This window comes from Paenibacillus monticola (genome assembly GCF_009664975.1).
Taxonomy (GTDB): domain Bacteria; phylum Bacillota; class Bacilli; order Paenibacillales; family Paenibacillaceae; genus Paenibacillus_AQ; species Paenibacillus_AQ monticola.
In genome coordinates this window covers 57672-115342 of record NZ_WJXB01000014.1, presented here as the reverse complement: position 1 = coordinate 115342, position 57671 = coordinate 57672, and the positions used below count along the sequence as shown (strand labels likewise).

At 46.3% G+C, this 57671-nt stretch carries 51 protein-coding genes and 1 other annotated feature (2 of these 52 cut by a window edge); of the genes, 20 read left to right on the top strand and 31 right to left on the bottom strand.

The annotated features are described in order from the left end of the window. Positions 1-336, top strand: the 3' portion of a protein-coding gene (locus tag GJB61_RS26305) for a DNA primase (RefSeq protein WP_154122008.1). 12 nt of this gene lie to the left of the window's left edge; 336 of the gene's 348 nt are visible here — the last part of the coding sequence; its start codon lies off the left edge, out of view; the stop codon is at positions 334-336. A gap of 71 nt (positions 337-407) precedes the next feature. On the opposite strand, the gene GJB61_RS26300 is transcribed toward GJB61_RS26305, so the two are convergent. Further along, positions 408-1028: an SCO family protein gene (locus tag GJB61_RS26300; protein WP_154122007.1), complete on the bottom strand. Its 621-nt coding sequence runs from the start codon at positions 1026-1028 to the stop codon at positions 408-410. Between the two features lie 18 nt (positions 1029-1046). After that, on the bottom strand, positions 1047-1979 hold the full coding sequence (cyoE, locus tag GJB61_RS26295) for a heme o synthase (protein ID WP_338116137.1): 933 nt from the start codon (positions 1977-1979) through the stop codon (positions 1047-1049). A gap of 223 nt (positions 1980-2202) precedes the next feature. On the opposite strand from cyoE, the gene GJB61_RS26290 reads away from it, so the two are divergent. Beyond that, positions 2203-3207 (top strand): metal-dependent hydrolase, encoded by a 1005-nt coding sequence (locus GJB61_RS26290; RefSeq protein WP_154122006.1) that lies wholly within the window; start codon positions 2203-2205, stop codon positions 3205-3207. 94 nt (positions 3208-3301) lie between these two features. Beyond that, positions 3302-3493, top strand: coding sequence for a hypothetical protein (locus tag GJB61_RS26285; protein ID WP_154122005.1), 192 nt, complete (start codon positions 3302-3304; stop codon positions 3491-3493). Here GJB61_RS26285 and trpS read toward each other — a convergent pair. After that, positions 3490-4479 carry a tryptophan--tRNA ligase gene (gene trpS / locus GJB61_RS26280; protein WP_154122004.1) on the bottom strand — a complete coding sequence of 330 codons (990 nt, stop codon included), beginning with the start codon at positions 4477-4479 and terminating at the stop codon, positions 3490-3492. The genes GJB61_RS26285 and trpS overlap by 4 nt on opposite strands. 62 nt (positions 4480-4541) lie before the next feature. Continuing rightward, positions 4542-4781: a binding site (T-box leader), on the bottom strand. 134 nt (positions 4782-4915) lie between these two features. Here trpS and GJB61_RS26275 point away from each other — a divergent pair. Then, positions 4916-5890, top strand: coding sequence for an aldose 1-epimerase (locus tag GJB61_RS26275; RefSeq protein WP_154122003.1), 975 nt, complete (start codon positions 4916-4918; stop codon positions 5888-5890). Positions 5891-6012: 122 nt separating this feature from the next. Then, the gene (locus tag GJB61_RS26270; protein WP_154122002.1) at positions 6013-6252 is read left to right on the top strand and encodes an alpha/beta-type small acid-soluble spore protein; all 240 of its coding nucleotides are present in this window, start codon (positions 6013-6015) and stop codon (positions 6250-6252) included. 166 nt (positions 6253-6418) lie between these two features. On the opposite strand, the gene GJB61_RS26265 is transcribed toward GJB61_RS26270, so the two are convergent. After that, the gene (locus tag GJB61_RS26265) at positions 6419-6829 is read right to left on the bottom strand and encodes an O-methyltransferase (protein WP_154122001.1); all 411 of its coding nucleotides are present in this window, start codon (positions 6827-6829) and stop codon (positions 6419-6421) included. 288 nt (positions 6830-7117) lie between these two features. Further along, on the bottom strand, positions 7118-8917 hold the full coding sequence (locus GJB61_RS26260; protein ID WP_154122000.1) for a M3 family oligoendopeptidase: 1800 nt from the start codon (positions 8915-8917) through the stop codon (positions 7118-7120). Positions 8918-9102: 185 nt separating this feature from the next. Between GJB61_RS26260 and GJB61_RS26255 the strand changes: the two genes are divergently transcribed. Continuing rightward, positions 9103-9294, top strand: a complete 192-nt coding sequence (locus GJB61_RS26255) for a YycC family protein (RefSeq protein ID WP_154121999.1) — start codon at positions 9103-9105, stop codon at positions 9292-9294. Then, positions 9291-9521: a hypothetical protein gene (locus GJB61_RS26250; protein WP_154121998.1), complete on the top strand. Its 231-nt coding sequence runs from the start codon at positions 9291-9293 to the stop codon at positions 9519-9521. Before GJB61_RS26255 ends, GJB61_RS26250 begins: the two co-directional genes overlap by 4 nt. 100 nt (positions 9522-9621) lie before the next feature. Here GJB61_RS26250 and GJB61_RS26245 read toward each other — a convergent pair whose 3' ends face one another. Both GJB61_RS26245 and GJB61_RS26240 read right to left on the bottom strand, forming a co-directional pair. Next, positions 9622-10326, bottom strand: a complete 705-nt coding sequence (locus GJB61_RS26245; protein WP_154121997.1) for a DUF2225 domain-containing protein — start codon at positions 10324-10326, stop codon at positions 9622-9624. A 33-nt stretch (positions 10327-10359) separates the two neighbouring features. Beyond that, on the bottom strand, positions 10360-10743 hold the full coding sequence (locus tag GJB61_RS26240; protein ID WP_154121996.1) for a globin domain-containing protein: 384 nt from the start codon (positions 10741-10743) through the stop codon (positions 10360-10362). 441 nt (positions 10744-11184) lie between these two features. Here GJB61_RS26240 and ylbJ point away from each other — a divergent pair, with 441 nt between their 5' ends. The 4 genes from ylbJ (at position 11185) to GJB61_RS26220 (ending at position 16206) form a co-directional block, all read left to right on the top strand. Beyond that, positions 11185-12441 (top strand): sporulation integral membrane protein YlbJ, encoded by a 1257-nt coding sequence (gene ylbJ / locus GJB61_RS26235; RefSeq protein ID WP_154121995.1) that lies wholly within the window; start codon positions 11185-11187, stop codon positions 12439-12441. 119 nt (positions 12442-12560) lie between these two features. Beyond that, positions 12561-13358, top strand: a complete 798-nt coding sequence (locus GJB61_RS26230; RefSeq protein ID WP_154121994.1) for an NAD kinase — start codon at positions 12561-12563, stop codon at positions 13356-13358. Positions 13359-13566: 208 nt separating this feature from the next. After that, entirely contained in the window at positions 13567-14745 is a 1179-nt protein-coding gene (locus GJB61_RS26225; protein WP_195724484.1) for a copper amine oxidase N-terminal domain-containing protein, read from the top strand. Between the two features lie 24 nt (positions 14746-14769). Then, positions 14770-16206 (top strand): S41 family peptidase, encoded by a 1437-nt coding sequence (locus tag GJB61_RS26220; RefSeq protein WP_154121992.1) that lies wholly within the window; start codon positions 14770-14772, stop codon positions 16204-16206. 113 nt (positions 16207-16319) lie between these two features. Here the strand turns inward: GJB61_RS26220 and GJB61_RS26215 are convergent, their stop codons facing one another. After that, entirely contained in the window at positions 16320-16967 is a 648-nt protein-coding gene (locus GJB61_RS26215) for a YutD-like domain-containing protein (RefSeq protein ID WP_154121991.1), read from the bottom strand. A 342-nt stretch (positions 16968-17309) separates the two neighbouring features. After that, positions 17310-18218, bottom strand: coding sequence for a lipoyl synthase (gene lipA / locus GJB61_RS26210; RefSeq protein WP_154121990.1), 909 nt, complete (start codon positions 18216-18218; stop codon positions 17310-17312). Positions 18219-18498: 280 nt separating this feature from the next. Here lipA and GJB61_RS26205 point away from each other — a divergent pair, with 280 nt between their 5' ends. Continuing rightward, positions 18499-19587, top strand: a complete 1089-nt coding sequence (locus GJB61_RS26205; RefSeq protein ID WP_154121989.1) for a M23 family metallopeptidase — start codon at positions 18499-18501, stop codon at positions 19585-19587. 107 nt (positions 19588-19694) lie between these two features. On the opposite strand, the gene GJB61_RS26200 is transcribed toward GJB61_RS26205, so the two are convergent. Next, on the bottom strand, positions 19695-21395 hold the full coding sequence (locus tag GJB61_RS26200) for an alpha amylase N-terminal ig-like domain-containing protein (RefSeq protein WP_154121988.1): 1701 nt from the start codon (positions 21393-21395) through the stop codon (positions 19695-19697). Between the two features lie 119 nt (positions 21396-21514). Between GJB61_RS26200 and GJB61_RS26195 the strand changes: the two genes are divergently transcribed. Further along, positions 21515-22534, top strand: a complete 1020-nt coding sequence (locus GJB61_RS26195; protein WP_154121987.1) for a LacI family DNA-binding transcriptional regulator — start codon at positions 21515-21517, stop codon at positions 22532-22534. A gap of 96 nt (positions 22535-22630) precedes the next feature. Here the strand turns inward: GJB61_RS26195 and GJB61_RS26190 are convergent, their stop codons facing one another. The 4 genes from GJB61_RS26190 to GJB61_RS26175 form a co-directional block, all read right to left on the bottom strand. Next, positions 22631-25576 (bottom strand): alpha-amylase family glycosyl hydrolase, encoded by a 2946-nt coding sequence (locus GJB61_RS26190; RefSeq protein ID WP_154121986.1) that lies wholly within the window; start codon positions 25574-25576, stop codon positions 22631-22633. Between the two features lie 172 nt (positions 25577-25748). Beyond that, complete coding sequence (locus GJB61_RS26185) at positions 25749-26414, bottom strand: alpha/beta hydrolase (protein WP_154121985.1); 666 nt, start codon at positions 26412-26414, stop codon at positions 25749-25751. Positions 26415-26540: 126 nt separating this feature from the next. After that, on the bottom strand, positions 26541-27620 hold the full coding sequence (gene yunB / locus GJB61_RS26180; protein WP_154121984.1) for a sporulation protein YunB: 1080 nt from the start codon (positions 27618-27620) through the stop codon (positions 26541-26543). A 157-nt stretch (positions 27621-27777) separates the two neighbouring features. Beyond that, positions 27778-28389, bottom strand: a complete 612-nt coding sequence (locus tag GJB61_RS26175; protein ID WP_154121983.1) for a TVP38/TMEM64 family protein — start codon at positions 28387-28389, stop codon at positions 27778-27780. Positions 28390-28996: 607 nt separating this feature from the next. Between GJB61_RS26175 and GJB61_RS26170 the strand changes: the two genes are divergently transcribed. After that, on the top strand, positions 28997-30025 hold the full coding sequence (locus tag GJB61_RS26170; RefSeq protein ID WP_154122074.1) for a LacI family DNA-binding transcriptional regulator: 1029 nt from the start codon (positions 28997-28999) through the stop codon (positions 30023-30025). An 89-nt stretch (positions 30026-30114) separates the two neighbouring features. On the opposite strand, the gene GJB61_RS26165 is transcribed toward GJB61_RS26170, so the two are convergent. From GJB61_RS26165 to GJB61_RS26140, 6 genes are all read right to left on the bottom strand, one after another. Continuing rightward, positions 30115-31128, bottom strand: coding sequence for a ketoacyl-ACP synthase III (locus GJB61_RS26165; RefSeq protein WP_154121982.1), 1014 nt, complete (start codon positions 31126-31128; stop codon positions 30115-30117). A gap of 84 nt (positions 31129-31212) precedes the next feature. Beyond that, the gene (locus tag GJB61_RS26160) at positions 31213-32274 is read right to left on the bottom strand and encodes a BtaManbiosPhlase (RefSeq protein ID WP_154121981.1); all 1062 of its coding nucleotides are present in this window, start codon (positions 32272-32274) and stop codon (positions 31213-31215) included. Between the two features lie 20 nt (positions 32275-32294). Beyond that, complete coding sequence (locus GJB61_RS26155; protein ID WP_154121980.1) at positions 32295-33242, bottom strand: DUF1861 family protein; 948 nt, start codon at positions 33240-33242, stop codon at positions 32295-32297. A gap of 44 nt (positions 33243-33286) precedes the next feature. Further along, positions 33287-34126 (bottom strand): carbohydrate ABC transporter permease, encoded by an 840-nt coding sequence (locus tag GJB61_RS26150; RefSeq protein ID WP_154121979.1) that lies wholly within the window; start codon positions 34124-34126, stop codon positions 33287-33289. Beyond that, positions 34113-34988: a carbohydrate ABC transporter permease gene (locus GJB61_RS26145; protein WP_154121978.1), complete on the bottom strand. Its 876-nt coding sequence runs from the start codon at positions 34986-34988 to the stop codon at positions 34113-34115. The genes GJB61_RS26150 and GJB61_RS26145 overlap by 14 nt, the downstream gene beginning before the upstream one ends. Positions 34989-35003: 15 nt before the next feature. Further along, on the bottom strand, positions 35004-36269 hold the full coding sequence (locus GJB61_RS26140; protein ID WP_229522460.1) for an extracellular solute-binding protein: 1266 nt from the start codon (positions 36267-36269) through the stop codon (positions 35004-35006). Between the two features lie 367 nt (positions 36270-36636). Between GJB61_RS26140 and GJB61_RS26135 the strand changes: the two genes are divergently transcribed. Beyond that, positions 36637-37656, top strand: coding sequence for a LacI family DNA-binding transcriptional regulator (locus GJB61_RS26135; RefSeq protein WP_154121977.1), 1020 nt, complete (start codon positions 36637-36639; stop codon positions 37654-37656). Positions 37657-38043: 387 nt separating this feature from the next. On the opposite strand, the gene GJB61_RS26130 is transcribed toward GJB61_RS26135, so the two are convergent. The 6 genes from GJB61_RS26130 to GJB61_RS26105 form a co-directional block, all read right to left on the bottom strand. Continuing rightward, a complete protein-coding gene (locus GJB61_RS26130) occupies positions 38044-38754 on the bottom strand; it encodes a hypothetical protein (RefSeq protein ID WP_154121976.1) in 711 nt (236 codons plus the stop codon). A gap of 221 nt (positions 38755-38975) precedes the next feature. Beyond that, complete coding sequence (locus tag GJB61_RS26125; RefSeq protein WP_338116133.1) at positions 38976-39989, bottom strand: zinc-binding alcohol dehydrogenase family protein; 1014 nt, start codon at positions 39987-39989, stop codon at positions 38976-38978. Between the two features lie 32 nt (positions 39990-40021). Beyond that, positions 40022-40957 (bottom strand): aldo/keto reductase, encoded by a 936-nt coding sequence (locus tag GJB61_RS26120; RefSeq protein WP_154121975.1) that lies wholly within the window; start codon positions 40955-40957, stop codon positions 40022-40024. A gap of 26 nt (positions 40958-40983) precedes the next feature. Continuing rightward, the gene (locus GJB61_RS26115) at positions 40984-42501 is read right to left on the bottom strand and encodes a UxaA family hydrolase (RefSeq protein WP_154121974.1); all 1518 of its coding nucleotides are present in this window, start codon (positions 42499-42501) and stop codon (positions 40984-40986) included. Then, a complete protein-coding gene (locus tag GJB61_RS26110; protein WP_154121973.1) occupies positions 42467-44008 on the bottom strand; it encodes a tagaturonate reductase in 1542 nt (513 codons plus the stop codon). Before GJB61_RS26110 ends, GJB61_RS26115 begins: the two co-directional genes overlap by 35 nt. 24 nt (positions 44009-44032) lie before the next feature. Then, positions 44033-44866, bottom strand: coding sequence for an amidohydrolase family protein (locus GJB61_RS26105; protein WP_154121972.1), 834 nt, complete (start codon positions 44864-44866; stop codon positions 44033-44035). Positions 44867-45026: 160 nt separating this feature from the next. Here GJB61_RS26105 and GJB61_RS26100 point away from each other — a divergent pair, with 160 nt between their 5' ends. Continuing rightward, a complete protein-coding gene (locus GJB61_RS26100; RefSeq protein ID WP_154121971.1) occupies positions 45027-45890 on the top strand; it encodes an AraC family transcriptional regulator in 864 nt (287 codons plus the stop codon). A gap of 407 nt (positions 45891-46297) precedes the next feature. Here the strand turns inward: GJB61_RS26100 and gtfA are convergent, their stop codons facing one another. Further along, complete coding sequence (gene gtfA / locus GJB61_RS26095) at positions 46298-47740, bottom strand: sucrose phosphorylase (RefSeq protein ID WP_154121970.1); 1443 nt, start codon at positions 47738-47740, stop codon at positions 46298-46300. Positions 47741-47920: 180 nt separating this feature from the next. On the opposite strand from gtfA, the gene GJB61_RS26090 reads away from it, so the two are divergent. Genes GJB61_RS26090 through GJB61_RS26080 form a run of 3 tightly spaced genes read left to right on the top strand, consistent with a single transcriptional unit; the run spans position 47921 to position 49895 of the window. Continuing rightward, on the top strand, positions 47921-48913 hold the full coding sequence (locus GJB61_RS26090) for a LacI family DNA-binding transcriptional regulator (protein ID WP_154121969.1): 993 nt from the start codon (positions 47921-47923) through the stop codon (positions 48911-48913). A 53-nt stretch (positions 48914-48966) separates the two neighbouring features. Further along, positions 48967-49530, top strand: a complete 564-nt coding sequence (locus tag GJB61_RS26085) for a hypothetical protein (RefSeq protein ID WP_195724483.1) — start codon at positions 48967-48969, stop codon at positions 49528-49530. An 8-nt stretch (positions 49531-49538) separates the two neighbouring features. Beyond that, positions 49539-49895 carry a hypothetical protein gene (locus GJB61_RS26080; protein ID WP_154121967.1) on the top strand — a complete coding sequence of 119 codons (357 nt, stop codon included), beginning with the start codon at positions 49539-49541 and terminating at the stop codon, positions 49893-49895. On the opposite strand, the gene GJB61_RS26075 is transcribed toward GJB61_RS26080, so the two are convergent. After that, positions 49874-50488, bottom strand: coding sequence for a pentapeptide repeat-containing protein (locus tag GJB61_RS26075; protein ID WP_154122071.1), 615 nt, complete (start codon positions 50486-50488; stop codon positions 49874-49876). The two genes, GJB61_RS26080 and GJB61_RS26075, sit on opposite strands and share 22 nt — an antisense overlap. 300 nt (positions 50489-50788) lie before the next feature. Between GJB61_RS26075 and GJB61_RS26070 the strand changes: the two genes are divergently transcribed. After that, positions 50789-52852, top strand: coding sequence for a methyl-accepting chemotaxis protein (locus tag GJB61_RS26070; RefSeq protein WP_154121966.1), 2064 nt, complete (start codon positions 50789-50791; stop codon positions 52850-52852). Positions 52853-52917: 65 nt separating this feature from the next. Here GJB61_RS26070 and GJB61_RS26065 read toward each other — a convergent pair whose 3' ends face one another. From GJB61_RS26065 to GJB61_RS26055, 3 genes are all read right to left on the bottom strand, one after another. After that, the gene (locus tag GJB61_RS26065) at positions 52918-55656 is read right to left on the bottom strand and encodes an AfsR/SARP family transcriptional regulator (RefSeq protein WP_154121965.1); all 2739 of its coding nucleotides are present in this window, start codon (positions 55654-55656) and stop codon (positions 52918-52920) included. A gap of 130 nt (positions 55657-55786) precedes the next feature. Beyond that, on the bottom strand, positions 55787-57043 hold the full coding sequence (locus GJB61_RS26060) for an aminotransferase class III-fold pyridoxal phosphate-dependent enzyme (protein ID WP_154121964.1): 1257 nt from the start codon (positions 57041-57043) through the stop codon (positions 55787-55789). A 33-nt stretch (positions 57044-57076) separates the two neighbouring features. Then, positions 57077-57671: the 3' portion of a hypothetical protein gene (locus GJB61_RS26055; RefSeq protein ID WP_154121963.1), read on the bottom strand. It continues 161 nt past the right edge of the window; only the last 595 of its 756 coding nucleotides appear in the window; its start codon lies beyond the right edge, outside the window; the stop codon is at positions 57077-57079.

The window sequence follows — 57671 nt, the reverse complement described above, 5'->3', positions numbered from 1 at the left end:
ATTATTGTGGAGGGCAAGAATGACCGCAGCAGATTACGGCGGCTGTTAGTGCCGGAAATTGAAATTCTGTGTACCTTTGGCACACTCAATTCACTCAAGCTGGAGTCCTTGCGGCGTAAAGTGGGAGACGGGGAAGTGTACCTGTACATGGACAACGACAGCTCCGGCAAAAAAATCCGTGGTGTTCTGCGAGATGCTTTTCCAGACGCCGGTCATATTTATACTCGCCGGGGATATGCCGGAGTCGAGGGTACACCTGATGAATATAATATCAGCCAACTCGAAAAGGCAGGGCTGGAGGAATTTATTGTCTACCCTGAACCCTTACCCTTCTGAAATAAAAGGAGCCACCCCAAAAAGCCATATTCATGACTTTAGGGTGGCTCCTATTTCATTCATATCATATATTATTTATCCGCAGCTAGTGTTTTCGCAGTATCGGCAAGGAATTCCGGTGTCACATTCTCAGTATCTCCGGCGTCGTACAGTGCTCGAAGGCGATTATCGCGATCCACCAGTCCAATCAGATTGGCATGAGCGAAATTATCCTTATTATTCCCGGCGATTAGCACCTTAAAGGACTTGGCTGCCAAATTCCGAATTTCTTCCTGATCTCCCCGCAAGAAATACCAGCCATTATAATCGGCATGAAATCGATCAGCAAATTCCTTGATAGCTTCACGCGTGTCATTCTCCGGATCAAAGGAAATGGAGACAAACTCCACATCCTTGCCGAAGCTGCCATCCTTGAGGAGCAAATTCTGCGTCTTTGACAACATAAAGGTAGTAATGGGACATACATCAGGACATTCTGTGAAAAAGAAATACACCAGACGTACCTTCCCCTGTGTATCAGCCAGCGTAACCTGCTCTCCGTTCACATTCTCCAGAGAGAAATTCTGCACTTCCCCGATGACCGGCAGTTCTTTCTTGCCAAAGGTTAAAGAATTGGCTGCTAAATAACCGGCCATGATCAAAGCAAGCAGGAGCAGCATCCATGTCCATTTATAACGCTTTAAGGTATTCAATAAATACCCGCTCCCTCCTTAACCATGAATTGTATTCAGCACCAGCACGATTAAACTGATCGTTAAGTAATTAATGGAGAAGAAAAAGCTTTTTTTGGCCCAGACTTCTTCATCCTTCGCTTGGAACCCTCTCAAGTTCAGGATTAACCAGGCAATGGACAAACCAGCAGATATAATGAGGTAAAATATCCCTGCGTAATCATAAGCGTACATTATGAAGGGAATGGGTATCAACAGCAATACGTAAGGAATCATCTGAAACTGTGTGCGTCGCGTTCCCTTAACCACCGGCAGAAGCGGGAAACCAGCAGCTCTGTATTCTTCTTTACGCCGAATCCCAAGCGCCCAAAAATGCGGAGGTTGCCATAGAAACAGCATTGCAAATAACAGCCATGCACCCAAATCAACTCTGCCAGTTACGGCTACGTAACCGATTACAGGAGGCATCGCCCCGGAAATGGCGCCGACCGAAGTGCTCCAGGTTGATGTCCGCTTCAGCCATAGGGTGTATACTACTACATAGACGAACATTCCAACAATGCCGAACAACCCGGCAAGTATTCCAGAAAAGGCAAAGAGTACGAACAAACCTAAAATGCCGAGTCCGATGGCATATAACAGCACTGTTGTTGGTTTCAGCCGTCCTGTAGGCAGTCCGCGGTCACGGGTTCGTTCCATCTTCATATCCAGATCCCGGTCAAAATAGTTATTAAAAACACAAGCCGAGGCCATGACCAGCATTGTACCAATCAGGGTCAGAATTAATCTACCGTATTGAACATCCCAGCCCGAGGCCACCCAGTAACCCGCAAATGCAGCGATCAGGTTGGACCGTATTATACCAGGCTTCGTCACAGTTACAAAATCACGCCAGCTAGCACCTTCAGGGGGCGATTTAGCAGACATGGCTGCGGAATCGGAAGAAGCTTCATATCTGAATTGATTATCCACGTTTAATGATCCTCCTTCTAAGGTACTCTAACGTTTCCGCCGGAGTAAAACGCTCCGCTATTAACTTTATCATAACAAACCGCTTAAGACTTTGACAATCATTGACCATGATGTTCATGAATTCGACAATTTCGTGACATTATTTATTTTGTACTCATTAATAACTGGACAAGAAATTGGGTAATTATTAATAGAGAAATTCCGCACAAAGGAGAACTAACCTATGGATACTGCTACACATTTTGTTATGGGCCTCGGATTGGCTGGACTTTCCTTCGTCGACCCCGCTATTGCCTCAGATCCAGTACTGGCTGGAGCTGTGATGCTCGCCACCATACTTGGCTCGCAGGCCCCTGATGCTGATACTGCGCTTCGCCTTAAAGACAACGCGCTTTATATCCGTAATCACCGAGGGATTACTCACTCCCTGCCGTTTCTGCTATTGTGGCCTGCGTTGATCACGCTTGTTCTGGGACCTATCTTTGGGTTTACGGATTGGCAGGCCCTAAGCCATATAGCGTTATGGAGCTTCATCGGTGTGTCCGTTCATGTGTTTTCAGATCTATTTAACACCTACGGCACCCAAGCGGCCCGTCCGTTCACCGAGAAATGGATTGCCTGGAACATTATCCATATTTTTGATCCGTTTATATTTGGTAGCCATACGGCAGCGATTATCCTCTGGATCAGTGGAATTGTTCCACCAGCACCCTTATTTATTACGCTGTATGTCTGCACCGCGCTTTATTACACCTGGAGAACTGTTGTTCATTCCCGTATTACCCGTAATATCAAAAAGAAGGACATTAAACATGATGCTGGCGACCGTTATTTCGTCATCCCCACCATCTCGCCAAGACGCTGGAATGTAGTCAAAGCCAAAACGGATAAGAGCTATGATGTAGGCCAACTGAACAATGGTCGTCTGGAATGGTTCAAGCATGCGGTATGCTCACAGCATCCGGCTGTTGATCATTCCAAGTCTCATCCCGATATTCAAGCCTTTCTGTATTTCACTTCCTATGCTGTAGCGGAGGTGGAGATACTGCCCTCCGGTTATATTGTACGCTGGGGTGATGTACGTTATTTACACCGCAAGCAATTCCCGTTCGTTGCCGTATTAGTAATGGATAACCAGTATCAGCCCTTGAATACCTATGTGGGCTGGCTCAGCAGCGAGAAGCTGGATGAACGGTTTGCCATTGACCCCGGTTCCATGAAGTTATAGACTGTTTCCACATAAAGTCTTATATTCACACAAAATCCCGGAGCATAAACTGCTCCGGGAGAACTTTATCAATATAAAAGAAAGGTTGTGTAATATGGGTAAGGGACTCTCTCTTTGGTTCGCTTGTTCTTCTATTCTGCTCCTCACCGTAGCCTCGATCATGATCAGCTACAACATCTGGCTGGCGCTTTTGCTTGGTTTCTTATGCGTAATGAATATTGGCTGGGGATTTATGCTCAAAGCTCGTTTGAGACGTCAGCAGGAAGCTAAACAGGAAATCCTTTAACGATAGGGCAGAAAGCCCATTCGTTCTTTAACACCTGTTAGCGTCTCAGCGGCCACGATACGAGCTTTTGCCGCACCTTCGGCCAAGATGTCTGTGATAGTACCCGAACTGCGAATCTCATGATATTTCTCTTGCAGCGGTTCTAGCATGGCTACCACAGCTCCAGCTAAATCCTTCTTGAAGCCACCATACATTTGTCCCTCATAACGGTCCGCTACTTGCTGCAGAGTCATTCCCGCACATTCAGCGTAGATTACCATCAGATTGCTAACCTCTGGTTTAGTGGACGGATCATAACGGACCTCACTACCAGAATCAGTTGTGGCTCGGCTAATTTTTTTGCGGATGACATCCGGCGGGTCCAAAAGTGCAATGAAACTACCCGGATTCGGACTACTTTTGCTCATTTTCTTGGAACCATCATCAAGCGACATGATACGTGCGCCCACTTCTGGGATAAACGGCTCTGGAATGGTGAAGAATTCACCGTACCGATGATTGAAACGTCCAGCCAAATCACGGGTCAACTCCAGATGCTGCTTCTGGTCTTCTCCGACAGGAACAAGATCTGCGTTATAGATAAGAATATCAGCTGCCATCAGCGCTGGATATACGAAGAGCCCTGCGCCCACGGAATCTTTACCTGATGATTTATCCTTAAATTGTGTCATTCGTTCCAACTCACCCATTGAAGTGAGTGTAGTCATTAACCATCCCAACTCTGCATGCTGTGGCACATGCGACTGCATGAACACATTTGCGTGGGCAGGATCTATTCCTGCGGCAATATAAAGCGCAGCTACGGACTCAGACTGCTCACGCAATGCTGCTGGCTCTTGGGCAACGGTAACGGCATGCAGATCAACCACCATGAAATAACAATCATTCTCATGCTGCAATTTCACATAATTCTTGATGGCACCAATGTAGTTTCCAAGCGTGAGCTTCCCACTTGGCTGTATGCCTGATAATACTTTTTTGACCATGATACACCCCTCCATCTTCTAGTTACCATATTTCTGAAAACGCAAAAAAGGCCTTCCCGTCCGCAAGGGACGTGAGACCGTGGTGCCACCCTTATTCGCTGCTTCGTAGTTTACAAACATAAGCAAGCAGCCTTAGACTTCCGTTAACGGGGAAGAACCGTCCGGTCTACTAGGGACACTAACTTTCCCGTTCAAGCACGGCGCTCAGGGGTCCATTCAGCAGGAGGTTACTACCGGTTCACATCACCACCGGCTTTCTGAAAGCACCTCTCCTGTCTACTTATCCCCGTCATCACGTTGACCATCTTCATTAATGCCTTCATCATAGAACTATGCAGGGAAGTTGTCAAATCCCTTAACCATAGGCACATAATCTGCTATGATAAGGTTATTCGTGTTTAATTAGATAACAGTTACGTACAAAGGAGCATATCTCATGAAACAGGTGACCAAAGGGCAGTGGGGCGGCTATGATACCTATATTTTGCATAGCAGCGAACTGGAAGTCACGCTTTTGCCGCGACTAGGAAATAGCGTAATTTCTTTATGGGATCGTAAGGAAGAACGGCAAATTCTGCGACGGCCTGATGAAAGTGACCAAACCTTTTTTATGCAAAAGCCTTATCATTTTGGCATTCCGCTCTTGGTTCCACCCGGACGTATACGCAAAGGGCAATTCAAGTTTGAGGGTATAGACTATCAGTTCGACCAGAATACTGCCGGTGATAATCACATTCATGGTCTGCACCGGACCCAAGCGTGGTGTGTCAGCGATATTGAAGAAGACGAGGAAGGCTGCGCGGTAACGACAGAGTTCCGCACAGTAGATGATGCTCACTGGATGGAGCAATTTCCCATTCCGCTTAAATTCGAAATGACGTATCGGCTTGAAGGAGCCCGGCTAAAACAATCGCTGAAGGTTACCCATTTGGGTGAGCACCGTATTCCTTTTGGAATTGGTTATCATACCTGGTTTATGATTGACGGAGAACCTGAGCGTTGGAAGCTCTCCCTACCTGTAGAAAGTATCTACGAGCTAAATGATGAGTTGCTACCGAGCGGTGAGGTGCTTCCTCTCGGCCAACTGGATTCCCTTAACCAAGGGATGAACCTTCAAGGAACTAACTTTGACACCGCGCTGCGGATTGGAGACCAACAGCCTGTAGAGGCATTGCTACTGCGAGATGACGGATATGGTCTTCGTTATACTGCTGATAAGAATCTCTTCCGCCACTGGGTTGTATATACGAAAGGAACGGCAGAGCAATTTCTATGTATTGAGCCTTATACCTGGCTGCCGGATGCACCTAATATTCCCAAAGATGCTTCTTTCACAGGCTTGCTAACACTTGAACCAGGACAGAGTCTGGAGTTGTCTACTACTCTGGAGATGATTTACCCTGATCGATAACATTATTATTCAGCCCTGTTAATTAACTAATAATTACCATCCTTAAAACCTTCTGAAATGGTGCATGAATTAACCTCCTAACGCTCATACTATCTTCACAACGGGCGAAGGAGGTGACAAACATGGGTCAAGCAGGTCAAAGCCAAGGTCGTAGCAGCCGTTCCAATAACCTGGTCGTTCCTCAAGCAAATGCAGCTCTGCAACAATTGAAATATGAAGCAGCACAAGAGTTGGGTGTAACCATCCCAGCGGACGGGTATTACGGGAACTATACTTCCCGCGAAACCGGTTCTTTAGGAGGATACATCACCAAACGTCTCGTACAACTGGCAGAGCAACAATTGTCCGGTCGTTCGAACTAGTGCAGTCTTATCTTTAGTGGCTTTAACTGGCTAGGCTTTTATCGCCTTATGCCGGACAGCTTTTCAGCCCTCTTACGCTTCTCATTGAAGCGTAAGAGGGCTTTTCCTTTTATAGAGTCAGTTACCTACATTTATATTTGAATGTCTACGTTTATATGCACTATTCTCAACCGTACGATTGATCTGAGCTTTCATTGTGGACATTTCGTGGATATCGGATCAGAAGGTTGGCCATATTGTAATTGGACTCCAGTGTGGCATCCACAACTACCATTCCCTGCATAATTGCGAATTCATAGCTAATCTCACCATGCGTCCAACGCCGTTTATATTTCAGACTTTCTAGTGCCATTAGCCGGAAGGATGACTGTTGTACGGCTGTCAGCCCCTCATTCTCTGCCGTGAATACCCCGCTCCGTCCAGATAGAGGATTGTGTCGAATGCCAAACTTCCCAATAACATTATTTCGTATTTGCACAAATACAGTGCCTGAAGACAATGCTGATAGTTCCTCCTGAAGTTCTTTAAACACTATATCCATCTGTCTTACCAGTGAAAGTTGTTCCGTCTTGAGCATAAGCCTTCCTCCTTAATAATCGTTCTAGCTTGCCTTATATAAGGCTTAGGACTCATTATAGGATACTACTTCTTATCGTTCAACATTATTCAACATAATTGGGTGAATATTCCTACGAATGCGCAATCTTCGTTATTTAATTGTATATAGCTTTCTGAAAATCGAGTTCTTTCGACATTATCCAGCTAAAAAAAGACCCCTTTGTAGGGGCCTTTGCGTGTTCATACAACTTTAAATAATCCACTAAAACTACCCATTAGCTGTCATTTGTCTATTTTCCGACAAATTTCAGGCTAAATGCTTCGTCATCTCCAAAAACTCGGTAATATCAGCCACAATCAACTCTGTTGCTCCCTGCCAGAAATCCGGCTTCTTCAAGTCAACGTCTAAATGCTTGGCCACCAGATCCTCCAGGGTCATTACGCCCGTATCCCGCAGCAAATTATCGTATTTATCGGCAAATGTTGCTCCCTCTTGCAAAGCAAGACGATACAAGCCTGTACTGAACATATATCCAACAGTATAAGGAAAATTGTAGAAGGGTACATCGGTAATATAGAAATGCAGCTTAGAAGCCCAGAAGTGAGGGTGATATTCGGAAAGAACGCCGCAGAAGGCTTCCTTCTGTGCTTCTTCCATCAACGCCGACAATTCCTCAGCGTTCACCAAACCTTCTTTGCGTTTCTCATAGAAGCGGGTTTCGAACAAGAAGCGAGCGTGGATATTCATGAAAAAGGCTACACTATTCTGTATTTTCGCTTCAAGCAATGCCAGCTTTTCTTCATCATTGCCCGCAGCCTTCACTTGGGCATCAGATACAATGACCTCGGCAAAGGTTGATGCGGTCTCAGCTACATTCATGGCGTAGTTCTGATTGAATAACGGCAGATCATCCAATAGATAGGAATGATACGCATGGCCCAGTTCGTGTGCCAATGTCGAGACATTCGATGGCGTACCGCTGTAGGTCATAAATATCCGTGATTCTTTACTCTCTGGGAAGGAGACACAGAATCCACCTGGCCGTTTGCCGGAGCGATCCTCAACTTCAATCCAGTTGTTGTCAAAAGCATGCTCGGCAAATTCCGCCAGCTTCGGGCTAAATTTGCGGAATTGTGTAACGATGTCTTTTGCCGCAGCCTCATAAGGGATCTTAGCAGTGGATTTGCCGATTGGAGCATCGACATCGTTCCAGGCTAGAGATTCCAAGCCGAGCAACTTTGCTTTGCGCTCAAGGTACGCTACGAGTGCCGGCTTGCTGTTGGTAATGACATCCCACATCACATTGAGCGTATCATGCGACATACGGTTTATGTTTAGTGGCTCCTTTAATACATCTTCCCAACCCCGGCCTTTATAAAGCTTCAGGCGGAAGCCGCCTAAGTGATTCAAGGCATCCGCACAATAGTCCGCTGCCCCGCTCCATGCTTCTTCCCACTTGTGGAATATGACTTCACGAACCTTAGGATCGGGATCGTCCAGCTTGTTAAAGGCTTGGCCTGCAGACAGCAGTTTGCTTCCATCCTGATCCTCGAACGGGATCTTTATCGAGCTAACAATCGTCTCGTAATGCTCGCTCCAGCCGTGATATCCATCAACGGCCAGCTCCAGAGCCAGGCTTTCCAGTTCCGGACTCATTTTCTCACGTGCCAAATCCCGGCTTTCACTCAATACAAAGGCAAGTGGGGCAATCTCGGGACGGAGCATCCACGCGGCCCAAACCTCATCTGAAGTTTGCCGCAGCACATTATCGAATTGCGAGCCTATTCCCTCGTAGCCTGCACGCATTCCTGTTACCTTGCCTGAGAGTCGTATTGCTCCCTTATCCTGCTGATTCTGTGCACCAAGGCAGCCAACGAATTCGGAAGCCTGTACAAGACGTCCTGAGCAGCTTTGCAGCAGTTCAATTACTATGTCTAGTCCCTTGGTAGAGAGGAGATCGGTTGGTGATACCGCCTCTTTGACATGCTGACCCAAGGTCTTAATGTCCGCCTCCAGCGTTGCTAAGAAGTCTGCAAATTCCGGTGATGAGGAGCCTCCCGGAAATATAGTCTCCAGCTCCCAAGTTAGTGATAAAGGTTGTTTCATGTGTTCTCACCATTCCTTTACTTTCATTATAGTTTTCTTTGTATTTGGCTTATGGCCATGGTAAAGTGAATAACAATACCGATATATTTGATATAACAAAACTTAAACTTATACTTTCTAAGCAGTTTTGTACGAAGTATAACCAGGGCGCTTATTAACTCACAAAACATTAGGAGGGTATCATTATGAAGCCGCTGCAAATTTCGCCGGAAACGGCTATTACGTTATCCAAACAACTAGGCGTTCCACTGGAGCACCTGATGCATATGCCTCAACATATTCTATTGCAGAAAATAGCTGAATTATCCAAGAAGCAGAGCAACCCACAAGCCGATGGTGAAACTGAAGTCCCACAATCTGAGCAGGATAGGGAATGATCCCCTTCAGTCATACCTGGCCCTATGACATTATTCTAGGCGATATGTATGTACAGTACTGCCCATTCTGCAATGGGGAAAATGTCCTTCTCCCTATGAAGCCAAAGGAACTGCAAATCGTACGTGACGGCAAAAAGAAGCTTCTTGTCTTCCCCTGCTGCCACACCAGCCCCACGGTAGTGGATACAGATGGAGATTATCTACTGTTTGACCGGGCTGTCCGTTAAGCTGGGGAACACACTTGTGTTGCATTAATCAGTACAATGATGCCCCGCGAAGCGCAGAGAGGATGATGCTCCTCTCTGCGCTTATTTATTTTCTCAATGACTAAGTACCTAAAGGTAACCCATCGGCATCCAGTCCTACTCCCCGCATCTGCTCACGCAAAACGGCCCATTGCTCACGTGCTGCCCGAATCATTGCCGCATCCACAATTCTCTGATCATTCACCAGACGCGAGAACCACTTTACTGCAGTGGAGAAATCGCCTATTCTCCGATTCAGCTCACCGATCAGATACATAAGGCGGGCGTCATTCCCTCCACCCCCATCTGTTTCATAAACCTTAATATATGCATCCAGCGAGAATCGTAAAAAGCGCTGCTCCTGCACACTATCCCCCTGATACCGGTATAACCAGGCAATATGATGCAGCAGGCTGGCAATAATTCGATCCTTGTCATTAATACACTGGGCGCAAATTAACGATAGCTTATATGTTTCAAGGGCAATATCCCAGCTGCGCTGCTCGCCGAAGTCGCGGCTCTTCCAGCGTTTTCTTATCTGTTCGTCGAATGCTTTACGCTGCCAGTCGGCCAGCTTGTCCGCTGAATTCTCCGTAGAAGCAAATCCACAGTTCGGGCAGACACGCACAACATAATAATCCGGGTTCTCATCCTTGTAGTAGGAGCAGAAGTCAGCATCACGGCGCACGGCCTTCTTAAGACTTGGCCGTACCCTTGAGGTTGAAAATTCATGTTCACAGTTGCAGCACTTAACCTTAATGGAGTACAACGGTATTAATTCTGACAAATGCCCTCATTCCTTTCACAATCAACTTCGCATTTATTCCTCGGGCATGTTGACAAAGTGATGTGCAGGTCCAGCTAAGCGATCCATTACAAGTGAACGCAGCGGTTCCTGTACATCCGTTTCTTCCAATGCTTCCTTCATGCACTGCAACCATTCCTCCGCACGCTCCGGTGTAATGGGAATGTGCATATGTCTTGCTCTCATCATGGGATGACCATGAAGTTCCGAATAAAGACCTGGACCCCCAAAGAATTGACTAAGGAATTGATACTGCTTCTCCAAGACAGGAGCAATATCTGCAGGAAATAACAAGCTTAGCTGGGGATGTTGCTTTACTTTATCATAGAACAGCTCTACCAGATGGTGAAGACCCTTAGCGCCCCCCAGTTTATCGTATATACTGTCATTTGAATTCATTGGAGGTTACCAACTTTCTGCCATATTAATGTAACGGTCTATTTATTATACCAAAAAAAAAGTGCTACAGGAATTTCTTCCACAGTGTTCTTGAATCTAAGACCAAGTTATTATATTTCAAGAAAAAAACGCTAAACAATTGTTTAGCGCCTTAGCATATTTCAAGCATATTTTTAATAGGTCCGAAATTCCTCATCCCCGGGAGCGACAAGAGAGACCCGGATTACATAAACAAAAGCACAAACGAGAACTCCGGCAACTATACTCATCACCATCACTCCATCCCTATTTATAGACGTAACAGAGGTGTGCATTAATTAATTTTATAATATCATAATTACAGCGAAAATGCACCGTCTAGTGTAATCGCTTTCTCTATTTTTTTGTGCTGTTTGTCCCTATTTTCGCATACATCTTACCATAGATCGGGAGGCGGAAATCATGAACATTAAAAAAATTCACGGCCCGCTACTGGCTTTGGGGCTGGCGGGTTGTATGTTGCTGCTGCTTATTCACCCGGAAGCATCCTTCACTGCAGCACTGCGCGGATTAACCGTATGGTGGGACGTGCTCTTCCCGTCACTATTTCCTTTCTTCGTCATTTCCGAAATCATGCTGGGCTTCGGTGTTGTTCATCTCTTTGGCACCCTGCTTGATCCGCTGATGCGCCCTCTATTTGGGATTCCAGGCAGCGGTGGTTTCGTTGCTGCTATGGGATATGTATCAGGATATCCTGTTGGTGCTAAATTAACCGCCAAGCTTCGGGAACAGAAACTGATCAGTCGAATTGAAGGGGAGCGGCTAGTAGCTTTCACCACCTCCTCTGATCCCATATTTCTGCTTGGTGCGGTATCGGTCGGGTTCTTTCATGATGCCTCTTTAGGGCTGATTCTAGCCCTCTCTCACTATGGGGGGGGCTTACTTGTTGGACTGATAATGTCTTTTCACGGAAGACGCGAAGAGGCCAACTCCACTCCAGATTCAACTGTTCCCGGAAATCAGACTTCAGCCATTCATAGTGGGCCCAGACTGCGGACTGCATTAATCTCTATGGCCGAAGCCCGACGGAAGGATGGGCGAAGCCTTGGCGAGCTTATGAAGGGCGCCATTCAATCGTCATTACAGCTTATTATCGTCGTAGGCGGCCTGGTTGTATTCTTCAATGTGCTCATGGAATTGCTCGCCCGCGCCGGAATCATGTCTTACACATTTCGCTTCATAGGTCAGTTGCTCTCTCTAGGAGGATTCCCACCAGAGCTGGCAGGAGCCTTTGGCAATGGCTTCTTCGAGGTCACCCTTGGCGCACGCTCCGCCGGTGAAGCATCCTCTTCACTCCCGCTTCATTTCAAGGTTGCCACTGCCGCCTTTATTCTTTCCTGGGGTGGCCTGTCTGTGCATGCCCAAGTCGCCAGCATTCTGAACGGCACCGGGCTACGTTACCTACCTTTCATGGCGGCAAGGCTGATTCACGCTTTGCTTGCAGCTGGATTGGCGTTATTGCTCTGGCGCCCTGTAATGAGCACAGGGCTGTCCAGTGCCTGGAGCTCCCTCCCAGCAGCCACAGCCTTTGCGCCTTCTGCCTCTGGCATCGCTGCAAGCCTTGGGCTACTGAGTATATTATTGGCTGCGGGCCTGCTATTATCACTGCTTATCCCGGTTTTCGGCGCGATAATTAGTGTGTTCCGGCGGAATGTATGAACAACGGAAAGTAACACTTTCCTATATCCGCAATTTTTTACACCTACAAATATTGTGTTCCGCGTCAAGATTGATTATGATCTTTGTATGACTGAGTTAAACAAAGGAGCCTGTACATCTTGAGATATTATGTTCTGGACCGCGGTGACCAACTGTCTACGAACCTTGCAGAGCAATTTCACAAGCTAGCAGCGGAACGGAACCTGCAACTGGATGCCGAATCTCCAGAAATCGTTGTATCGATTGGCGGAGACGGTACCATGCTGCACGCTTTTCATACTTTTATCGATCAGATCCCGAATCTGGCCTTCGTAGGCGTGCATACCGGTCATCTTGGCTTTTATGCAGATTGGCAGGCGGAAGAGTTGCCGACTTTAATTGATTATATGTGTGGTGAGTCCAAACCGACCAAGGCACGTATGGTACAATACCCGTTATTGGAGCTGGAAATCCATAAGAAATCAGGTTCTTCGTCCCACATTGCACTTAACGAATTCACCCTTAAAGGTGTTGACGGAACCGTAGTGATTCAGATGGACATTAATGATGTTACCTTCGAGATGTTCCGGGGTGACGGCTTGTGCATCTCTACTCCCTCTGGCAGCACGGCTTATAACAAAAGCCTTGGAGGCGCCATGGTGCATCCTTCTATCGAAGCCTTGCAGATTTCTGAAATTGCCTCTATTAACAATCGTGTATTTCGGACAATGGGTTCTCCGCTGCTGCTGCCGAAGCATCATCACTGCGATATTTTTTCACGTAAAGACCAGCGTCTGCTGCTTACCATTGACCATAATAATATCCCAGTGGATGACCTCATTTCCGTACGCTGTCAAGTCTCGGACAAGAAGATCAGCTTTGCCAGGTACCGTCCGTTTCCGTTCTGGAATCGTGTCCGCGATGCTTTTTTGATCTAGAAAATTCAGCTGTATATCGTGAGGAAATCCTTAACTTGCAAGAAATTCGAACAGGCCGAAGATGCCTTCATCTTCGGCCTGTTTTCGCGCTGCAGCACGTTAACAAAATACAGCATTATAGCTAACATGATTGGATAGACATAGAGAGAAATCAAATGGTATAATGAGGCTATTTTACAAAGAGCTGTATATAAAGGAGAGAATATTGTTGAAGAAATTATTGTCCCTCTTAAGCATCAGCCTGCTGGCTTTGGTGCTTGCAGTCCCGGCCTTTGCCGCTGCAAAACCGATTGATGTGTATATTAACGGCAGTAAAGTTACCTTTGCCGCAGGATCACCGTATTTGCAGAACAATTCCGTACTCGTACCTTTCCGGGTCGTTTTTGAGAAACTTGGACTACAGGTACTCTGGGATGCCAAGACCCAAACGGTAACAGGTAAAAGTGCGGATCTAGTGATCAGCCTTAAAGTGGGCAGCAACCGTGCAACCGTTAACGGAACAGTCAAAAAATTGACTCTAGCGCCCGTCTCTAAGAGCAGTACGACCTACATACCTTTACGCTTCATCGCTGAGGCAACCGGTGGAACGGCAGTCTGGAATCCCGCTAACAGAAGTGTACAGATTGACACGGCTGTCTCCAAAACAGCAGATGAAGCTGCCATAACAGCACTAATCAAATTATCCAATCAATATTATAACGAGGAAAAAGCTATTAGCTTCTACTCCTTGATGGATTCAGAATCCTCTTACACAGAGTCCGTCTCCGATCTGAATACAACTTTTGAGCAATATGACCTTAAGAATACCATTGACAATCTGGAGATTCTTAGTCTGAAGGGCAATGAAGCTACTGTCTATACGATAGAGCATTCGGTACGCACGGGTGGCTATTACATGCCAGATCAACAGATTGAATATTTGTATACACTTGTCCGCAAAAATGGAGTCTGGAAAATTTCAGACTTTGAATCGCAAAATTCAACCGTTCTGTTGACGCGTGACCAAGCGCTAATCGCCGCCGATGTCCCTCCGGCTGACAGTGCTGCAATCAAAGAAAACATCAACAAATATTATCAATATTTGAATGAGGAAAATACGGAGGGTGTAATTTCTACTATGACTTCATACGGAGAGGATTATAACGCCTCTTACAAAGCAGATCTTAATGAGTTCTTCTCTTCGTACAATATTACCAATACTCCTGGAGTCTCCAACATCTACTACTATAGTGCTGGCGAAGCAGCCATTTATGTGGAAAGTAAGGATAAAGATGCTAGTGAAGCAGAGACTTACGAGCAAGGAAATATCTTTATTCTATCCAAAGCCGATAATGGTTCGTGGACAATCGATGATACCTACAATGTTTTTTATGAGCTTTCTAAATAAATAATAAAAAGGAAGTATGAACCCATGAAATCCAGTAAAATAATGGCCGCTCTTCTCAGCAGCTGTCTGGCTTTATCCATCGTTATTGCTCCATCCGCTTTCGCTGCAGAGGATGCCCAGGCTTCCTCGAATAGCGATCTTATTAATGAGGTTATGAATTACTTGGAGACCTATAACCTGTCGGGAGTCGACAAGGATACCTTGATCCGCGGCGCCATTGACGGCATGGTGAACACTCTGGATGACCCGTACAGCCAGTATTTCGATAAGGCGGAAGCCGCTGATTTTGAGAATCAAGTTGATCTCGAATATGTCGGTATCGGAATCAAACTCCAATATACTGCTAAAGAGCTGTATATTGAAGAAATCATTCCTGGTTCACCAGCAGAGCAAGTCGGCTTGAAGCGTGGTGATACCATTGTCAAAATCAATGGTCAAGCCGTTGATGATACCGAAGGAGATGAGCTGAGCGGAGCTGCAGGGACAAAAGTCACGCTGCTCATACTCAGAAATGGAGTTACCAAATCCTATAGCGTTACCAGAAATGATATCGCCACTACTTCTGTTACCGGCAAAATTATCGGACCGAAAATTGCCTACATTACACTTAGCGGCTTCACACAGACATCCGACGAAGAGTTTGCAGCGGTACTTAAGAATATGCGCTCAGCAGGCATGCAATCTATGGTACTTGATTTGAGAGACAATTTGGGCGGTTATATGGATTCTGCTTACAATATCGCTTCTAACTTTATGGATAAAGGGATCATGATGTATACCTCCGATCAAAGTGGCACATTAACTCCTGTCACTATCACTGATGGTAGCAAAATTAATGTACCTGTCGTTATCCTGACAAACGAATATACAGCCAGTGCCTCCGAGGCCTTGACAGGCGCGCTACGCGATAATAAACTTGCTACCGTTGTTGGTACGCGTTCATTTGGTAAAGCGCGCATACAAAGCCTTCTGCCGATGTCAAACGACGATATGCTGAAGCTGACGACCCAGAAATATTTAACTCCAGACAAAGAGGACTTTAACCATATTGGGCTGGCTCCTGATATTGAAATTCAAGGCAAGAGTGCCCAGTTGATTACGGCCTTGCAGATTGCAGGCATGACCAGCTTTGAAGCTTCTGGTGACAATCATATCCTGAATATCAACGGAAGTGCATTTGCTGGTAATGTTGGTCTAATCAAGCAAGGCAATTCTATTTATGCTTCTGCACGAGTATTGTCTGCTCTCTTGGAGAGCGACATTACCTGGGATGCCAAGAACAAGAAGGTGCTTGTCACGAACGGGGCTGGCAAAACATCCGGCTTCTCCATAGCCTCTAAAGAGGCGCTATCCCAGAATGATGAAACTTTCATAGAATTAAATGCCTTCAAGAAGAAATTCCCTTCACTGGTATGGAGCTACAATGCCGCTTCAAATCAATTGAAATTATCCGTAAAATAATTCTAAATTCCATACAAAAAAAGGGAGTATCTCAGAAGCCATGGAAATGACTGAAGAGATACTCCCTTTTTTCGAGGAAATTCGACCGATGTTCAAAGACCTTTAAAATTATTTCAAGCCTGAGGTGGCTGTGGAGACTGAGCGGGCTGAGGTTGTGCAGGCTGTGAATTCTGAGAGTTCTGAGAGTTCTGAGGCTGCCCTTGCGGCGGTCTAGCCTGAAATTTCTTGCTCTGCGCGTCCTTGCTTCGATGGTTCTTGCTCTGGTGTTCTCTCACAGGCCTGTCCTTCACGATGTTGTCTTTAGCTGAAGTATCCTTGCCTGTAGAACCATGATGCGAGTTCTGCTTTCCGGTTGCTTCCCTGCTAGTGCCTTCCTTCGCTGGAGCAGCCGCTAGTAGTGCTGCGGATTCTTCCTCCAAAGCCTCTTCTGAACCTGGCTCAGGGATTTCTTTGATCAAAATGTCCTTGAAGGTTCCTTCTATTGGCGCTTCTTTTAGTTTATGCAGCACAAAATAAGCGCAGCCAAAATTACAATATTCATTAATATAATCCACCATGCTTGAAATCGCTGTATCTCGGTTCACCTTAGGGTGATTATCCCGGTAGAAGCCCTTCAAACGCAATTGGTTGTAACCCCAGTCACCGATAATATAATCATACCGATCCAGCACCTCGCTGTACCTGCCGCGAAACGCCTCCGGATTCCAACCGTCCTTATGATCCAACATAAGCTCGTAGCCTTTTCCGCCTATAACGATCAAGCCAATGTCGCCTGCCTTTCAAAATGATGGGATAGGTGTTGATATGCCGTCATTACGAGAAATCTTGGATTTCCGGTCGCTGTTGTCGTATGATTTCTTGAATTTATACTGCTTTTGCAGTAGAAATCATCCGACAGCATATGCTTCCGATGCGAGCTTTCCTCCGGAAAGCTTTCGGGCGAGCGCTACGCTCCTACAATTCCAAGATTTCTCTCCATGACTTTATCAACAGGGTTAAAAGAATAAACCCGAAGCGTTCATCAAAACTGAACGCTTCTTAAACTCTCTCCAAACCAAAATCATAAAAATTTGTGATTTCGTTCGTTACCACAATAATTTGTATTAACTGGAAACTACACTACGTTTCTTCTCACGTGCATCTGCAGCTGATTTCACTTGCTCGTGTGCGCGATAAGAACTGCGGACGAGCGGGCCTGATTCCACGTGGCTGAAGCCACGCTTCATTCCCTCTTCTTTCAGTATAGCGAATTCCTCAGGTGGATAGTATTTCTCGACATCCAGATGCTTCGGCGAAGGCTGTAGATATTGACCCAACGTCAAAATATCGCAATCCACTGCCCGTAAATCATCCATCGCCTGCAGGATCTCGTCCCACTCCTCACCAACGCCAAGCATAATGCTCGACTTGGTTGGAATATCCGGCTTCATCTCTTTAGCTCTGCGCAGCAACTCTAAGGAACGACGGTATTTGGCTCTGGCCCGTACACGGTCCGACATCCGCTCAACAGTCTCGATATTATGGTTAAGAATATCAGGATTGCTGTTCATAACGATTTGCAAGCTGTCCTGCTCTCCCAGAAAGTCGGGAATAAGCACTTCTACAGTACATAAAGGAAGGCGCTTACGAATTGCAGCCACCGTCTCGGCAAAAATCGTTGAACCCCCGTCCTTAAGATCATCACGAGCTACGCTAGTCACCACACAGTGACGAAGGTTCATACCTTCTGCTGCTTCTGCGACACGTTCAGGCTCCTGTAGATCAAGTTCAGTCGGCAATCCGGTATTCACAGCACAAAAACGACAAGCGCGTGTGCATATATCCCCCAGAATCATAAAGGTAGCCGTTCGGCTTGCCCAGCATTCGTAAATATTCGGACAACGAGCTTCCTCACATACGGTATGTAAAGTTTTGGAACGCATCATACTTTTAATTTCCTGGTAGCTATCACCGGTGGTTAGCTTAATCTTAATCCAGTCCGGCTTGGGTTGTTTGGCTGTCCTATTAGTCAAAGTGGTAAACCCCGCTTTCCCCTGAATGTAATATTTGTAGTTAAAAGTTGTTGCCTCATATTATAGCATGTGCAGATCGCAATTGCCTGTTTTTGTGAAAAGGCAAAGCTGAAAAGCAACAACTCACCAGGGCGGAAGCTGGGAGTAAAATGGTTCCTTTAGACAAGAACGGATAAAAAACACCCTTTTGCTTCAATCTATAATAAATGGGCCTACCCGATGTCTTTGAAAAGATTGCTTCACCCCGTAGTCCTACGCCTAATAATAGGAGGTTGTAATCATGCTCTCCCTGTTTCAGAACATTATAATACGCAGAACTATGCTATGTCTGTGTGCAGCCGTGATCCTATGGGGGGGTTGCGGAATTTCTGATATTACAGCTGCCCAAGGTTCAGGTCTCCCTGTGGTGAATAACAGCAGAGTTGATTCTTATAGCAGCTCAGCAGATATTGGAGCTGCCCGTAAAGAACTTTATGAGCAAATGAGCGCAGCAACAGGAATTCCCTGGTTCAGGTTCGCAGCCGTAGATCAATATGAACGTACGATAGCAAAAAAGAGCAAACCAGACAGTCCTGCCACAACCCGACTTACCGGAATTACCATAACTCCAGCCGTATGGTCCGGTCCGCTCAATCCGAATCAGGGAGATACTTCACCGGCATCGATCAGCTTCTTCGGCGGCTTCGGCCGCGACGGCTCGGGAGACGGTCTCGCTGATCCCGAGAATGATGCTGATGTTCTATATAGTGTAGCCAATCATTTGCTGCAATACGGAGATTCCGCTAATGATTTCAGCATTGCCATCTGGGAATACTATCATAACGGCCGTGCTGCGCAGCGGATTAATCAATTTGCCAAGCTTTTTGAACATTTCGGACGGCTTGACCTGTCGGGTAATGCTTTCCCGCTGCCGCTCGGAAATTTGTATTCATACCGCAGCACCTGGGGCACAGGCCGAAGCTGGGGAGGCGCACGTATCCACGAAGGTACCGATCTGTTTGCACCTCAAGGCATGACTGTACGCAGCACCTGTTATGGCATAGTGGAGACCAAAGGCTGGAACCGCTACGGGGGCTGGAGGATCGGCATTCGTGATATCGAGAACCGCTACCATTACTACGCTCATCTGGCTGGCTATGACAAATCCGTTTCACGTGGAGATATTGTTACACCAGGGCAGACCATTGGCTGGGTCGGCAGCTCCGGTTATGGAAATCCGGGCACGCAGGGTAAATTCCCCCCGCATCTCCATTATGGTATATATCGGGATCGAGGCATCATTGAATGGGCTTTCGACCCCTACCCCTTACTTAAACAATGGGAGAATAAGGAGTATAAAGCACTCAAAAACAAAAAAAAAGTACATTAATTCATTTGAATCCCCTACCTCATGCAAAAGGACTCCCCTCAGCCCATTCCATCCTGGCTTACGGGTGAGCCCTTTTTTTCATACATATCTCTTCTTTAATCCGAACTTCAATGAAGCATTAGACAGCCAAACGGTTCAACCTCAACGATTAATCGGTCAGAGTTCCTGATGGTCATTCCGGACAATAGATCGGTCAGCACGTTCTTATCGGAACGATAGCGGCACAACTCCAGCTGATATGAATTTGGAGAATTATTGATGATTAAGCCCATTCTCTCTTGCCCACTATTCCGAACATATCCGAGAACATTACGGGCTTCATCCGTAAACCAGGGACGGAATGAACCTTTTCGCAGGACATCATGCTCCATTCTTAAAGAAATCAGTTGTTTATACCACTTATGCAGCACCGTGTTCTGCTCCTGCTCCAGCCAAATCATCGGTTTTCTGCAGTGAGGATCGGTGGCTCCCTCCATTCCAACCTCATCACCATAATAGATCATCGGGATACCGATATAGGTCATCTGAAAAAAAACGGCCAGCTTCATCCGCTGCTCAGCGGTGCGCTCCCGGTCCCATCCACGTCCTCCTTGCTTGCAGGCTGTTAAGAAGCGCAATGTATCATGGCTGCCAATGAGCTGGAACATCGCTTGATTCGCCTGATCGTTATACAGCGCCTCCAGATGAAGCAGTTGCTCCATAAAGCGCACAGGTCCCGTCGATTGCTGGGCGTAGAATTCCAGCATCGCCTCCCGCAGCAAATAGTTCATGCCGCCATCGAACTGATCGCCTCTTAGCCAAGGTCCAGAAGCATGCATGATCTCGCCGATCAGCAGTAATTCAGGATATTCAGACTTCAACTCCCGCCGAAAACGGGACCAGAATGACGGATTCACTTCATTCGCTACATCCAGGCGCCAGCCATCAATTCCCGCTTCACGTACCCAATGCTTAGCAACAGCTATCATATAATCAGCGGCATCCGGATTATCCATATTCAGTTTGGGCATGGTGGCTTCCGCTTTGGCAAACGTTTCATAATTAAGTAGGGAAGTCTGGGCAACAGGATAAGAGTGAATGAAGAACCAATCCTTATACGGTGAGGCTTCACCTTGTTCCAATACATCCTTGAAAGCAAAAAAAGTATCGCCCGAATGATTAAACACAGCATCCAAAATCACTTTGATCCCCCGCTGATGGGCGTCCCTCACAAGCTCCTTCAAACCGCTCATATCCCCGAATGCCGGATCAACCTTATAATAATCCGAGGTGTTATATTTGTGCTCCGAAGGTGACTCGAATACTGGTGTCATATAAATGGCGGTTACACCTAACTCCTGCAAGTAAGGCATTTTGTCAGAAATCCCTTGTAGGGTTCCCTGATTGAAGCTGCTGGGATAAATCTGATAAGCTACCGCATCTGCACTCCATGTAGGCACTTCCATCGCTAGTGAACGGTGAATATAGGCATATTGAAAAGTACCCGCATGTTCGCGGTTCTCCGACATTCCTCTCTCCCCGTACCAGAGGTAATCGCCGGTCGGACTTCCCACATGGAACAAATATCTGCTTCTCTGGGTATCTGTCATTATAATCGCTTCATGAATATCGTAGGCACCTGCTGAACCGATCCTTTCCATAGGCATAGGAACTTCACTGCCCGGCGAATCATATCTGTCCGAATGGACCACGGTGCAGGATAAGTGCTGCCCACTCTGTACAAATAATCGGAGCTTTAAAGCTCCTGGGCCGACGGGAAAAGCAAACGGATCTTCACTGGTATGATATAAAAACCATCTCTGAGACATAAAATACGACTCTCCTTCTATCCTTGTTTACGTTATATTTATCTGATGCAGTATGATTAGAGGGCCTGCTAAATTTGTGTTATTATGGTTACAAATATCGATTCAGGTCAAGAGGGAAAATGATGAAGGTTACGATTTCGGATATTGCCAAAGCAGCTAATGTAGCCAAATCCACGGTATCTAAGGTGCTGAATGATTCGCCCAAAATATCTCAGGATACGAAGCGCAAGGTCAGAGATATTATGCAGCAGATGAACTACATACCTAGCAGCATTGCAACAGGTTTAGCCAGACAAAGCAGCCTAAATATTGGCCTACTGGTCGACATGTCCAAAGAAAGTGAATTCTTGAATCAGTTCTTCTACAACATCATCGGCGGAATCGAGAGTGTCATAGGTCCCCTGAATTACGAACTGACCCTCTCCAATGTACAGCATGACCGTCCGGAGGGACATTTTCTGAACAGGCTCGTGCGGAGCAAACGTGTGGATGGCATCATTGCCAACAACTCGGTGCTGACAGAGGAACTGTCTATAGAACTGAACCGGCTTCAGTTCCCTTATATCTCCATTGGCGAGATCATTCCTCCGGCAAGCTGGGTAGATTTTGACAATGTATTAGGTGGAAGAATGTTAACTGGACATCTGCTGGAACAGGGCTATTCCGCTATTGCTTTTATCGGCGGCCAGCAGTTCGAAACCATTTTCACCCATCGCTGCAATGGGTTCCTGCAGGCACTTCAGCAGGCAGGAATTACCGTTAACAGCAACTGGATCGTAAACGGACAATCCGATGAGCATGGCGGCTATCAGGCAGCGCTGAACCTTCTGCAGAGCGATGAACGACCGGACTCCATCGTGTGCATGAGCAGTTACGTCGCTTTCGGAGTGCTTCAGGCAGCCAAGGAATTAGGGATAAACGTGCCCTCACAGCTGGGTATTGCTGCTTTCGATGAATATCCTCTATCCCGCTATACAACACCACCTTTAACTTCACTAAATATTGATACATTCAGTCTAGGTGTCTCTTCAGGGCATTTACTAATGGACCGAATCCGCAACAGCGAGTTGCCTTCACGCTCTCTGCTGCTGGAGCCGGAGCTTATTCCGCGTCAATCTACCCTGAGAAATCCTTCTTGAATGTATTGAATTCTGATTCATCGGACTACTGCATTTTCTTGCCAAGGAGCGGCTCCCCATGGGAGCCGCTCCTTGGCTTTAGTGCACCTGTAAGTTTTATTGATCCTTCCAGCGCTGCACTGTCAGTGTTACCGTTTGTGCACCACCGGATGGCGTGAGGGTCCGGTTGGAAATCTCCCCACCTGCCGTCGCAGTCTCCACGGTTGCCCAAGTTCCCCGCGTTAACTTATACTGCACAGCGGTTCCAGCCGGCAGACTCAGCGTAATCGAATATATCCCATCGTTGCCTTTGGCTAGCTGGTAAGCCGCATCTGCCGCATTCCAACTGTTAAATGAACCCGTGAGATAGATCGGTCCGCTGGCTGGTGTAGTTGCCGGAACGCTTACACGGAAGGTTACGCTGTCCGCTTGTGGCTCACCGGCTGCGATACTGCCATTCACGAGGCTCCAGGTTCCTGCGGCAAAATGATAATTGCTGCCGCCGTTGCTGTCCCACGTTCCACTGCCATTGTTGAAAGCAGCCGTCAGCCCGGCTGAGGTGCCCAGCGGGATGTCCGCTGTTGCATAACCCGCAAAACCGGAAGCTGTCATCTGTACACCTGGAGTCGTCGTCCAAACTGTAGAGCCATCTAGCTTGTAATAGATATAAGAACTACTATAGGCAACATTCTTATAGTAGATCTTCACTGTGCTTCCTATTGGCGTGGCTGTCGGTATTGGTGTCACCGTTGGTGTTGGTGTCACGGTCGGTGTTGGTGTTGGTGTAGCTGTCGGTGTCACCGTTGGTGTTGGTGTAGCTGTCGGTGTCGCAGTAGGGACCGCGGGTCCGCCCGATACAATCGTTCCAGTCGGCGTATAGGTCCATGTTCCGGTGCCAAACAGATAATTACTGCCACCGTTGCTGTCCCATGTACCGCTGCCATTATTAAAGCAAGCCTCCAACTGGCTTGCGGAGCCAATATTAACTGTGATCTTGTTATATCCGCTCACTTCCGAGACCGGTATAGCCACACCTGGCGATGTCGTCCACGTACCTCCCACAGGACGGTAATGAATGTACGGTGTAGTATAGCCCTGCTTATAATAAATGGTAACATTGTTCCCGGCAGGAGTCGTCACTGTAGCAATCGCGCTCAGTACCGATAGATTGGCTGCGGCATCAAAAGCTTTTACGGTATAGGTATAAGTCGTGTTCGCAGATAACCCAGTATCGGTATACGAGGTTGTTGCAGAGGTACCCACCTTTACGCCATTACGGTAAATTTCGTAGCCTGTTACGCCCACGGCATCAGTGGATGCCGTCCAGCTTACCTGAACACTTGAAGCGCTTTGCACCGTGGCAATCACACCCGTTGGGACGGTAGGAGCCACTGTATCTACTGGCTGCTGCTGTTTGGCATAGATCTTCGCAGCATTGGCTCCGACAGTCACGGTAATCTGTTTGCCGGTTGCACCTCCAGCTTGCACAGTAACCGTGTCTGAAGTATTCAACTGGTTAATCAGTACGGTTCCTACCGCCAGCGTACTCTCAGCACGCAGTGGAATCGTTGCGGTCTGAGAACCGCTTGCAGCGTTACTGAATACGGAGATGGCCTCCTGACCTAGATTGCTTCCGCTGTCTATACGCCGGGAGAAGGCATAGAGATTCTGGGCCGACCACATTTCACGTTGTGTGCCTGTACGCAGAGCCGGATTGTTTTTACGAATTTCGTTCAGCTTGGCTACATACTTATAAGTGCTTGTATTCTCATTAAAATAATTCTCAATCACATTGCCGCTAGCATCCCGCTTCACCATCGACCAGCGGTTCCAGGTATCGGCAATTCCCCCCGTCATAATCTGGCTGTTGCCGTTCCCCTTATTCTGTTCCGTCCCCTGAAAAACAACTGGGGTGCCGCGTACCGTGAAGATGAAGGTTAAGGCATTCTGCATCTTCTCTACGCTTCCTCCGGCTTCCGTCAGGAAACGGTTGCGGTCATGATTGTCGATAAAGGTAACCATATGGTTGGCATTTCCATTGTAGTAGGAGTCTAGTGCCAACGTACTTTTGATATTGGAATCAAAGGATTGTCCATACGCAAAGCTGTTGAGAACTGAGAAGAACAGCGGGAAATCCAGCATTCCCCATTCCTTCCCACTGCCAACCCAGCGTGAGACAAATTCGGCATTACCGTCAAAATTCTCACCAAAAGTGTTGACGCCCAGCAGATTTTGCAAGGCTCCAATATCCGTCGGTTTTATTAGCTTGGCAGCATCAACACGAGCTCCATCGGCTCCCGTATAGTCAAACCACCCTTTAATAGAATTGAATATGGCCTCCTTGGCTGCAGGAACATCAAAGTCGATATCATCCAACCCGCCCAGATCGTGATTCTCCAAATAATCCTGTGCCCACTGATCATATCTTCCGTCTGTAAGCGACCAGTTAATATCCCCATTGTGGTGATACCATGCCGGATTGTTAAAGGGTGCTACCGGCTGCAGTGTAGGAATATCATAATACGCCTGGCTGCCGAGCATATAATCCCCGATATGGTTCGGAACCACATCAATTACTACTTTGATGCCGAGTGCATGCGCCGAATCCACCAGTTCCTTCAGCTTCTCTTTTGTTCCAAAGTAGGGATTTGCTGCATTAGGGTTCTTCACGTTATATCCGTGATAAGCTGTGTTTTTTCCGGTCCCATTATTATCCCGGTTGGTCATTTGCGGCTCTGCTACTGGGGAAATCCAAATTGCGGTATAGCCCATATTTTTGATATAGGACAATTTATCAATAATCCCCTGCCAGTCGCCGCCTTTCATATATCGGAAGTCATCTTCCGAGGTTTCACCGTAGCGAATAGCTGTGCCAGTAGCATTGTTGGAAGAATTCCCATCGTTGAAGCGGTCAACCATAATCTGATAAATAGTGTCGTTCTCGTTAACCGTACCTATGCTGGCTGCACTCACTTTTACCGGTGATACAACGAATAAATTAATGACAATAGAAAGAATCATAGACGTGATTAGAATAGGTATAAACCATAACTTGCGTTTCATTCCTCATCTCCCTCTCTTATTAGAACGTCATAGGGAAACCGGTTTCCCTACTAGAAATTACCATGCGTATGTATGCGTTGTCAAGCTTAAAAATATTTGCTGCACAACAAAAGAAACGACTTACCATCCTTTATGGACGATATCCGTTTCTAGGGAAAATATAAAGATTTCTTCAACTACCTGTACTCTGGATAAACTGCAGCACTTCTTTCATGATCCGTTCCTTGTCATCACAATGACAAACCATGTGACCACTATTGTCCACTATCAACACCTGTTTGTGACTAATCGGAATCGCTTGCTGCAAGTAATTAGCGCTTTTGCTCTTTACGAGGTGGTCCCGTTTACCCTGTACTATCAGGGTCGGAGTCTCAATCTGTGGGTAGATGTCAAAGCTCTCACGGACCAGCCGTTGAAACTCTCTGGTCGCCTTTACAGGCGTGGAACCAAATTTGCTGATGTAATTTCTGAGCATGGAGATATTGGCAAATGTCTTGAGCAGTTCGATGGGATTCAGCGGAAAAACAGGGGTAGACAATAAAGTGAGCGATTTAATCCGTGGTTTATACTGTACAGAAAGCTGAGAGGCAATCAGAGCCCCGGTGGAAAAGCCAATGAGATGAACTGCTTCATTCGACTTTAATAGCTCGGTCAATTCATCTTCTGCACTCCGTTGCCAATCATGTCTATCGGAATGCAGTAAATCCTGCCTGCTTCCGCCATGTCCTTTCAGAGTGAAGGTTCTGGAACGATAATGATGCTGCTCCATAAACTCGGACAACGGAGAGATCTCATATTCGCCACCGGTGAAGCCGTGAATAAATAAACAGCTATCCATGATCTCCCTCTTTTCATTATTCAGGTATGATCTCTATAATAAACTACTTATTATCCAATATATCACAAAACTCCCGGGAGCTACTACATGCTCCGGGAGTGCTCACACTACAGTACTTTTCACACCTTAAGGCGTATCCGTCCCCGCATTACCAGTACCCGGATTATTCACATCCGTATCTGGTACTGCTACTACACCGCTGCTCGGATCAGCACCGCTACTGCCATCTTTATCAACTGTGTCTTCTGATGTCCCCGAATTATTTCCGTTTAGCGAAGGGGTCGGAATCGCAATACCTGGCGCACTGCTTCCATTTGTACCCACAGGCTGACCTTGGTTATCGTAATAATACATCGGCACATCACCAACCACCATCAGATAGGATACGGGAATTTCCGTATCTACAACCTGTGGCTCCATATCAAAGGGAATCACCACCGCGACCTCGGTCACGATATGAATGAAGACCTCGACCAGAATCATATTGATTCCGGCGTTTTGCTGACGGGTGTTGAGTTCCACCTTAACCGCACCCTGCGGCTGAATCTTGATCGGGATGTCCGGTCCAAAAGAAGCGATTAACGGACTGCCCAGCGCCTGACCGAGTGGAATATGCTCTGTCTGATTATGCAACTCCTGCAGTGTGGATTGAATCACCTCCGCCGCTTTGGAAGTTATTCGCATGTGCTCCGCGTAGTTAAGCATAAAACCCGATATTTTCCCATTCTTATCGGTCTTCCAGTCAATCAGTTCTTCGGCGTTGCCCCCACCCGCGACCTGAGAGGAAATCGCCTTATTGATCGACTCTGTGGCAATTTGTTTCACACGAATCTGCGCCAAATGCAAGATGGGCGGCTTCAAATGCAGCTCAACATAGCGCAGACTCTGCAGCACAACTACTATCAGCAATAAAGAGAGGATCAACCAGAACTTACGGCGGCTGCGCGGCTTACGCTGCTTCTGTAACCCCCTGGAAGCTGCCTGTTTTCTTTCTTCTCTGCCGGTCAGTTTCACCCTATTACAGCCTCGTTTAGCTTCAAACCGCGTTCCGTGTGGCCGAATTCCTGCCTTACTGGTTCTCGCCTTAAACGCTGGGCTTCTCCCTGCAGCTCTTGGTATGCCGTCCCAGCTTATTCGCGGCAGCCTTAGGCGGCCGAGATCGGGTATTCTCAGCCTCCGGCTCCCCCATTTTTTTGTTCTGCCCATTGCTCCCTTATCCCCCCCGCCTTACAAGGCGGTCAAGCCGCCTACATTGGTATAAGGTATTCAGAAAGAAGACAAAAAAGAAGAACGTAACCCTGTGCAAGAACGCACTAGGGAAACATTCCTCTTAGTCATTATCATGATATTAATACTGTAGCATTCAGTTCATTCTGCTCCGTTTATCTTCCTGCAGATGGCCCCAGTGTCTTCGGATAAAGATGCCGATAAGAATCACGATGAACACAGCATACCAGGTAAGAAAGCCATTCCATTCTTCCCGCGGCACAATAAGAGTAGAGCTTATCGTTCCGAACAGCCAGATGTATGACATATTGCCCAGCACCGTTCCCCAAATAAAGGCCGAAGCCTTAATCGGCGATACTGCCGCCATAAAGTTAATAACATTGTTCGGGATAATTGGAACCGTCCGCAGCAATACCAATGTCCATATGCCATACCGGTCTAAATAACGCTGCCATTTATCATACCGCTTCAGCTTCGAGCCCCACTTCTTATCAAACCAGCTATATAAATAACGCCGGAAAAGGAAGTACACCAGCACCGCGCCGACATTGCAGACCAGCCAGCTGATCAACATGCCCCCGATTACATTAAATACGGAGACATGCAAGACAATCAGAATCGCGAATGGGAAAAATCCAAACAAACTTTGCAGCAAAGCGAGCGGAAGGGTCGCGAACAAAATGGACGGCCCCGAGAGCCCTAATGTTTGCAGCAGCCAATCTATCCACGCATTTATCGACTCTGTCATGGAGCAGTCTCCTCTCTTGACTCCTTGCAGCAGCTGCTTCCTGATTTACGACAAAGCATAAGTTATTGTATTTTAAAAAGAAACGGCTTCGCCGACCTTAATATGGACGGTACCCGCTTCTTCGAGAAATATAAGGATAATTTATCATGTGAAAATTCTTATATTTCAAGAAAAACACCCCTCACGGGGTGTTTGTTAAATAAGCTTCCTTATGATGCGTATATTAAGAACAGTAGTTAGCGTACAAGTTACATTTTTGTAGCCTTATTATCCTCTTATCATAGCATATCTCACAATAAGCTGTAAAACATGATTAAACGGCTTCGCCGTCCTTTATATGGACGGCACCCATTTTTCTTATATTTTTAATAAAGCTGAACAGGGTATGCAATTTATTATCTTCATCCATTACTATTTTATGCAAATAGCAATTACTCCATGCCGCGGCATGTTCATGTTTCGTGGTTTTCGTAAAAATCATAGTATACACATTAAAGACGAAATCATTTTCGGCAATGCTATCGTGGTTAACCAATTGACTTGTTTTACCTTTACGAATAAACTACTTGTAATTGATTTCTAGCCGGAAGGTGGCTGTATGTTGCAATTGAATATTAAAAAAATTGCCGAAATGGCGGGCGTGTCTGTCTCCACAGTTTCGAAGATTATGAATAATTATACGGATGTTTCCGAAAAGACAAAACAAAGAGTGCTGGAGATCATCGAACAGACCGGTTATTCACCTTCCAACTCGGCCAAAACACTGGCCACCAGAAAGTCGAATCTGATCGGTGTTATTTTTGCCGGTGAGTTTAATGTTGATTTTACGCATCCTTTTTTCGTAGAGGTGCTCAATTCCTTCAAGAAGCAGATGGGTGTGCTGGGTTACGATCTCATTTTCTTTTCGAACGAGAAGTTTATTAGTGGCGGGGATTATTTCTCACGGTGTCTTCATTTCCATGTGGATGGCTGTGTGATTATTTCCGGGCAGAAGATGGAAGCCGCGATCAGCGATCTCGACATGAGCAGTATTCCTTGTATTGGCGTTGATCTTGAGCTTAAAGGTAAGAAATCGGGTTATGTGATGTCAGATAATTTCCAGATCTCCTCCAAGGTCGTAGAGCATTTCTATCTGCTTGGCTACAGGGAATTGGGTTTTATCGGCAGTGCCGCGGATTCAGATATCTCCAACCAGCGGGAAGCGGGTTATATCAAGGCTATCGAAGGTTTTGGCCTAAATGTCAATGAGAAGTGGTTCGTGCATGGCGACGATTTTTTTGAGCCCAGCGGCTATACCGCTATGCAGCAGTTAATTCAATCCGGCAGTCTGCCCAAAGCAATCTTCGCTGCCTCAGATTTACTGGCACTGGGAGCTATCCGCGCGTTGAAGGAACACGGCCTCCGTATTCCTGAAGATATGGCCATTATCGGCTGTGACGATATTGAAGCCTGTAAATATACAAGTCCTACACTGACTACCATCCGCCAGAACAAACAACGGCTTGGCGTTCTCGCCGCCCACATGCTGTTTGACCTCATTAATAATCAGTCAGAGGGTGGCTCTTTCGTGGTTGAACCTGCACTGATCGTCCGCGAATCCTGTGGCAGTAGCTTGAATAATTATATCCCGCAATAATTCATAACCGGGAAATATAGAAAGGACACCTCAATCGAGAGGTGTCCTTTCTTGTCTCTATAAGGAAGATGCGAAATTATTTGCTGTATTTATCCTTGAGTAGGCTGGGATTGCTGTTCATCAAGATCAAGCTGTATCAGCTGTCCAGCATGTGTCAGTCCTGCTCCAAATCCGTACATTAGAATCCGCTGGCCATTCTGCACCTTGCCTTCGCGGATACCCAGGTCAAGCGCCAAGGGAATCGAGGCCGCTGAAGTATTGCCATAATTCACAAGACTATGCAACACCTGCTCTATAGGATAATTCAATCTTTCGCAGATCGGCTCAATCATCCGCATATTCGCACTGTGCGGAATAAACCAGTCCACTTGAGCTAAGTCAACCCCTGCCTGATGAAGCAGTTGCTGAACACCTTGGGGCACGGTTCTAACCGCCCAACGAAAAACTTCTCTCCCATTCTGCACAAGCAGCTGGGAATCGATCAGCTCGATTTCTTGCAGGGTGCGGGACAAGCCTGTGCGATATACATGCTGCGCACCGCTGCCATCGCTGCCCAAATTGAAGCCCATAAAGCTCGTAGACTGCTCATCACTTTCCACAAGTACAGCGCCAGCCCCATCACCAAACAGGATACAGGTACTGCGATCCGTATAATCTGTAATCTTCGAGATCGTATCCGCGCCAAGGACCAGCACCTTACGGTGCATTCCGGAAGCTACATAGCTATGAGCAGTATGCAGTGCATATACAAAACCCGCGCAGGCTGCGCTCAAATCTATAGCCCCTGCCGTTAGCGGAATATTCAAGCGGTGTTGAATTATTGAGGCTACTGAAGGAAAAGAAGCAAAGTCAGGTGTACTGGTAGCCACAAGGATCATGTCCACATCCTCAACGCTTTTTCCATAACGCTTCATCAGATCCTGTACAGCGGCTGTACATAAATCGCTGGTATATTCATCCTCACGGCTGATTCTGCGTTCCCGGATTCCGGTCCGCTGGACAATCCACTCATCGTTAGTCTCAACCATGCGCTCCAGATCGGCGTTGGTCAGTCTTTTGGCCGGAACATAAGAACCAATGGCTGTAATTCTTGCGCCTATCAATAGCTTCACCCCTCAACTTAGTATCAGATATTAGTACTTGGTACTAAGTATAAGACGCTGAAGCTAAAAAAGCAAAAGGTTTGACTACAGGTAGTCCAGACTATCTAGAATCTCTTGCAGACTCAGCTCCGCACAAGCCATGGATGTATCCGCGACACCGTAATACATTTTGATGATATCACCGTCCACAATCGCTCCACAGGAGAAGACCACATCGCCGAAGAAGCCATTCTTCTCATAGTCAGCTTCCGGTTCCATAACAGGCTTATTTGAGCGGGCCAGCACCTTTGTTGGATCATGCAAATCAAGCAGTACAGCCCCCATGCAATAACGGTGATCCAGCGTGGCTCCGTGATACAATTCCAGCCAGCCCTTCTCCGTCTTAAAAGGTACAGCTCCACCGCCGATTCTGCCACTGTCCCACATGCCCTCCCGAAGCCCCAGAAGATGCTTATGATTGCCCCAATACAGCAGATTATCCGATTCAGCGATCCAGATATTCGGCTCACCAATGCTCTTCATCGTAGGGCGGTGCAAGGCGTAATACTTGCCGTTGATTAGCTCAGGGAAGATGAGCACATCCTTATTGTCCGGTCCAAAAATCATTCCATGCGGCTTCAGGGTTATGAAATCGGTTGTCGAAACCATAGATTCTCCGATCCCGACCGGTGATACTACAGAGTAGTATATATAATACGTATCGCCGATCTGCGTTACCCGCGGATCTTCGATTCCGAATACTTCCTGAATGTTGGACGGATAGATGAAAGGCAACTCATCCACCGTAAATTGGTGGCCATCTGTACTTCTGGCGATCCGAATATAGGACAAGGAGGTCAAATATTCAAAAGTCCCACTCTTATACTTATTGCGGATCACACGCGGATCACTGAAATCATAACGATCATCATTCTTGCGAAATTCGAGCAACTCCAATTCGTTGGTGTCCGGGTTATACACGGGTGCTTTCACAATATTGGGATCTAGACTGATTGGACGTTCCGCTACTCGCAGCAGCATCAGCACTTCATCCTTGTAGGTGGTTACCCCCGCGTTGAACGCTCCAATCACTTCAAAATCTGCCCGGTGTGGAACCACATCCGCAGGTGTAATTAGCGGGTTCTCCGCATATCTGTGTATATTCATTAGTGTAAACTCCTCAGAGGTCAAGTTTCATATTTGATAAAAGGATCATCAATGGTAATCCGCTGTGCTTCAGCATCGCCTGTTCCCGCATATAGAGTGGCGGTGCCATCTTCATGGCGAAGGAGTCCTCCGCTGAACACTACATCCTCCAGATCAGGACGTTTGGACGGTCCAGGAACAAAATGGGCTCGGACAGCAATGAGTTCCACGTCCGTGCGTTCACCCGTCTGGGGGTCCAAAGTGAACACCATAGGGTAATAGCTGCGACCCCGTTTGTCATAACGGGCGATATGACCCAGCACACCTATCTTGCCGCCCCGTAATCGGTGGGCCTCATTGGCTCCTCCCCACTCTGAATCATAGAACAGCTGATCCAGCAGGGGAGCTTCCACGATCGCCGTCATCGTTAACTCCTCCCAAGAAGACACTTGGAAGAAGCCAATCTTGCCGCGTCCACCCTTTTTCCCCCTCCATTGAGGGCGGGTGAATACGCCAATCCCTCCGTCATGGAGTTCGACCAACCGGAGATCCTTCATTCCATCGGGTCCCACGAAGAAAAGATTCAAGTTGGCAAGATCTGCACCTTTGTAGATAACCGTTCTCCACATCAGCTTATTTGCTTTTTGGGGATGAGGAAATGTCTGTACACCACCCACTATAAGCTCCTGACCTATCCGCGTGTGGAACGGATCTTGAAGTCTCAACACAGGAGCATCTTCTCGGGGCAGCCATTGCCCCTCTTTTTCCACAAAAAAGTATACTTCAGAGTGTTCACTATCTCTTGACTCGACTCGGCCGGCAATGACGAACTCCCCTGCATCTTCAAAAGGAGCGGAAATATTGTAGACGTCTTTATCACCGATTCCGGTAAAAGACAGTTTTGCAGCATTCATAATATTGAAATCTTTCGACATGAACTCCTGTAATAGTTGGTCGACTGATTTCAAACTGGGTCGATGTTGAAACATGGTGAACATCCCTCCCTTGGGATTGTTATATTCGTACAGTTCGATTACTTCAAACTGACCTGCATCCCTTGTTGGAAGTTCTTACCGAAAATAATAAAGAGGATAATAATCGGCAGGGATAGCAGTACAGAACCAGCATACAAAGGACCCGGATACGTACCGTAAGGGCCGAACATCTGTGATAATAATACGTTAAGGGTCAGCATGTTATCGCTGCGAACCATGATCATATCCCATAACAATTCCGTCCAACGTTCCATCAGCAGGAACAAGAAAATGACGCTCGTGATGGATTTGGACATAGGGATCATAATTCTGTACAGAATCTGAAAATCCTTGGCTCCATCCAGCTTAGCCGCTTCGATGAACACGGTTGGAACCGCCTTGAAGAAATTCGTGTACATAAAGATCGCCCATAAGCTCATCCCTTTAGGAATGATCAGCGCCCAGTAGGTGTCATACCAACCCAGCTTCTGAATGATCAGGAAGCTCGGAATCAGCAGGATAATGGACGGAAAGAACATGTGAAATAGAATAAAGTTATTGACGGTATCGCGTCCCCGGAATCTGAGCTTGGAAAGCGCGTATGCCACCATCACCGCAAACAGCATCATCAGCACCGTGGAGCCGATCGAGACGATCACACTGTTGAGAAACGCTCCAAGCCACGGCCGGGATACGCCGGATTCTCCACCTGTAAACAACCAGGAATAGGATTTCAAAGAATACGAGGTTGGAATTAACTTGCGGTCTACCTGACCCCAATCCGCAAATGAATTAAGCACCATATACAAGTACGGGTATACCATAACGAACAGAAGAACAGACGCTAGGGAATAGAGCAGGATTAGCCTGGTTCTTCTATGATCTTTAGACCCAACCATTTCGCGCACCCCACTTTTCAAGCAGTTTTCTAATGATATAGATCGAAACAAAGGTAGCTATAGAAGCTAGCAGAGCCACCGCTGAGGCATAACCTGCCTGCAGGTTCTTGAAGGCCTGGCTGAAAATTTCCATCTGCCATGTATTTGTCGCAAAGTTCGGTCCGCCTCCAGTCAGTTGGTAGACCTCGGTAAATATCCCGAAAGTCACACCAAACGCCAGAATTAGCGTTGTATAGAAACCCGGATACAATAACGGCAGGGTAATTCTCCAGAAACGCTGCTTGCTGTTCACACCATCAATAGCAGCGGCTTCATACACTTCATGATCTATACTCTCCAGTGAGGCGGTTAAGATAAGGGCGTAATAACCCGTGAATTTCCATGCCATAATCAGTCCAACGATAAATAATGCGGACCAAGATGTACCTAACCAGTCAATGCGAATTCCGATCTTCCGAAGGCTCATGTTTAAGGGGCTGTTATAGGACAGAAAGCCCTTAACAATCAAGGAAGAAACAACACCGGAAGACAAATAAGGCAAGAAGAATCCAACTAGAAACAGACTTTTATACTTGGGAAGACTATGAACCAGTACAGATACAATCAATGCCATCACAGATACCAAGGGTACGAACACCAGCATAAATTTATAGGTCACCCAGAATGCGGCATGCACGCTTGGTGATTGTAAAGCTTTGGCAAAATTATCGAAACCGACAAATTGAAAGTCTGGTGCGATCAAGTCCCAATTGGTAAAGGATAGATAGAAGGACCAAATTAACGGAATAAAGAAAAAAACGATAGAATACAGAAGGTAAGGACTGGTGAATAACCAGCCCAACCGATTGTTATTTTCTTTCATACTGAAGAGTCCCCCTTATTTTAGTGCCCCTTCAATTGCTTTTTTCATATTGGCCCAAGCGGTCTCAGGATCAAGTTCACCACGGACAACTTTCGTCCAAGCTTCTTGTCCAAGAATGGTCTGTAGATCATTGAACTTGGCATTGTCCATCGGTGGAACAGCATTAGGAACGTTCTCTGCATAAGGCTTCAGTTCCGGATTCTTATCCAGAATGGCTTTAAAGGATTCATTAGTGGATAGGTCATCACGAGCAGGTGGCAGATTAGTTTGTTCGAACCACTTTGCATCGTTATTTGGGTCGGAATACACCCATTTGATGAATTCCAAGGCTGCTGCTTGTTGTTCCTTGGTAGCAGAAGCATAAATAACTAGCCCTTTGGTATCTGCAAAAGTTTTGGATGTTTTCGGATCTACACCATCAGGTACTGGAGGCATCGACAAGGTGTAGTTCTCGTTGTATTTCATATCTGGGAACTTCTCTACCCAGTTCTTAAAGGTCCAAGGTCCCAAGTCAATGAATAAGCTGGTACCTGTCTCAAAAGGATCAGCCACATTCTCTGCCAGAATCCCTTTGTTCTTGCGGAGATCATCGATAAATTGGAGTGTAGCTATACCTGCCTTGTCATCGCCAACAAATTTATCACCTTCAATGAATTTATTGCCGTTCGAAGCAGCATCGTAGATCATGAAGAAGTCGAACCATCTCTTCCAGGCAGTTGGATCGGCTAGATCAGCCTTGGCCCAGATGAACTTATCCGGGTATTTCTCCTTCAGCTTCATATTCAATTCCAGAATCTCACTATAAGTCTGTGGTGGCGCATCGTAGCCAAGTTCTTTCAGAAGATCCAATCTCCAGCCGAACAGCATGGCATTGGAGTAGATCGGAAGTACATATTGATGACCATCGGCAAATTTCCATGGCTCGATGGTACTCGTCATTTTACGTGTAGTGATGATATCGCTAAAGCCAGTTAAAGTGTCCAGAGGTACTAATGCTTTACTCGCTGATAACTGAGCAGCGAAGCCGCGATTGATATTCTCTGAAAGGGTTGGAGCACTTCCTCCGGCAATTGCTGCCTGGATAGTAGCCTCTGAGCTTGGGGATTCTTTAATGACACTAACATTAATCTTGACCTTTGCATTAGTCTTCTCATACGCCGTCGCCATTTCCTGCCAATAAGCCTGCTGTGTAGGGTTGGATGCCGCCCAGAATTCAATTGTGGTAACTCCGTCAACGGTTGTGGCTGCATTGTCTTTCTTAGATCCGCATGCAGCCAGCATGGAGAATACCATAATGATGGCAAACAGCCCGCAAATATTTCTTTTCACGATTGTAGACCTCCTCGTTCTTTCTGTTAGAGCAAGAATCTTTATAATGATATGCCCAGAGTTTGTAACGTTACAAAATGAGATTACCGAAACTCTGAAAGCGCTTGAATAACCTTATTATTGTGCATTACAGTCTATTTGTCAACCTCGATAGCATTATATAATACCCTATTTAACAAGATTATATTGTAACGTTACAAAAAATGTTGTAATCTAATAGTAGTCATTCTTTCCTGTAGTTTCTGCGGTTGTCTTTTTTTTATACCAATCCACACTAACTTTGAACGATGATAGAACTTGAAACCATGAGGTGTACTCCATGAAAGATAAAGTAACGATGCAGGATATTGCCGAACGGCTGAACCTTTCCAAGAACTCTGTTTCTCAAGCTTTGTCTGGCAAAGATGGAGTAAGCGAGGACACTCGTAAATTGATCGTGGAAACAGCGAATCAGATGGGATATGTATATTCATCCTCTCTCAGAAGCCCAGCCCCGGCAGCCCGGAGAGCGGGAACCATTGCGCTAATCGCTTCAGATTTCGCTTTTTCTATGAAGAGTTTTTTCGGGGAAATTTACTTAACAGTTGAACAAGAGGCAACCGCCAGAGGCATGAATCTACAGATTCAATCGATTAGCCAAAAAGCGGCGGAGCAATTATTAATCCCTGGAATTTTGCAAAATCCGTCCGTTGAAGGGGTGTTGATCTTATCCCATATCACAACCGACTATATTAATTCCATTATTGCAACAGGCAAGCCTACCGTACTGATCGACCATCACCACCCTTACATCCATGCAGACTCAATCCTGACCAACAACCGCTTCAGCGCTTTTGAGGCTATTCATCACCTGGCTCAGTTAGGTCATCGCAAGATCGGAATGCTCGGCAATACTTCTCTCTCGCCCAGCTACTATGAACGCTTCGAAGGCTTCCAGTTAGCGATGAATGAACTCGGTCTTCCTGTACGGGAGGAATGGATTCTCAGAGATGCCGAAGAAAGTGCCATCTACATGTTGAAATCCATACAATCACTGGAAGAGCAGCCTAGTGCTTGGTTTTGTATGAATGATGGCTTAGGCTTCCTGTTATGTTCTACACTTCAGCAGTTAGGAGTCCGGGTCCCTGAACAGGTATCTATCGTCAGCTTCGATAATGGCTATCTCTCTCAGATCTCTACGCCTACTATTACTACCATGGATGTGAATTTGAAACTATACGGACATAAGGCGGTCGAACAGCTGATGTGGCGAATCGACCATCCAAACGAACCCTTTACAGAGCTGCTACTGCCAACGAAGCTGCTGGTCCGCCAGTCGACGGGTCCTGCTCCGGAGTAAACAGGGGAATCTCAAACCGTACTGCAGTAGATTGATAACAGAAACAAGCAAGTCTCCAATATTCGGAAACTTGCTTGTTTTTTAGCTTTTTGTGATTTTAAATGTATTTTGTACAATAGAATTCATCTCGGCAAAATCAAATGGTTCCTAGCGCTTTAAATAGCAGGCAGCGATAAATGATGTATAAAATCCAAAATTCTCTACTCCAAACCACTATACATCGCTAAAATCATGTATTAAATCCAACTTTCACTCGCTGTAGCACCCCTAGCCACTGTAATCCTGTATTTTGTACAACATTGTAACTTTAAAGGAATACTTTTGGATGAAAAGTTGTAAAAAATACAGAATTCAGCAGCATCAAGCCTTCCCTCGGGGGTTCATAGATCATGACTTCCGCAAAGTTCTTCCTTTTCTTCTTCTGATCCAAAGAACAACAACTACTACCAATATTAAAGCTAAACCACTTGCAGCGATCACAATATTCTTGATATTGGGTATGTACACTTCCATTTGAATCGGCTTAGTATCTGCTAGCGTAATATGCCAGGTCAGAGTCCGGCCTTCCTGAACGGTCGCATTATTATCGCCAAACAGATCTATCGGCAGGGTTAATTTGAAATCAACAGCAAAGCTTTGCAGAAGTAGCCGAGCCAGCGACTTTGGAACGCCAAGAGAGCCTATATTATCCATGGCTTTATCGATGTAAACATTCATTTGAGGTTGGGCCTCAACGCTGTATTTGGTATACAACCATCTATTCTGCGTACTTACCTTGGTATCGATACCCTCCCATTTCCCTGAGAAAGACTTCATATCCTTAACGGAAGCATATGATTTCAGAAATTGATATTCTGTGGCTTTGCCGTCCTTGATCTTCTGGAGCGGAATGCCTGCTGCCTGCAGCTTGCTGACCAAAGAATCTTCTATCTTCCCGCTTAATAGGGCTTGTGTACTGGCATCCAACCGAAGTTTGAGCGCAACATCAATACTTCCATTCATGTGCACAGTGATATGAGCCGTGCCTTTGGCGCAGCCTGATAACAGCAGAAGCATGGAGAGCAGTCCTATAATGAGCCATAACAATCTTTTGTGCAAGACTACTTCCTCCTATTCCCAGCAGCAAAATTACTGTGACTCTACTAATAATCCGTTGTATGTTTATATTGCAAGATTATAACACGTGCTTCCTAAGTCTCCTATCCCTATAATAATCTGCCGAACACAGCAAAAAGAGCGCCTCCGCCTCACTACCCGCGGAAACGCTCTTTTCATGTGACACTATTTTCCCTGCATGCTGCCCTGCTTCTTCAAACCTACTACAACTCTACCATAGCCTTGATAACCTTCTCTTCCGGCAGCAGCCAACTGTCGAAATGAGATATCATCTCCCCGAACGGCACGCGGTGCGTAATGTATGGCTCCACATGAATGGTTCCGCTCTTCAGCGCTGCCATCACCTGATCGAAATCCTCCAGCGTCGCATTCCGGCTGCCCATGACCGTCATTTCCCGTTTATGAAACTCCGGATCATTGAAGGTAATGTCCTCGCGGACCAGTCCGACATAAACCAGCTTGCCGCCATGGCCTACGTATCTGAACGCATCCGTCATCGAGCGTTGATTCCCGGTAGCATCGAACACTATTGTAGGGTAGTCTCCGCCCGTAATGCTGGCAATTTGTTCGCTTGGATTCTGGCCTGCGTTGACGGTATAATCTGCCTTCGCCCATTTCCGGCAAAAGTCCAGCCGCTCCTCATTGAGATCCATGGCAATCACCGTAGCCCCTCTTTGCTTGGCAAAAGCCATCACCCCGAGGCCAATCGGCCCCGCTCCAATGACAAGCACAACCTCGCCGGCGCGCAGCTCGGATCTGCGTACCGCATGCATGCCAATACTGAACGGCTCAAGCAGAGCGCTTTGATCCAGCGTTAAGCCGTTGGTCTGGATGAGATGGCTTAGCGGCACGGATACCCGTTCTCTCATGCCACCATCAATGTGCACCCCGAACACCTGCATATCCGTGCAGCAGTTGGTTTTTCCATTGCGGCAGGCGATGCATTTCCCGCAGTGCATATAAGGAATAATACTGACCTGATCGCCGATCCGCAGACCCAGATCATTGTCGCCGATCTCCTCAATTATGCCAGCCAGCTCATGGCCCAGAATTCGCGGATATGTAAAGAAGGGCTGCTTGCCTTTATAGGCATGCAGGTCAGTTCCACAGATGCCAATGCGTCGAATGCGTACCAGCGCAGACCCTTGACTAAGCTCAGGTTCCTCCATCTCCTTGAATATAAAAAGATCCGGCTGCTCACACACAATACTTTTCACGTTCCACCACTCCGCTCTGTTTGGATTTATTTCTACTGCAGGTTATATTCCGTTCTTCCGCTCGGCCAGGTAAGATTATGAATCGGCTGCAGAATCTCCAGCACCTCTTGTAGAAGCTCTTCATTCATAGGTTCATCTGTCCAAGCGATGTTATTGGTGATATTCACTACACTGCCCGTACTAACCAGAGTGGTTGGGATTTGCTCATTCGCCACCGAGAATTGGACGGCCAGCTTGGCTAAGTCCTCTCCTTGGGCCGCACAATGCGCAGCAGCCAGCTTGCAGACCCGTTTCAGCTCTTCAGGTGCTGGATGCCACTCCGCTACAGGTCTTGTGCTAAGCAGACCCATCGAGATAGGTGAAGCACTCACAAGTCCAACACCTTTTTGCTGCAGCAGCGGTAATATATTAAGCAAGGAAGTATCATTCAGCGAATAATGACAATAGGAGAGAATCACATCCAGCTCAGCCTTAGCCAGTGTTTGCTCAAATACATGCAGTGGCAAGCCGGAAACACCGACAAATCGGGCCTTCCCCTGCTCCTTCAAGCGATACAAGGCCGGAATTGCCTCTTCGATCACCTGTTGAAAAGGGACAAACTCCATATCATGCAGCAGCAAAATATCTACATAATCCGTCTCCAACCGCTTCAGACTAGCTTCTAAGCTGGCCGTGATATGCGCTGCTGTATAATTAAATTCCTCCGCGCCGATCCGGCCTGCCTTCGTAGACAATAAGAATTGATCCCGGGACAAGCCCTTAATCGCTTTGCCCAGTACCGCTTCGGCCTTGGTCAATCCATAATAAGGAGACACATCGATATAATTAATGCCCTGCTCTACTGCGGTATGGACGGTGCGAATGCCTTCCTCTTCGTTAATGTCTCTGAATACGGAGCCCAGTGATGAAGCCCCAAAGCTTAGGACGGAAACGTCCAATCCGGTTGCACCCAGCGGTCTGTATTTCATTCGTTCATACACTCCTTAAGATAGAATTATAGAATGACACCATCTTTAAAAATCGCAATCTCGCGAAAGCCATTCAACTCGTTTCTGGTATACTCTTCACCCGAGGCCAGCCGTATCACATACTCTGCGAATTCGGCAGAGACGTCCTTCATATCTGCTCCTTCTACAAGCTTGCCAGCATTGAAATCGATCCACTTTGGCTTGCGTACAGCAAGTCCACTGTTGCTGGCGATCTTGATCGTCGGCACAGGGCCGCCGAAAGGAGTACCTCGGCCAGTCGTGAACAGCACCAGATGGGCACCCGCAGCGGTAAGCGCGGTCACGGAAACGAGATCATTACCGGGACCCTGCAGCAGGCTCAGTCCCGTTTGAGTGACCCGCTCTCCGTAGGCTCGCACATCGGTCACGATGCCGTGTCCGCCTTTTTGCGTACACCCAAGCGACTTCTCCTCAAGCGTACTGATTCCCCCCGCCTTGTTGCCCGGCGACGGATTCTCATAGATCTCCTGATCATGCTTCAGGAAATATTGCTTGAAGTCATTAATCAACTCTACAATCTGCCCGAATACCTCGGCATTGGCCGCGCGGTTCATCAGAATCGTCTCGGCTCCGAACATCTCTGGAACTTCGGTCAGGATAGCCGTCCCCCCTTCCGAGATCAACCAGTCGGAGACAGCACCCACCAATGGGTTCGCCGTAATCCCGGACAGCCCGTCCGAACCGCCGCATTTCAACCCAATCTTCAGCATAGATAGAGGCAGCGGCTGACGAGTAAATGTCTCGGCATAATCTACCAGTTCACCAAGCAGCTCCAATCCAGACTCTATCTCATCCTCTACCTCCTGCGCCTTCATGAATTTGATTCGTCTCGGATCAAATTCGCCCAGTTTCTCCTGAAAAGCATCAATCTGGTTGTTCTCGCAGCCGAGCCCCACCACCAGCACACCCCCTGCATTCGGATGTAATGCCAATGAAGTTAGCAGTTGCTGGGTATACCCATGATCATCGCCCAGCTGAGAGCAGCCGTAGGGATGAGAGAAGTAATGAATGCCGTCGATATCGCGGCTCTGGTACAGGGCGTTCCCACGATTCGCCAGAATCTCGCTTGTTTTATTGATGCAACCCACCGTATTGATAATCCAGATTTCATTGCGGATTCCAGCTTCACCATTGCTGCGCAAGTAGCCCTGAAACGTCCGGCCAGAGCTTTGCGTCGGAGCAGTCCATTCAGTTGCCACCGTTGGCTGGTAGGCGTAATCCAGAATCCCTTTCAAGCCGGTACCCAAATTATGATGGTGCACCCAATCTCCGATCAACAGCTCACTTTTGGCTTTGCCAATAGAGTAGCCGTATTTGAACACATCGTCACCCGTCTGCCGAGGGTGTATCGCTATTTTATGACCACTCGGCACATCCTCTAATACGATTAAAGAACGAAGCCCGCCTGGCCCTTGCTCTCCAAAAAGAATCTCTTCACCCTTCAGGAAATCCTTCAGCGCAATAATGACATCATCTTTTTCGTGCAAAGAAATCCACTGCTTCATAGGAGCTTCCCTCCAGTTCTTCTAAGTAATAAGTAATCGCTTCTACCAATCCTTCAATCCGGCCTAAGCTGCTGCCCCACAGATCCTCATTGTTCAATAACATGGCTACCGTATCGACCAAGGCTCTGCCCTCTGCGCCGTGCCAAGTTGCTGCGAGGATAGACAGAAGTGCTGGATCATCATGCAATGGGTACTTTTCACCCAGTAAGGTTGTCCCTTGGAACCCCGTCGCTGTCTCTTGCACCTTATAATAGCGCAGCAGACCCGCCAACCCTTGAATTAGACGTTCTGGCAGTCCGCGGCCCAGTTCCACATATGCCTCGATGGAAGGCAGCAGCCGAACCTTGAATTTCGCGAGGCTGTTTAGCGCGATATCGGCAAGATTATGCCGAATAAAGGGATTACTGAATCGTTCATAGACACTTTCCGCATATAGAAGCAGCTCCGAGGGTTCCAGCGACGTTGTCCTAGACATCGACGGAATAATCTCCTGCTCTACAGCAGCTGCTACATAAGCACCAAATTTCGCATGCTCCATAACTTCTCTTACATGAACCAAGCCATGCAGTAGAGCCAGTGGAGTCATCAAGGTATGCGCGCCGTTCAGAATACGCACCTTTCGCTGCTGAAAAGGCCGGAGATCCTGCACCCAATGCACATTCAGCCCGGATTTCTGCAGTGGCAGCTGCTGCTCCAGCTCAACTTCGCCTTCAATGGCCCAGAAATGATAAGGCTCGGCCACATTCAGCAGCTCATCACGGTAGCCCAATTTGGCAAACCAGGCCTCAGCTTCACTCTCAGGGTAACCGGTTACGATCCGATCCACCAGGCTGTTCAGGAAGCGATTATCTCGCTCTACCCATTCCATAAAATCTGTAGAAAAACCCCAATCCTGACTGTACTGCAGCACACAGCGCTTCAATTCATCGCCACCTCGCTCCAGCAATTCGAGTGGCAGAATCAGCAGACCCTTACCAGGATCACCCGCAAAAGCAGTAAATCGCTTGTGCAGCAAATAGGCCAGCTTTCCGGGATAAGACTCCATTGGTGTTCCTTCCACAAGCAACTCTGGACGGTAGATCAAACCTGCCTCCGTAGTATTCGACACTATAATCTCAAGCTCCGGGCTTTGACCTAGACTCAGAAAGTCCTCCCAGTCCTGATAAGGATCAATCGCACTGGACACCACCGGAATGACCTCGGACTTCTCCACCAACTTTCCTTGCTCCAGACCGCGAATAACCAAAGTATATAGACCATCCTGCATCTTGAGTGTCTCCAGCTTGGAGCTTCCTGAACGCCGGGGCTGGCATATAGCTACACCGCCCTCGAAATTCCCCTGCTTGCGGCACTCGTTGATCATCCAGTCGAAGAAACCGCGCAAAAAGTTTCCTTCGCCAATTTGCAGTATTTTTACCGGTGTACGCCTGACCTCTTCGGCACCTTGGCGATCCGTGCTCTGCAAGCAGGACAGCTTCAATCTCTGCTCCACTATATCCAATCCCATGCCTTCAGCTCCATTTCGTATCAGTTATAGTAATCTATAGAAATCAGCCGCATTCCGCCCGAATAGAGCTTCTCGCTTCTCTTGTGTGTACTCATCTGGCAGCCCTCGCTCCAGCACTTCCATCACTTCATCGTAGCTTGCGGACAGCAGACATACCGGCCAATCGCTGCCGAACATCACCCGCTCAGACCCAAAGCAGTGCAGCACATGTCTGATATAAGGTAGGAAATCTGCCTCCTGCCAGCTATCCGGATCAGCTTCGGTCACCATGCCGGAGAGCTTGCAATAGACATTCGAGTAAGTGGCTATTTCACTAAGCTGGCTGCTCCATGGTTCCCATACGCCATTCGCAATCGGCGGTTTGGCTATATGATCCATTACGCAGCGCAGATGCGGCACCCGTTCCAGCAGCTTCACCACCGGGCCTAATTGGTTTGCAGTCACCAGCAAATCCACACAACTATTCCGATCTGCCAACCATTTAACCGCTTCCATATATGCTGGTTCAAGGATCACATTCGCATCCTCCAGCTCCTGAATCATGAGGCGAACTCCCAGAAACTTGGGATGCTTGCTGAACCGCATATAATGCTCCCGATAAGCAGGATCTGTCAGATCCAGCCAACCCACAACTCCAACGACTCGCTCCGACTGATCGCTGAGGGAAAGGATATATTCTGTTTCAGCGAGTGTTGGCGCTGCTTGAACGACGATACTCCCGTCTATTCCATGCTTCTCCAAATGGGGTAGCAAATGCTCCGGCAGGTAATCCCGATATAACAGCGGCAACTCAGGTGTGATCCAGCCGTAGTCTCCCCGTTCAATCCTCCAGAAGTGCTGATGGGAATCAATGCGCATGTTAGCTTAGCCTCCTTGTTTTTGCTATCCTGCAATGAGTCTCTATGTACTTTATATTAGCAGCAATAATAAATATTAAAATAACTTATTTATGCAGGATTGTACTCTTTTTTGATATTTGTTATGCTATTTTCAAGAAAACAACGAAAGGATTACAGTAATGGAGCCCATTCGTAAGCAGTTTCATTCCGATGCGACCTTTCCTTTTGACATCGTATACAAAGACACCAAACAATCCATCGACGAGCTCCCGCATCATCTTCATGAGTGGTGCGAGCTGATTTATGTTTACAGCGGCACGGGTAATTTTTTTATTGATCAGACTCTTTATGATATGCACGCCGGAGATCTGTTCATCATCCCTGAAGATACAATCCATCGGGCCTTTCCGGATGCAGCCAATCCGGTCACCTCAACGGCGATTTTCTTTAATCCAGTATTCGTAAGACCGTCTTTAATCGGCGATCCTTTCTCATACCTGCACGCCTTTGAGCAGAGCAAGAAGCGCAAAAGCTATAAGTTCGCCTGCCCTCCTTCCTTTCAGACGCAATTGGAACAGCATCTGGAGCAAATCTGTGAGGAAATGCTTACGAAACGCAGCAGCTACCGGCAAGCCATTGTGCTGCATCTCCAGTATATTTTGTTTGGACTGATCAGGGAAACGGAACCAGAGCATCAGCCGGAGCTGACTGGCTCCCATTACGGTCCTTTATGGATGCAGGAAACATTGCGGGATATTGATATGCGCTTGTTCGAGGATATTGGTCTGGCGGTGCTGGCGAAACAGGCGGCAGTAAGCGCGGCACATTTCAGCCGTGTCTTTAAGCAGCTAACAGGCATGAATGTGACCCACTATATCACGACCAAACGAATTATTCATGCCAAAGAGCTGCTCCGTGTAAGCGATAGCAGCGTAAGCAGCATTGCCATGTGCTGCGGCTTTGAGAGTCTGCCGCATTTCTACCGTGTGTTCAAGAAGATTACCGGAGCAACACCTACGGAGTATAAAAAGCAGCAGGAGTAAGGGTGGGTGAACAGCAAATGGGCTAGCTTGGATTATCCAAGCTAGCCCCAAGCGATGACGAATTCGAGCGAACGATCAACGAACAAACCTACAGAGCCTGAATAGTTGCAGATCAAATCTGGCGGACTATAGAGCCTTTATTTCACATTTGAGGGGGTATGGGAACAGGAAGTGGACTCAGACGACGCTATTGAAACAAACAAGGCTTCTTTTAGGAAGAAATAGGGGCAATAACGTCCCTGGTGTCCGTCAAACTCCCAAATCGCCTGATTTTGAACAAATAGGAGCTTCTGAGTCCGGTTCACTGGGTAAACCTCTGATTTTGAGTGAAGCTCAGTCCTGACTGGAGAAAGTGCTACTAAGTCAAATCCAGCTTGATAACGGCACTCGATCGGTTAGGCGTTCTATTAGAATACCTTTTGGAAGTCGGCTTCATCCTCCGCCGCAAAGATGGCGAATTGTTTGGTCAACAGATTGGCTTCCAGCTTCGCTTCGTTGCCTTCATTTTTCCAAGTAATGATCAGCTCATGGGTATTGATCTGCTCAACCGTAATATCCCCATTAAAGGCCGGGCAGCTGTTTCTGAATTTCAATAATTGGAACAGGCGCTGCACAACCGGACGTTCGACCTCGGCCTCAATTTCATCCCGCGTATAATAATGGCGGTTGATGTTCCGTCCCTCTTTTGAACTCTCCAACAGCTCAATATCATTCTCACCCGCCAACAGGCCCACATAATAAATCTGCGGAATTCCCGGTGCAAAGCATTGAATTGCCCGCGCCAACAGGTAAGCTTGATCGTCATTGCCCAGTGCAGAATAATACGTGCAGTTAATTTGATAGATATCGAGATTGTTGTAAGCTTCTGTGCTGTATATCTTCTTCACGTTTGCTCCCTGGTTATATAAGCTTTCCCTTGTCATTTCAGCTTCTTCGTCGGATAACAGATCCTTGACATCGACCACACCAATACCATCATGGGTATCCAGCGTAGTGAACTGCTGTCTTGGACAGATCTCCAGCCAATGTACCAGCCGGTGCACTTGTCCACTATACAAAGCATGTAAGACAAGCATAGGTAATGCAAAATCATAGACATAATAATTTTGGTCGGCAATTTTTAGCTGGATACTATAATGTTCATGAATTTCCGGTAGAACCGTTACGCCATAAGGCGCAACAACCTCTGCGGAATATTTCAGCATGTCCCAGATCTCCGGTTCCACGAAGAAGCAATTGGTGCCGATCTTTTTGTTGGCGTAGGCAAAAGCATCCAGTCGGATAATCGAGGCTCCTTTGTCCGCAAGAAAGGTCAGATTGTCTTTGACAAATTTCTTTGTCGTGTCTGTGGTTACATCAAGATCAATTTGCTGCTCATCGAAGGTACACCAGACCTTTTCACTAGTGCCATCTTTAAAAGTAAGCTCGGCATAAGGGGCACGCGGTTTGCGTTTATAGATCAGATCCACATCCTCCTGCGTCGGTTCGCCGCCAGGCCAGAAATCTTTATATCGGATGAATAAATCTGCATAGGGGGAAGCATCCTTCCGCTCAAGAAAATCCTGCACATACGGAGACTGCCGGGAAATGTGATTGATCATGAAATCATACATCATATAGAACTTCTGGCTCATCGCTTCCACTTTCGCCCAGTCGCCAAAAGCAGGTTCTACTTTGGTATAATCCATCGGCGCAAATCCCCGATCACCTGAAGAAGGATAAAAAGGCAATAGATGAACCCCACCGACTACACCCTGCAAATGCTTGTCCAGCACTTCATTTAATTCTTGTAGGTTTGCGCCCAGGCTGTCTGCATAGGTGATCAGCATGGCTTCATTCTTGATCTGCATGTTGAAGTTCCTCTCTAAGTGAACTATTCATTTATTTTATGTCAAACGTTTTCATACGAATCATATCATATATAAAAGGATATATTCATCAAATAATTTTGTTATTACACATTTTTATGGTAACGTTATTATATTAGGATTGAAGATAATGTACAGCTTAAATGAAACGAGGATGAGGGTATGGCTAGTATTAAGGATGTGGCCAAAGAGGCAGGAGTTTCTGTGACTACCGTGTCCAGAGTAATGAATAACCGGGGATATCTCAGTAAAGAGGTCCGCAAAAAAGTAGAGAAAGCCATTGAGGTGCTTGATTATCATCCCAATCAAATTGCGAGAGCGTTGCAGAAGAATCAATCCTTCTTCATTGGGATCATAGTGCCTGATTCCAACCATCCTTTCTTTTCCGATCTGATCAAATATGTAGAAATAAGCGCCAATGAACAGAACTATAAGCTGTTGATCTGCAATTCTCTGGAGGACCCTCAGAAGGAAGCCCATTATATTAGCATGTTGCGCCAGAATCAAGTCGATGGTATCATCATGTGCAGCCATACGATGAATATTGAAAGCTATCAGAAGGTTGACTTGCCGATCGTTTCCTTTGACCGCTTCATTGCTGCCCATATTCCGTGTGTGGGTTCAGATAATTACCGCGGAGGCGAGCTTGCTACAGAGCACCTTATACAGCTTGGCTGTAAACGATTGCTGCATATCTCTGGTCCACTGGATTTGGATGTTCTGTCCAATCGGCGGCGGGATGCTTTTGTTATTACCTGTATGAAACATGGTCTAGATTACGATATAATCGAGGGTGCTCATAATAAGCTGACCTTTGATTATTTCTGGTCCTTTATCACGGAGAACCTCTCTCCGGATAAACTTCGTACCTATGACGGTATCTTTTGCAGTAATGATATCGCCGCTTATGCCTTATTTATTTATGCCGAGCAGCAGGGGATTCGGGTGCCAGAGCAGCTGAGGATTATCGGTTATGACTATCATAGCTTTACACGTATGCTGCAAAATCCGAAATTAACGACCATCATGCAGCCTAGTGAGCGAATCGGAAAGACGTTAACCAACACATTGATTCAAATGATTGAGCACAAGAGCGGAGAGCTGATTAACAACATCACGGTGGATGTAACGCTGATACAAGGGGATACCACTTGATTTGAGTTTGGAAGATCACGCTGACGAAAGCGTTGAAGAAGGAGAAATCACAAGTGGGACAAATTGTTGTATTATATGGGCCCTCTGCATCCGGCAAAACACAGATTCAACAACAACTGACCAGTCCGCAGCTCCCCAAAATTATTACAGCAACGACCAGGGAGCCAAGAGCAGGTGAAGTTGATGGGGTTCATTATTGGTTTCTGGACAACCAGCAGTTTCTGGACAAAATGGAGCAGAATGCGCTAGTCGAATGGACAAATTATAACGGACATTATTACGGAACGCTGCGTTCGAGCATTGAGGAGGTCATCTCCGGGCCGTACAATGCCAACATTATCTTGGATCTTTCTGGCGTGCTGGCGCTGCAAAAATATTATGCGCAGCATATTACTGCCATTTATATTGGAGCTGATCTTTCCAGCTTAAGCCGCCGGCTTGCGGAGAGAGGCAGTGACCTCGCTGAAGTCGCTGCCAGACTCCAAAAAGCGGAGGAAGAAGAGCTGAACAGCCGTTATATGGAGACTGCCAATGCAGTTGTTTGGAACAACGACGGGACTGATTTTGCCGAGACGTTAAGTCAGGTGAAGAAGGTTATTGCTGAGTTTGAGGGGTGAGCACTAACATGGAAAATGTATCCAATACAGATAAATTGGAATCAATCAAATCCTTCCAATCGACAATCCGTAAATCCGAAAAGGCCTTGGCTCAGATGACTGAGAAAGGCGCAAATACTACCTTATTAATGAAACGACTCAAAGCTCTTAACATCGGCTTAGCCATGCTAGAGAACGTTTGGAATCAAAGACCCCATCATTACTCCCAGGAAGAACTAGCCGAAGCCCATAATGTTCTTATTAGTTTATTCCCATCAATGGAGAACATTTATGCTAAGTCAAAGGCTGGTAGTCCTCAAAGAACGCTTTTAGAAAGAAGAATTAAAGCATTGGAATTAGCTGTTCAATCTACCTTTGCACCATAGGAGCGTAAAAAAAGGACCGCTTGTTCTCTGTCCATTCGTGCACCTTTTATATCTTTAATATCCAGCGATTTCAAATCAACTCCATCCAGATTGGCACCTCTTAGATCAGCACCCTGCAGTTTGGCTCTGCTGAAAATTACCCCCGTCAGGTCACAGTCCCTTAAGTCAGCCTTCGCCAAATCAGAGTCCGTAAAATCAGCTTCATAGAATCGAATCCCTCGCAAATCCTGTTTGCCCAATTTGGTATGCCTCAGATTCGTATAAGACCAGTCACCATCACTCAGCGTAATTCCATCCATTTGCGCCCCGGAGAAGTCCGATCCAGTCATTTTACAAGAGATAAATTTGGAGACGAAGAGATTAGCACCACTAAATTTACAGTTCTCAAAAGCTGATTCCGTGTGAATAGAGGCATTTAACGAAGCACCTTTAAAGTCACATTCAATAAATCGGCAATTGCTTGTATCTATTTCTTCCATTGAAGTACTCATAAATGTGCAATTCTTGAATATACAGTGTAAAATTTCTCCATAGCGCAAATCCTGCCCATCAAAATGTATGTCTACAAATTCCTTATCCTTGTGTTGATACATAGTTTCCTCCGACATAAGTAATATTTCTCCCAACGCTTTCCCCAAAATATTTACCGGTGTAACTCATTCCTCCGAACAATGTGGCTATTCTTCAAATTTAATTGTATCACATGGATGTCAATACTAATTACCAAAAAAATGTTAATTAAATTGATTTGAAATATTAATTAATTTCACAAAAACGTTAATTGGATAAATTTTCAAATTATTCGCCCTTCATTAGCAAGACTCGCAACCGATAAAGATAAGTAACCTTCTTTAGGGAACAGTGGAATATGAAAATAGGAGAGATTAGACATCATGGGGAAAAATGCAGGGTTATTTCACAGAATCAGAAATATTTCTTTACGGGTAAAGCTCCCAGCTTTAATCAGCTTACTGGTAGCTGTGGTTCTTCTCGCGACATCCATTACAACTTACATGTTCTCATCCGATTTATTACTGAGAAAGAGTAAAGATGAAATCAATGCAAATGCTGACCGCATAGCTGAAGGTCTTTACACTGCGATACAGTTGCAAGAACAGACAGCTTATTTGATTTCAGTTCATAATACATTCCAACAATTGTTACAATTACGAGCACAAGGCACAATGTCTGACCCAGACTTTTTATCGTCTAGCAATCCTTATTTCAACAAATCGAATGAACTTCTCCTCAAAAGCTTAGAAGGAACAAGAGGAAATGAGTCTATGTTGGTGCTGGATGCCAAAGGAACGATTATTGCAGGAACAAAGACTGAGAATATCGGTTTATCCCGATCAGATCGCGAATACTTTACAGAAGCCATGAAAGGGAAATCATTTATCAGTGATGCTATTGTATCTAAAAGTAGCGATGTATTATTGCTGGCTTTCTCTCAACCCATCATAGATAAAGAGGGAAAGGTACTAGGAGTATTTACCATGACAGTAAATAGCGCTTTTTTTGTAGATAAATTAAGTGAAATCAAAATTAATGGTCAAGGGAAGATTGAGATACTGAGTCGTGGTGGAATTATACTATATAACAGTACTGATCCATCCAGAAATGGACAAAGCCTCGGAGACAGTCCGGAAATTATAGCATTCCTAGCCGATAGAGCACTCGGGGAGATTAAAATACAAACAACTGATATAGGTAATGACTATCTTCGAATCAACAAAATTCCAAATGCCGACCTGATAATTTCAGTTATTGATTCATACGATGATATCAACCGTCCTATTCAGGATATGTTTGCGAAGATGTTAATGGTTACTCTTGTAGCTATTATTGTGGCGATAGGCTTTGGATTACTGCTATCCCGTTATATTACAAATCCGATTCTGAGCTTAACTAAGCTGTTCAAACAATTAGCTCAAGGCGATTTAACCGTTACAGCTAGTGGGAAGTATGATAGTGAGTTCAAAGATTTAGCCGACAGCTTTAATGGAATGGTGGCCCAAACTAGAGATTTAATTATCAATATGAACAAATCTATTGCGGTACTCAATGCCAGCACGAATGAGCTTGAGGAGTCTTCTAAGCAGACTGCTCAATCTATCAACGAAACTTCTGTTACCTCAATGGAAATTGCCAAGGCTATGGAATCACAATCCAATGATACAGAGCAAATAGTAGATAAGTTCTATGGATTTGGCGAGAAATTTGTTGCGATGAACGACAATTCCCAATTGGTTAGGGAACGAGCGGAGGAAATTGTCGAGGTATTCCATACAAGCAATCAAGTCGTTGAGGACCTTATTCAAATTAATGATAAGAATGAACAGGAAGTTCACAAAATCTCGGAAATCACACTCAAACTTCATGAAAGCTCTAACAACATCAGCACGATTACAGGAGCAATCAGTGAAATTGCAAACCAAACTAATTTGCTTGCCCTTAATGCTTCTATCGAGGCGGCGAGAGCGGGGGAATATGGTAGAGGGTTTGCTGTTGTTGCTTCTGAAATTCGGAAGCTTGCTGAGCAAAGTTCGAAGCAATCGAATGAGATCAACTTCATTATCCAACAGAATCTTTCGTTTGTAGCTGAGAATAACCAAAGTGTGACGGAAATCCACAACATCTCCATTCAGCAGAATGAGCTTGTGGGTCAAACCCAAGCTGCATTCAGAATCATTCTGGAAAAAATTACAGAAATTACGGATCAAATTAAAGCGATGGCAAACGAGGTCGCCCATATGGAGAAAGATAAAAATGAGGTTCTGGAGTCGGCACAAAGCCTTTCGGCTTCAGGAGAAGAAGTATCTGCATCAATTGAGGAAGTCACCGCTACGATGATGGAGCAATCCGCTACCGTTCAGCAACTGGCTGATATGGTTGAAACGATTGATCATCTGACGAGAGAGCTTGGAGAAGCGGCAGCTAAATTCAAAGTGGAATAACGTATACACCAAGAGGCCATTACTCCTGTACAAAGGAGAATGGCCTCTTTTCTGTATAAAAAATGTTACTCTATCCATTCCACCGAACCTTTCCGCATACGCTCCGCAACAGCTAACGCATGTGACCGCATATTAAACCGCTCTAACATGTCGATATACGCCTGATAATTCTTCTGGTTATACGGATCTTTCGCGCAGAGCAACTCATAATACTCGATGCTTCGATAATAATCGCCCTGTGCGGCGAAATAATCAGCTAAGCGGTTGAGAATCTGCAAATACTTCAGACGAATGCGCTCACGTTCAACTTCAATAAAAGGCTCATACCTGTATTCCTCCAGTAAATCGCCTTTATAACACTGCTCTGCACGAATAAGCTCCTGAATCCCATCTTGATTTAACTCACTTTCACGACATAATTCCAAAAAGGTAATGAAATCAAGATTCATCCGAGGGATATGAAGATAATAAAGACCTTCGGTATGCCCTATATAATTGGAATTACGCCCCGATTCGCGACCCGGTTCAAGCGTACTCCTTAACACAGATAAGGCTACATATAATTGATTCTGCGCTGCCTCAAGCGCTTGATCCTTGAAGAGTTCCTCAATCAGCAGATCCTGGGGGATTCTCATGCTATGATTCACGAGCAGAAAGAGCAGCAACCTCAAGCTTGCTTTCCGTTTGATCAGAATCGGCTGCTGATTAAATATAATCTTGAGCGGACCGAGCGCCTCGATACTAAGCAGGGGTAAGACATCCGGCTCAACAATCGAAATCTTCCGCTGTAGTTGTTCTTGCTTGTAGCGCTCCATTATCCAGGGATAATGATTCTGTTGGCACAGCTCGGTCATTTCAAGCCATTTAAGCTGCGCGGCTTCCGAAGCCTGCTTATGCAGCAACAGCTCGTACTGAGCGGCTACAACTTGTGTTAAATGAAACTTATAGGATTTTGAAGCTAGATAAGCCTTTTCCAGACTATGAGCTGCAGTCTCCCACTGTCCGCCCCGCATATAAGCCCTTGCCAAATGCAGGTTGGCAAAGCCGATATCATAGACAAAACCAAACTCTTCAGCTATTGCCACCGCTTTTTGCGCCCAATGAATCGCTGCCGCGGATTCATTATTCAGACTATAAAATTTACTCTTACCACAATAAAGAAACAAATTCAGCGTATCATCATTGCGTGACCCGCCTTCGAAAGCTTTATCCAGATATTCGACAGCCTGCGAAGCACCTTCCTCGATCAGAACATCGGCCATCCCACTCAAGGCGTAGAGGTGGAAATGCTCCGTACCTGCCGACTCTGCCAGAAATAAGCAGCGCTGAGCACAAGCTTTGGCCTCCGCAATCCGGTTCATATTCAGTAGAACATCCGCTAGAATATTTAAGTTCAACATGATCATATGCCGGTCTTGCACCTGCTCAAAGATAAGTAGCGCTGCCTCGAACAATTGCTGGGCTCGTTCCAAATCACCAAGCAGCATATAGATGCCTGCTAATTGCTGCTGCACCATCGCTACCCATATATATTGCTGCTTGCTCTCCAGATTGGCCAAACTTTGCTCCAATGGCTGAACCAGATTTTGCAGGATAGAAAGTGGGATACAGCGATACAGAAAGATGGAAGAAGCAATCGATTGGTAGGCAAAAAATTCCTCCAGCCAATTTTCAATTAAGACAATAAACTGCTGTGGCTGGTAGCGAATTTCCAGACTTTTCATCAATCGTCCAGCATTCACAAAATCTCGGCCTAAGATCGCATGGGCAAAGGCATGAAAAAACTGAAAGTTCTGCTCATAAATCACACTAAGTTTACGATGATCCTGATCTCTCTCGCTGCGGCTGGTTTCTTTGCGATACTGTTCGAATAGAAAAGAACGGAATAATTTATGGTATCTAAATAGACCTTCCTTGTTCTTATAGATAAACATGAAACGTTTGGTCAGATATTCTGGAACGTCCTGCTTGAAGGATTTCAAATACTGCTCAATAACTACGTTATCCAGCTCTCTCAAGATACTTGTCTTCAGCAGAAATCGCTTGATTTCCGGCTGCTGCAGATCCAATACTTCACTCGCCAGATAATCATAAAGATGCGGAATCACCGGAAATCGACTCCACATACGTACACGGTCCTCTTTATCTCTCTCTTGAATCGCATCGCGAATAAGCTCCAGGCTAGCCGGCCAGCCTTCTGTCTTATGGTAAATAAGCTCGACTTCGTAGTCCTCTAACGGGGCAGCGTTCATACCCAGAAAGAAATCAGCGATTTCACTCTGCGTAAAGGCAAGCTCCAGATTCGTAATTGCCGCATAATTACGGCGTACTTTATAAGCTGCATAAGGCAAAGATAGAAGACTCTGCCCGATGAATATGAAGGTTATGTTCGGAGAGGTTTCACGCAGCAAACTTTCTATAATATCGAGAATATCTTTAATAGGCTGGATAACTTGTACATCATCAAACACTATGTGTAGCCTACCCGACCAATTATTTAACCTGACAATAATTCCTGACAATTCCTCTTGATTCGTTTCCGGTAGAACCGGTTTGGACTCTGGAAGATTCATATGTTTACAGAGGGCCGCCTGCAAATGTGTGATAAAAGTATGGGCAAAACGGTCGCTTTCACGCAACTGAACCCAAATGGCAGGTAAACTCCGCTCCAAAATGTAACTGGAGATCAAGGTTGTTTTGCCATAACCAGGTTCACTGACGACCGTCATCAGCTTCACCTGCCGATGCTTATCCAGATGTTCATAAAGACGATTTCGGGGCAAATAAAAGGAATGAATATCCAAGCGTCACTCACCTCACTGTTCTTGCCTAATTCGACATAGCCCCACCAAAAACCTTTGCAGGACCGTCGAGGGATAGGGATCATATGCGAGGACTGAATTTGCTAAGACATCCATTCGCTTCTGGACTAGATTATACGAATTGGGGATGCAATTTCCTTACAGCCTTAAAGGCATCGTCTGCAACGTTCAAGGTATAGAGAATGTCTTCATCCGTTAAAGCGGCATTAATAAAGTGGTTATGGTGATTCGTGAAGAAGACACCACGCTGCACACAGGCCGCAATCCATTCCTGATGTATGATCTGGCTCTCATCATCGGTGATTCTCATATACCACATCGGTAGCTCTCCGCTGATGTTCAGATTAAAGCTATGCGTTCTAGCTACATCAACCAAACCTTCCGTCAGCTTTTTGCCAATTTCATATAAGCGCTTGGGCGCATCGATTTCTTTCAATTTCTTCAGCGTAGCGATTCCAGCGGCGAACGGGACGGCCGAGAACCAATAGCTGCCGGTATAGAACACTGATGACGCGGCACTTTTTAGAGCATCGATCCCGCAGAGAGCCGAAACATTATAGCCATTAGCGAGCGCTTTGCAGAAACAGATCAAATCGGCCTTGAAGCCATAATAATGGTCAGAGCCCGCCAGATCCAGCCGGAAACCGCATCGTACATCATCAATTACCAAGACAATGCCATGTTTCGTACAGAGCGCCCGTACCTTGCTCCAATACTCCGCCTCCGGCAGCTCATTATCCACAAAATTGCCCTGGAAATAGGGACTTGCCATGAAGCAGGCAATTTGCCCGGGATGACGGCTGACCAGCTCTTCAAGCTGTTGATAGTTATTCCAATCGACATATAAATTGTTCGAAATATCGGCCTCAGCGATACCGGGATTTCCAGGCAGCTTCGTCCAGGCAGCAACACCGTGATAACCCTTATTCACAAAAACCGCTTTGGTTCGACCGGTTGCGGCACGAGCAATCATCAAGGCAAAGCTCGTCACATCCCCACCATTTTTAGCGAAAAAAGCCCAGTCCGCACTGTCCACGGTGTCGACAAGCTGCTCCGCGAATTCGACCATTGTTGCTGAAGGCAGTGTTACACAGTCACTCAATTTAGCTTGTTCTCTGGCTGCATGATCGATATCTTCATCGCGATAGCCCAGAATGTTGGGTCCGTATGCACACATATAATCAATAAAGCGATTGCCGTCAACGTCCCAGAGATGGGCTCCTTCCGCATGGCTGGAGAAGAACGGAAAGGCACTCGGCGGAACCATACTGCCCTCGACGGGACCCAGATGTCCGTATACACCTGCGGGAATCACTTTCATTGCCCTTTCAAAGAGCTTTCTGCTATTGGCGTACGTGTAGGTTTCCATATCTTCTCTCCTCTTTTCATTCATCCGGGGGATTTATACAAATGCAGGTACTTTAGCCAAAATATCATTCATGTGCTGGATCATCGGCAACATGCCTTTTAATAGCAGATTCTCTTTGACGATCAGCTCATGTACATTCACCTTCTCACTTAATACGTCATTGGCCGCTTGAATTGTATCGAAGATCATATATGCGCGTGGGGTTAACGAAGTGCTAGTCATCGCTTTCAGCACCCCATTCTTACAGAGCAGGAAGACCTGTTGTCCACTCTCCTGAATCGAAATGGAGATCACACCATCCGGGATTCTCTGCGCAATCTTTTGTCCGACCGTATCATAATTCCCGATGCATGCGACAGCAAAAGCCGCTGTATTGAGCAGCAATTGGGTATGAATATCAAAATATTCTGGCTCCATCAGCCGTTCATCACTGGGCTTCAAATAGTATTCCAGCCTTTTCGTAAGTGCAGTAAACTCTTTAGTGAGGAAGCTGAGTCTGGTGAAGCCCTGTAAAGGGATCGGAGTTGCCTTGCCGTCAATCATTCGATTGAAATGTTCGGTGGAGCGGAAATACAGCTTGATCGGACGAACTCCGGCTGTTTCACTCATCTTGCAGGTTCCCTCCGCA

Coding starts and splice junctions, on each gene's coding strand:
- GJB61_RS26175 (WP_154121983.1), bottom strand. CDS start 28,389: ATGACAGAGTCGATAAATGCGTGGATAGATTGGCTGCTGCAAACATTA.
- GJB61_RS26100 (WP_154121971.1), top strand. CDS start 45,027: ATGGAGCCCATTCGTAAGCAGTTTCATTCCGATGCGACCTTTCCTTTT.
- GJB61_RS26075 (WP_154122071.1), bottom strand. CDS start 50,488: ATGTATCAACACAAGGATAAGGAATTTGTAGACATACATTTTGATGGG.
- GJB61_RS26205 (WP_154121989.1), top strand. CDS start 18,499: ATGCTCTCCCTGTTTCAGAACATTATAATACGCAGAACTATGCTATGT.
- GJB61_RS26220 (WP_154121992.1), top strand. CDS start 14,770: ATGAAATCCAGTAAAATAATGGCCGCTCTTCTCAGCAGCTGTCTGGCT.
- GJB61_RS26265 (WP_154122001.1), bottom strand. CDS start 6,829: ATGCTCAAGACGGAACAACTTTCACTGGTAAGACAGATGGATATAGTG.
- GJB61_RS26190 (WP_154121986.1), bottom strand. CDS start 25,576: ATGAAACGCAAGTTATGGTTTATACCTATTCTAATCACGTCTATGATT.
- GJB61_RS26200 (WP_154121988.1), bottom strand. CDS start 21,395: ATGTCTCAGAGATGGTTTTTATATCATACCAGTGAAGATCCGTTTGCT.
- GJB61_RS26060 (WP_154121964.1), bottom strand. CDS start 57,043: ATGGAAACCTACACGTACGCCAATAGCAGAAAGCTCTTTGAAAGGGCA.
- GJB61_RS26090 (WP_154121969.1), top strand. CDS start 47,921: ATGGCTAGTATTAAGGATGTGGCCAAAGAGGCAGGAGTTTCTGTGACT.
- ylbJ (WP_154121995.1), top strand. CDS start 11,185: ATGAACATTAAAAAAATTCACGGCCCGCTACTGGCTTTGGGGCTGGCG.
- GJB61_RS26150 (WP_154121979.1), bottom strand. CDS start 34,126: ATGGTTGGGTCTAAAGATCATAGAAGAACCAGGCTAATCCTGCTCTAT.
- GJB61_RS26140 (WP_229522460.1), bottom strand. CDS start 36,269: ATGCTGGCTGCATGCGGATCTAAGAAAGACAATGCAGCCACAACCGTT.
- gtfA (WP_154121970.1), bottom strand. CDS start 47,740: ATGCAGATCAAGAATGAAGCCATGCTGATCACCTATGCAGACAGCCTG.
- GJB61_RS26080 (WP_154121967.1), top strand. CDS start 49,539: ATGGAAAATGTATCCAATACAGATAAATTGGAATCAATCAAATCCTTC.
- GJB61_RS26135 (WP_154121977.1), top strand. CDS start 36,637: ATGAAAGATAAAGTAACGATGCAGGATATTGCCGAACGGCTGAACCTT.
- GJB61_RS26120 (WP_154121975.1), bottom strand. CDS start 40,957: ATGAAATACAGACCGCTGGGTGCAACCGGATTGGACGTTTCCGTCCTA.
- GJB61_RS26185 (WP_154121985.1), bottom strand. CDS start 26,414: ATGGATAGCTGTTTATTTATTCACGGCTTCACCGGTGGCGAATATGAG.
- GJB61_RS26155 (WP_154121980.1), bottom strand. CDS start 33,242: ATGTTTCAACATCGACCCAGTTTGAAATCAGTCGACCAACTATTACAG.
- GJB61_RS26145 (WP_154121978.1), bottom strand. CDS start 34,988: ATGAAAGAAAATAACAATCGGTTGGGCTGGTTATTCACCAGTCCTTAC.
- yunB (WP_154121984.1), bottom strand. CDS start 27,620: ATGGGCAGAACAAAAAAATGGGGGAGCCGGAGGCTGAGAATACCCGAT.
- trpS (WP_154122004.1), bottom strand. CDS start 4,479: ATGGTCAAAAAAGTATTATCAGGCATACAGCCAAGTGGGAAGCTCACG.
- GJB61_RS26255 (WP_154121999.1), top strand. CDS start 9,103: ATGAAGCCGCTGCAAATTTCGCCGGAAACGGCTATTACGTTATCCAAA.
- GJB61_RS26160 (WP_154121981.1), bottom strand. CDS start 32,274: ATGAATATACACAGATATGCGGAGAACCCGCTAATTACACCTGCGGAT.
- GJB61_RS26260 (WP_154122000.1), bottom strand. CDS start 8,917: ATGAAACAACCTTTATCACTAACTTGGGAGCTGGAGACTATATTTCCG.
- GJB61_RS26270 (WP_154122002.1), top strand. CDS start 6,013: ATGGGTCAAGCAGGTCAAAGCCAAGGTCGTAGCAGCCGTTCCAATAAC.
- GJB61_RS26195 (WP_154121987.1), top strand. CDS start 21,515: ATGATGAAGGTTACGATTTCGGATATTGCCAAAGCAGCTAATGTAGCC.
- GJB61_RS26275 (WP_154122003.1), top strand. CDS start 4,916: ATGAAACAGGTGACCAAAGGGCAGTGGGGCGGCTATGATACCTATATT.
- GJB61_RS26250 (WP_154121998.1), top strand. CDS start 9,291: ATGATCCCCTTCAGTCATACCTGGCCCTATGACATTATTCTAGGCGAT.
- GJB61_RS26110 (WP_154121973.1), bottom strand. CDS start 44,008: ATGGGATTGGATATAGTGGAGCAGAGATTGAAGCTGTCCTGCTTGCAG.
- GJB61_RS26285 (WP_154122005.1), top strand. CDS start 3,302: ATGGGTAAGGGACTCTCTCTTTGGTTCGCTTGTTCTTCTATTCTGCTC.
- GJB61_RS26105 (WP_154121972.1), bottom strand. CDS start 44,866: ATGCGCATTGATTCCCATCAGCACTTCTGGAGGATTGAACGGGGAGAC.
- GJB61_RS26290 (WP_154122006.1), top strand. CDS start 2,203: ATGGATACTGCTACACATTTTGTTATGGGCCTCGGATTGGCTGGACTT.
- GJB61_RS26115 (WP_154121974.1), bottom strand. CDS start 42,501: ATGAAGCAGTGGATTTCTTTGCACGAAAAAGATGATGTCATTATTGCG.
- GJB61_RS26240 (WP_154121996.1), bottom strand. CDS start 10,743: ATGAATTCAAATGACAGTATATACGATAAACTGGGGGGCGCTAAGGGT.
- GJB61_RS26070 (WP_154121966.1), top strand. CDS start 50,789: ATGGGGAAAAATGCAGGGTTATTTCACAGAATCAGAAATATTTCTTTA.